Genomic DNA, 56,877 nt, shown 5'->3' with positions numbered 1-56,877 from the left:
CCTGCCCTTCCTGCACGCCTATGCCACCGGCCTCGAGCGCGACCGCGCCGGCGTCGACGCCGCTCTCACCCTGCCCTGGCACAACGGCCGCACCGAGGGCGTCAACAACAAGATCAAGCTGCTCAAGCGGCAGACGTACGGCCGCGCCGGACACCGCCTCCTACGCCAGCGCATTCTCCTCAGCTGACACCAGAGCCCAGGGCGATCAACAGCTACGAAAATCTTGTAAGAGCCGAATTCATGACACTCCCCGGGCTGGCGGATGGCTTGCCTGCGAGTGCGGTGTGTCAGCGGTGGTGATTGTAGGTGTGGAGCCAGTCGGGGTGGGCGTCTCGGCGGTCCTGTGCCGTCGACCGGCCGTCAGAGGAAGCGGCGGAGGAGGCGGTTCTTGAGGGGGGTGAAGGGCGGGTAGGCGAGGCGGAGGGGGTCGGCGAGGAGGGGCTTGTCGAGGACGGCCTTCTGGTGGCTGAAGGTGTCGATGGAGTGGCGGCCGTGGTAGCGGCCGAGGCCGCTCTCGCCGACGCCGCCGAAGGGGAGGCCCGGGATGGCGATGTGGGCGTTGGGGGCGCCGAAGTTGAGGGCGCCGGAGGAGGTTTCGGTGGTGAGACGGCGCCTGGTGGCGGGGGAGGCGGTGAAGGCGTAGAGGGCGAGGGGCTTGTCGCGGGCGGTGATGAAGGCGATGGCGGCGTCGAGGTCGGGGACGCGGATGATCGGGAGGACGGGGCCGAAGATCTCCTCGCGCATCACCGGGGCGTCCGGGGCGACGTCGGCGAGGACGGTCGGGGCGAGGTAGCGGTCGGCGCGGTCGTGGTCGCCGCCGGTGACGATGCGGCCGTCGGAGAGCAGGGCGGTGAGCCGGTCGAAGTGGCGTTCGTTGACGATGCGGCCGTAGTCGGGGCTCCGGGCGGGCTCGGTGCCGTACATCTCGCGGATCGCGGTGGTGAGGTGGGCTTCGAGTGCGGCGGCCGTGTCGCCGATGGCGAGGACGTAGTCGGGGGCGACGCAGGTCTGGCCGGCGTTCATGAACTTGCCCCAGGCGATGCGGCGGGCGGCCGTGGCGAGGTCGGTGCCGGGCTCGACGACGACGGGGCTCTTGCCGCCCAGTTCCAGGGTGACCGGGGTGAGGTGGCGGGCGGCGGCGGTCATCACGACGCGGGCGACGGTGCCGTTGCCGGTGTAGAAGACGTGGTCGAAGCGCTGTTCCAGGAGGGCGGTGGTCTCCGGCACCCCGCCCTCGACGACGGCGACGGCCTGCCGGTCGAGGGTGCGGGGCAGCCAGTGGGCGAGCAGCGCCGAGGTGGCGGGGGCGAGTTCGCTGGGCTTGACCACCGCGCAGTTGCCGGCGGCGATCGCACCGACCAGCGGGGCGAGGGCGAGTTGCAGCGGGTAGTTCCAGGGGGCGATGACCAGCACCGTGCCGAGCGGCTCGCGCACCGTACGGGCCCGGGCGGGCTGCAGGGCGAGCGGCACCGGGGCGCGGCGCGGGCGCAGCCAGCGGTCGAGGTGGCGCAGGGTGTGGTCGATCTCGTTGACGGTGAAGCCGATCTCGGTGGTGTAGGCCTCGGTGGTGCTCTTCCGGAGATCGGTGTGCAGGGCGGCCGCGAAGGCGGCCTCCTGCTCGACCAGCAGGCGCCGCAGGGCGCGCAGTTGGGCCTTGCGCCAGGCGAGGGGTTTGGTCCGACCCGTGGCGAAGGTGGCGTTGAGACGGGCGACGGTGGCCGCCGGGTCGGCGGTGAGGGTGTCGGTGCTCATGCCTTCGAGCATAAACGAAACGAAACGATTTCGTTTCTACTTTCGGTAGGCTGGTCGGCATGACCGCCAGCACGCCCCCGTCCCAGCCCGCCGAGCCCCCGCCGCGCCGGGGCCGCCCCCGCGACGCGGCCCGGGACCGGGCGCTGCTGGACGCCACGCTCGCCGTCCTCGCGGAGAACGGCTACGGCGGGCTGACCACCGCCGCGGTGGCGGCCAGGGCCGGGGTGTCCACGGCGACCCTCTACCGGCGCTGGTCGTCCAAGGAGGAGCTGGTGATCGCCGCCGCCGCGCTGTACGGGGAGGACCCGTACGCGCCGCCGGAGACCGGCAGCCTGGAGGGCGACCTGCGGGTCGTGCTGCGGGACAAGGCCGCCGCCATGACCGGTGAGAGCGGCCGGCTGATGCGCGCCCTGATCGGCGAGGCCGCCCACAACACCGCCCTGGCGGACGCGCTGGTGCGGGCCTTCCTGCGGCCGGTGTACGGGCGGGTGGCGGAGGTCGTGCGGAGCGCGGTCGAGCGGGGGGAGATCCCGCCGGTCGCGGACGCGGACGTGGACCTGCTCGGCGAGGTGGTGGTCGGCCCGGTGATGACCCGCTTCCTGCTCACCCCCCGACTGCCGCAGGACGTCGACGCGATCACCGCCCGGGAGACCGCCGACCGCCTGCTGCCCTTCGCGCTGCGGGCGGTCGGCGGCGGGACCGAACGGACGAACTGAACGCAGATCGGGAGGAGCACCCCCATGCCCTGGTTCACGCTCGAACACTTCGACGCGTCCTTCTTCGAGACGGCGCCGCACCGCCACTCGTACCCCATGGACCTGCCGGTGTCACCGGAGGCGGTGTGGCGGGGACTGGCCGACGACGCGCCCCTGTCCTGGTGCCGCGGCCTGAGCGGCGGCCGCTACACCTCGCCCCCGCCGCACGGCGTCGGCACGACCCGCGAGATCACCGCGCTGCGCGCGCTGCACCTGCGGGAGGAGTTCGTGCGCTGGGAGGAGGGGTCGCGGCACTCCTTCTGCGTCACCGCGGCCTCCCTGCCGCTGTTCCGCCGCTTCGGTGAGGACTACCTCGTCGAGCCCACCCCGACGGGCACCCGCTTCACCTGGACCTTCGCCTTCGAGCCGAACCCGCTGCTCGCCCGCCCGGCGACCCTGACGGACTTCCCGGGCACGGCCTTCCTGCGGACGCTGATCGCGGACACCAGGCGGCACTTCGGAGCCGCCTGAGCGACCGTGTGGCGCGCGTCAGCTGCTCCACGCGGGGGAACCGGCCCGGCGCCGGCCGGCGGCCACCGAGAGGCCGAAGACCAGCAGGCCGAGGGCGGTCATCGCGGCGCCGGCCAGGTTGGTGGCCGAGTAGGGGCCGCCGTGCGAGATGACGGCGGCGCCGAGCAGGGAGCCGAGGGTGATGCCCGCGCCGAAGGCGGCGGTGTTCGCGGTGCCGACCAGCGCGGACTCGCGGCCCGCGACCCGCAGTACGTAGGCCTGGGTGGGGGTGAGCAGGCCGAAGCCGCAGAAGCCGAGGAGGAACAGGGTGGCGACGGCCGCCCCCCGGTGGTGGACGGTGGCGGAGAACAGGGCGAGCGAGAGGGTGAGGGCCGCCAGCAGGGCGGCCGTGGTCGGGACGAGGGCGCGGTCGGCGGCCCGCCCGGCCGTCCAGTTGCCCGCGACCAGCCCGGCGCCGTAGACCGCGAGCAGCCACACCACGTCGCCGGTGCCGAAGCCGGTCACCTCGGTCAGCATCGGCTGGACGAAGGTGAAGGAGGCGAACAGCCCGCCGAAGCCGATCGCCGTCGCCGCGAGGGCCAGCCAGAGCCGCAGGTCGGCGAAGACGGCCAGCTCGGCGCGGAGCGAGATCCCGCCGGTGGACTCCTCCGAGCCGCGGGGGAGGAGCAGCAGCAGGCCGAGCAGCCCGACCGCGCCCAGCACCGCGACCAGGACGAACGCCCCGCGCCAGCCCCAGGCCTGCCCGGCCAGGGTGCCGATCGGCAGGCCCAGCACATTGGCCAGGCTCAGCCCGGTGAACACCAGGGCGATCGCCGCGCCCTGCCGGGCCGCCGGGACGAGCCGGGAGGCCACCACCGAGGCGACGCCGAAGAAAGCGGTGTGGGTGCACGCGGTGAGGAAACGGGCGGCCAGCAGCGGCCCGAAGCCCGGGGCGAGCGCCGAGGCGAGGTTCCCGGCGGTGAACAGCAGCATCAGCAGCACCAGCAGCCGCCGGCTGCGCATCCGCAGGGTGAGCAGGGCGAGCACCGGCCCGCAGGCCTGGCCGACGGCGTAGGCGGTGGTGACCAGCCCTGCCCGGGCGACGGTCACGTCGAAGTCGGCGGCCAGGGCGGTCAGCAGGCCGTTGGTGACGAACTCGGTGGTGCCGATGGCGAAGGCGCTCAGGGCGAGCGCGAGCAGGGCTGGGGGCATGGCGACGGGACGTCCTCGGGCCGGAGGGGCGGGGTACGGAGCCATGTTTCGGCGGCGCCCGGTGCCGCAGCCAGCCACCCGCCGTTCCTACTACTCGCAGGGTCACCCACCGTGCTGGCCTGCGGAAACCTTCCGCCCTACGCTCGGGAGACATGGGAAGCAAGGGGAGTCAGGGAAGCGAGGGAAGCGGCAGCGAACTGGGCGAGTTCCTGCGCCTGCGCCGCGCCGCCGTCACCCCGGCCGAACTGGACCTGCGGGTGCCGTCCGAGCACCGGCGGGTGGCCGGGCTGCGCCGGGAGGAGCTGGCCGGGCTGGCGGGCATCAGCCTGGCCTACTACACCCGGCTGGAACAGGGCCGCAGCACCAACGCCTCGGACCAGGTGCTGGACGCGATCGCCCGCGTCCTACGGCTGGACGCCACCCAGCGCGCCCACCTCTACGACCTCGCCCGCCGCCCGCCCCGGGCCGTCCGGCGCCGGCCCCCGGCCGAGCAGCCGCACCCGCGCTCGGTGCAACTCCTCGAAGCGCTGCACCACCTGCCCGCGCTGCTGCTCGGGCGGCGCAACGACGTGCTGGCCTGGAACCCGCTCGGCCATGCCCTGCTCGCCGGCCACCTGCCGTACGAGGCACCGGCCGACCCGGCCACCCGGCCGTCGATGAGCCGGATGCTGTTCCTGGACCCGCACACCCGCGAGCTCGAACGGGACTGGGAGCACTACGCCCGCACCCACGTCGGCTATCTGCGGCTCGTCGCCGGCCGCTACGGGGAGGACCGCGCGCTGGCCGAGCTGATCGGCGAACTCACCATGAAGAGCCAGGAGTTCGCCGCCTGGTGGGCCGGCGGAAACGTCCGGGAGTGCACCTTCGGCAGCCGGGTGCTGGACCACCCGGTGGTCGGGCCGGTGGAGGTGACGTACCAGGTGTGGCTCCAACCCGACCGGCCGGACCACCGGTTGGAGCTCTACACCCCCGGCCCGGACCCGGCCGCGGCGGACGCCCTGGCCCTGCTGGAGGGGAGGCTGGAGCCGCCTCAGACGGCGAGGGCGAGCGTGGCGACGGCCAGGGCGAGGTAGGCGCCCGGGAAGTAGATGTTGTGGAGGACCCGGGTCCGCACGTGGGTGGCCACGGCGCCGACGTAGAACAGCACCAGGCCGATCGCGGCCGCGATGCCGAGCGGCGGGTAGGCGACCAGGCCGAGCAGCAGCCCGGCGGCCCCGGCCGCCTTGGCGCCGGCGAGCCACGGGATCCAGGTCCTCGGCACGTTCACCTCGGCGGAGTTGGCCAGGACGAACCGGGCTCCGGCGAAGTCGGCGGCGGCGATTCCGGCGTTGGCCGCGATGGTGAGGACGGCGACGATCACATAGGCGGTGGACACGGCGGTTCCTTCTTGCTGGGGAGGGCTTTCGGGGAGGGATTTCGGGGAGGGCTCTCCTCGGGTGTTCCCTCGCCGTCCAGCCTCGTCAGCGCCCCCGGCTTGCGTCCAATACCTGCTTCCATAACCTGATGGAATGGATGTGGACATTCGGCTGCTGCGCACCTTCGCCGCCGTCGCGGAGGAGGGCAGCCTGACCCGCGCGGCCGAGCGGCTGTTCGTCTCCCAGCCCGCTCTCACCAAGCAGATCCGGCAGCTGGAGAACCGGCTCGGCGTTCCGCTGTTCGTACGGTCCCGGGCCGGGATGACGCTCACCGCGGCGGGCCGCGCCCTGGCGGCGCGGGCGCCCGGGCTGCTGGCCGACTGGGACGCGGCGCTGCGCGAGACCAGGCGCACGGCGAGCCGGGCCGAGCGGGTGCTGCGGGTCGGCTACCTGGCCAGCGCCGCCAACGAGGCCACCCCGCGCATCGTGGCCGAGTTCACCCGCCGCCACCCGGGCTGGCGGGTCGACATGCTGCACGCCACCTGGTCCGATCCGACGGCCGGCCTCGGCGCGGGGGACGTCGACGCGGCCCTGCTGCGGCTGCCGTTCCCCGGGCAGGAGCGGCTGCGGGTGGCCGAACTGTCCACCGAACCCCGCTGGGTCGCGCTGCCCTCGGCGCACCCGTTGGCCGACCGCGCGGAGATCGCCTTCCGGGAGCTGTGGGACGAGCCCTTCGTCGCCGCCCCCGCCGAGACCGGCCGCTGGCGGGACTACTGGCTCGCCGCCGACGAGCGCGAGGGGCACCCCGTCCGGATCGGCGCCGTCGTCGACCACCCCGACGACTGGCTCAGTGCGATCGCCAACGGTTACGGGGTCGCTCTCGCCCCGGAGTCCACCGCCCGCTTCTACGCCCGCCCCGGCATCGTCTACCGGCCCGTCAGCGGCGTCAGCCCCAGCCGGATCGGCGTCGGCTGGGCGCCGGAGGACGACGGCAACCCGGTGGTGCGGGACTTCGTGCGCTGCTGCCGGGAGAACACCTGAGGGAGGGGTGGCGGCCCTCAGCGCCGCCACCCCGTTGGCTTCTCGGCAGCCGGGCGGGGGTTCGTTGAGCCAAACCCCGCTTGGGAGTGAAACCGGGTGGGGATCCGCGCCGGTTTCGGTGGGGGTTCGGTGTTCGTCGCTCCGAGCGGCCCGTCGCCCCGAGCGGTCCGTAGCCCCGAACGGCCCGTCGCCCGAGGGCTCTCAGCCGGTCACGGACTGGCGCAGCCGCTTCTTGTCCGGCTTGCCGACCGCCGTCAGCGGGATCTCGTCGACCAGGTGCAGGACCTCCGGCGCGTAGATCCGCCCCTTGCGGGCCGTGACGAACGCTTGGACCTCGTCCAGCTCCGGCCGCTGCCCCGGCGCGGGGACGACGGCGACGTGCACGTGCTCCGCCTGCTGCTCGTCGCGCACCCCGAAGACGGCGCACTGGGCGATCGCCGGGTGGGTGACGAGGAGGTCCTCCACCTCGGACGGGTAGACGTGCCCGCCGACCACGATGATCAGGTCCTTGGCCCGGTCGGCCAGGTAGAGGTAGCCGTCCTCGTCGAAGTAGCCGACGTCGCCGGTGTTCAGCCAACCGTCCCGCAGCACCTGGGCGGTGAGCTCGGGCTGCTTCCAGTACCCGGCCATGAGGGTGTCCGAGTGGATGTGGACCTCGCCCTGCTCCCCGGTCGGCAGCACGGTGCCGTCGACGTCGCGGATCTCCACCTCGGTGTCGGGAGCCGGTCGGCCGACCGAGACCTGGCCGCCGTGGCCGATCCGGTGGTGCTCCTCGGGGAGGAGCACGGAGATCAGCTGCGCCTCCGACATCCCGTAGACGCCGATCAGGACCGGACCGAACACCTTGAGCGCCTCGCGCACCCGGGTCGGCGAGGAGGCGCTGCCCCCGTAGAGGATCCTCCGCAGGCTGGACAGGTCGGTGCGGCCGATCGCCGGGTGGTCGAGCAGCCGGTGGAGCAGCGGCGGCAGCACCCACAGGTCGGTGATGCGCTCGCGCTCGATCGCGGCCAGCACGTCGCCGGGCTCGAAGGTGCGCTGGAGGACCACCAGGCCGCCGTGGTGGAGCGTCAGATCGGAGAAGATTCCGGCGAGATGGGCGAGCGCGGTGGCCGCGACGAAGCGGGGCGGCTCGCCCTGACCGCCACCGGCGAGGAACGGGACGTCGAACATCCCCCGGTAGGGGCCGTGCAGGCTGAGGATGCCCTTCGGGATCCCGGTGGTGCCGCCGGTGTGGCGGATGCCCAGGTCGTCGTCCGGCCTGATCCGGACGGCCGGCGGTTCGGCGGGGCGGTTCGCGGAGGCGGCGATCACGTCGGCGCCGACCGAATCAGGGCCCGGGCCCAGGGAGAGGACGGTCGGCACGGAGAGCAGGGGGAGCAACTCGGCGGCGGCCTCGAACCGTTCGGCGTCCACGAGGAGGACGGTGGTGTCGACGCTCGCCACGATCTCGGCCAGGACCGGGACGCTCATGCCGTCGTACAGGCTCACCACCCGGGCGCCCGCGAGGTTGGCCGCGTACCGGGCGACGAGCGCCTCGGGGGTGTTGCCGGTGAGCAGGGTGACGGTGGCGCCGCGGCCGACGCCCCGGGCGATCAGCTCGTGGGAGAGGCGGTAGGCCGTGGTGGCGAGCTCGCCCGCGGTGACGTCGACCCCGTCGGCGGTGACGACGGCCCGCCGGTCGGGATCGGAGGAGAGGGACTGGAGGATCAGGGCGGGGGCGCTGACGAACTCCGCGTCGGGCATGGCCACTTCTTCTGTGTAGTTTGCAACCATGCTCGACAGGCTAACTCCACTTGCCGTGCGACACCGGCGAGTTCGAGCCATGCCGCACAGGAAGTCGGACGGGCCGACTTCCTGTGCGGCGGACGTCGTGCGGAGGTCGAGACGGCCGGGGTCGGCGAGGGCGGTGGGGCGGCTGGATCCCGGATGGCGACCGTCCATCCCGGGGTGGTCAGAAGCACCCCTCCAGATGGTCTATGCTTAACCCATCACCCAGATGCGCGGGTGGCGGAATAGGCAGACGCGCTGGATTCAGGTTCCAGTGCCCGAAAGGGCGTGGGGGTTCAACTCCCCCCTCGCGCACAGAGAACGGCCGGTCGATCCTCGGATCGACCGGCCGTTTTGTTGTTCGGAGAAGTGGACCGCGGCCGTCCCTGGAGCGGCCGGGAGGGTCTCATGCCTCCGGTGGTGCGGGCTTCGTCAGCCGTTCTGCCAGGTGGCGCCCGAGCCGTTGAACGCGCCGGAGACGCCGGTGCTGTCGGACCAGATCCAGAAGTCGGTGTGCTGGAGTCCGTCGGCGTTGACGACGGAGTTCGCGTCCGCGACGCCGGCGCCGTTCTGGTTGGCGACGAACTGTCCCTTGCCGAAGTTCGCGTCCAGGCCTTCCTGGGCCGAGGCGAGGCCGGCACAGCCGATCACGAGCGGGGCGGTGAGAGCGCTGACGGCCAGGACACGCTTGAAAGCGCGCATGAGGGTTTCCTCCGTGGAATTGAAGTGGGTAGTGGCAGCACCGGTGGGCCCCGCCGGAATCCAGACAGCCATGCGCCGCTACCGTTCGCAAGCGAACGCCACACTCGAACGGACCTAGCGGGGCATCAGAAACCCGCACCCACCTGCGGAAAAGCCGATTGGGTGATCATCATTCAAGGTCGTTCGGGCGGAGCAGACCTCGCGATCGTGGGCCGGTCCCCGGGGCCACTGCAAGGCATTCGGCCAGGAACGAATTCCTGGCTTCGGAGCCCCGAGCGGAGCATCGTCGTCTGCGGCGAAGCCAAGCCGGCGCCGCGGCGGAGAACGAGATCCGCAGGGCACCGGCATCCGTGCGAACCCGAGGAGAGACCGATCATGCGCATCAACACCTGGACGCGCCGTACCGCCGCCCTGGCCCTGGGCGCGGCCGCCGCCGTCGCCCTGACCGCCGGTTCCGCCAGCGCCGCGAGCAGCCTCTCGTCGGGCAGCTACGGCTCGGCCGTCGGCTGCCTCCAGCAGGCCCTCGACTACGTGGACAGCGCGGGCCTGAAGGTCGACAACGACTTCGGCAGCCTCACCTACAACGCCGTCGTGCACTACCAGCACGGGCACAGCCTGAGCCCGGACGGCGTCGTCGGCCCGGCCACCGGCGGCGCCCTCAAGAACGACGTCCGCAACGCCTACTACGCCGCGAACCGCGCCGGCGACCCGTCCGGGATCTACGGCTCCTGGCTGACCAACTGCAGCGGTCAGCTCCCGGGCTGACGCCACACCCCGGAGCGGACGCACCCGGCCCGGTGAACGAACGAGGGACCCGGCACCGGATGAATGGTGCCGGGTCCCTCGTCTTCCTTCCCCTGTCCGTCTCAACGGAGCCCGGGGGACGTGTGGTTCAGCGGCAGAGGGCCGTGTCCACGACGCCCTCCAGGCGCTCGGTGACCGCCCCGTCGTCAGGGATGGCGGTCACGGCGATGCTGACGGCGCGGCCGTCGTCGGTGGCTCCGCCCCGGGTCTCGTACCCCGGGATGTCGCCGCCGTGGCCCATGGGTTCCGGGGGCGTGGGCGCACATCGCGGAAAGGCGGGAAAGGGCGCTCCCTCGATCGGGGGAGGCCATCGTCGAGCCACCCGGCCATACTGGCGATCATGATCAGGGGAATCCGGCCGCTGCTGCGCGGCTCCACGTGTGCGGGTGCGCTGTTCGCCTACTGCGGCGCGGTCGCGAGCCTCTCGCTGCCGCCGGTCGCCGTGCCGCCGGTCCGGGTGGCGGCGTGATGCACTCCGACGTGACCCCCTCCGGCGCAGGCGAGAGCGCGACCACCGGCGCCCCCGTCACCCTCCTGATCGCGGACGACGACGAGGTGACCCGCAGCGGTCTGCGCACCCTGCTAGCGGTCCAGCCGGGGATCGCGGTGGTCGGCGAGGCCGCCGACGGCGTCGCGGCGGTCGAGCAGGCGCGGCGGCTGCGTCCGGACGTGGTCCTGATGGACGTGCGGATGCCGCGCCTCAACGGGATCGAGGCCACCCGCCAACTGCTGGCCGAGCCGGCCGGGTCGGCCGAGCCGCCGAAGGTCGTGGTGATCACCACCTTCGAGAACGACGGCTACGTCACCGCCGCGCTCAGCGCGGGCGCCAGCGGCTTCGTGCTCAAGCGGCTGCCGGTCCGGCAGATCGCGGAGGCGGTGCGGGTGGCGGCGGCCGGGGAGGCGATCCTCTTCCCGGCCGCACTGCGCCGGATGGTCGCCGCCCGCCCGCTGGGCTCCGCCGAGGCCCTGCCGAGGGCGGCGCTGACGGGGCGGGAGGAGGAGGTGCTGCGGCTGATGGCCACCGGTCTGTCCAACCCGGAGATCGCGGAGTCGCTCACGGTGAGCCTGGAGACGGTGAAGACGCACGTCGGAAACGTGCTGACCAAGCTCGGCGCGCAGAACCGGACCCACGCGGTGGTGATCGCGTACGAGTCCGGCCTGGTGGTGCCGGGCTTCACCGGCTGACCCCGCCGGACGGAGGGCGGACGCTCTTCCGTGTGTCACGGGTGCGAGGCCCCGCTCGCGGTGGTCGTGGTGTGCCTGCCACCCCTGGTGTCCGTCATGTTCTCGCGGCACCGCCACCGGAGCGGCTCTGTGGCACGTGTTGTCTCCTGCGTCGCAGGCCATTCGTCTGACCTGCGACGATTGCCACCGTGCTCGCTGAGCAGCTGTCCCCGTCCGTACCGCCACGTGTGAACGTGGAGCGAAAGGAATTCCCATGATCTTCATTACGGTCAAGTTCGCGGTTCGCCCCGAGCGCGCCGACGGCTGGCTCGATCTCGTCGACGAGTTCACCCAGGCCACCCGCAACGAGCCCGGCAACCTCTTCTTCGAGTGGTCCCGCAGCGTCGACGACCCCAACGAGTTCGTCCTGGTCGAGGCGTTCCGCGACGGCGACGCGGGCAAGGAGCACGTGGAGTCCGCGCACTTCGTCAAGGCCATGGACGACCTGTCGTACGCGGTGGCCACCAAGCCGCGGATCGTCTCGATCGACATCCCCGGCATGGACGGCTGGGGGGAGATGGGCGAGATCACCCCCCGGTGACCACCGGAACGGCCGGTCGATCCTCGGATCGGCCGGCCGTTCTGCTGTCCGCACGCGGCTGAACGCCGGTGGCGCCCTCGGGCGGTGGCCCTCCTCCGCCGGCAGGAGGTGATTCGGGCCAAACGGCCGGTTCCATGATCCATTTGTCACGGGTCGATCAAGATTGCCTTTCCATTGCTCTCTCATGACTCCCTCTTGATCTGATGTGTCGTCATATGTCGGCTTTGTCGGTCCTTACGATCCTCGGTCGGGTCGCATGTAGCGGCTTGTCGACAAGGAGTCATGAATGTACGGACACATACCAATCAGGGTGGTGAGCGGCTCACTCGCCCTGGCGGTGGCGGTCTCCGTCCTGGCGGGGTCGGAGGTCGCCTTCGCGGCGCCCCCGCAGTCGGGCAGAACCGGCGACAGTGCCGCAAAGCCCTTCGCCACCACGGCCGCTGACATCCCCTCGGCCAGGGTCGCGGCCCGGCTCTCGGGTCAGCGGGTCGAAGCGCTCTCCGAGCGCACCGAGACCTCCACCACCTGGGTGAACAAGGACGGTTCGCTCACCACCGAGCTCAGCGCGGGTCCGATCCGGTTCCGCCGTGACGGTGCCCCGAGCGGGAACACGGGCAAGGACGCCGCCGACTGGGTCGACGTCGACCTCGCCCTCCAGACCGGCGTCGACGGCTCGGTGGCCCCCAAGGCGCACCCCAACGGCCTGAAGCTGGCCGGCTCCGGCGGCACCCGGGCCCGCAGCTACGCCGAGTCGCAGTCCGCCAAGGGCGAGGACCGCACCCTGGTCACCCTCGGCCGGGGCGACCAGCAGGTCGAGCTCCAGTGGAAGGGCGGCCTGCCCAAGCCCGAGCTGGACGGCACCAGGGCGACCTACAAGGACGCCATCAGCGACGGCGCCGCCGACCTCGTCGTGGAGGCCACCCGCACCGGCTTCGAGCAGTACACGATCCTCAAGCAGCGCCCCAGCACGGCCGGTTACTCGTACACCATGCCGCTCAAGGCCAAGGGCCTGAAGGCGGAGGCGCAGCCGGACGGCGGCGTGCTGTTCACCGACACCGCCTCCGGCGAGCAGCGCGCGGTGCTGCCCGCCCCGGTGATGTGGGACTCCACCGTCGACGACATCGCGGGCGCCCGCAGCCGCAAGGCCAAGGTCGACCTCAAGGTCGTGCAGCACGGCGAGAACATCGACCTGGTGTTCACCCCGGACGCCGCCTTCCTGGCCGACCCGAAGACCAAGTACCCGGTGACGGTCGACCCGTCCACCACCGGCCTCGGCAACGTCTTCGACACCTACGTCCAGAGGGGCGAGACGGTCGACTGGTCGGCCGACACCGAGCTCGACCTGGGCAACCCGGGCACCAAGAACGCCGACGGCACCTCCCGCGAGGCCCGCTCCTTCATCACCTGGGACACCGCGCCGATCGCCGACGCGCTGGTGATGAACGCGCAGCTGTCGCTGTGGGAGTTCCACGCCGGCAACAGCGACTGCCTGCCGTACGCCTGGGAGGTCTGGGACACCGGCCGCCCCACCACCGGCTCGCGCTGGACGGCCCAGCCGGCCTGGAACAGCAAGCAGTCGACCTCCACCGAGACCAAGGGCCGTGCCGGCTGCGGCGGCGCGGGCTGGGTCAACGCGGACGTCACCAACCTCGTCCAGACCTGGACCTCGGCGAAGAACAGCCTGTCCAGCATGGGCCTGCGCGCCCCGGACGAGGTCAACACCAAGTTCTGGAAGCAGTTCAACTCGGCCAACGCCTCCGGCAACGTGCCGAAGCTGACGGTCACGTACAACTACCGCCCGCGCACCGGCACCGACCAGCAGGCCGGCTCGCCGTTCTACAAGGACGCGGCCGGGATGTGGTGGGTCAACTCGACCACCCCGACCCTGCGGGACACCTTCGTCGACCCGAACAACGACAAGGTCGACGGCACCTTCCAGATCTTCGACGACGCCACCAACGCGCAGGTCGGCAACGTGCTGGTCTCGCCGTACGTGCCGAGCGGCTCGCCCGCCTCGGTGAAGGTGCCGGCCGGCGTGCTGACCAACGGCCGGACCTACCGGTTCCGCACCTCGCCGTACGACGGCACGCACTACAACCTCGGCTGGTCGCCCTGGGCGTACTTCACCGTGGACACCTCGGCGCCCTCCGCGCCGGGCGCGGTCAGCTCCACCGACTACCCCTCCGGCCAGTGGGTCAAGGGCGCCGGGCAGAGCGGCGTCTTCACCGTGACCCCGCCGGCCGGTGACCAGAGCGCGCTGGAGTGGACGCTCGACGGCGCGAACTGGACCAAGGTCGCCACCGGCGGCACCACCACGCCCGTCAAGCTGACCGTCACCCCGGCCAAGGCGGGCACCAACACTCTCCAGGTGCGGGCGGTGGACCGGGCGGAGAACAAGTCCGAGGCCGTCTCCTACACCTTCCAGGTCGGGGCCGGTGGCGTGACCGCCCCCAACGACGGCACCCGCACCGCCGCCCGCGTCCCGCTGGTCGCGGAGGCGGACGGCGCCAAGTACAACGCGGTCGCCTACTCCTGGCGCCGCTCCGACGCCGACGCCTGGACCCAGATCCCGGCCGCCGACGTCGCCAACGGCGGTACGGCGCTCGCCTCCTGGCCGGTCGCGCTGACCGGTGGGAAGAGCCCCTCGCTGACCTGGAACGCCACCAGCACCGTCACCCCGGACGGCACCGTGCAGGTGCGCGCGGACTTCACCGGCCCGAACGGCGCGGCGGTCTCCTCCGAGCCGATCAAGGTCGTGGTGGACCGCAAGGCGGGCGGCGCGGCCACCCAGAAGGTCGGCCCGGGCGAGCTCAACCTGCTCACCGGTGACCTCACCGTCTCCGCCTCCGACGTCTCGGTGTTCGGCATGACGGTCAGCCGCACCAGCTCCTCGCGCGACCCGAAGGCCGCCGCGAGCAAGGACGGCCAGGCACCGATCTTCGGCCCGAACTGGACCTCCGGCGTCACCTCGGAGGTCTCCGCCTCCTCGTACACCGAGATCCGCAAGACCTCGGCCACCTCGCTCGACGTGGCGACCACCGAGGGCGGCACGGTCTCCTTCACCGCCAACGCGGCCGGCAACGGCTGGGTGCCCGAGCCGGGCAGCGAGGAGCTGACCCTCAAGGGCTCCTTCGCGAGCGGGGACTTCACCCTCTCCGACACCGAGGGCTCCGTCACCGCCTTCTCCAAGGTCGACCCGGCCGCCGCCACCTGGACGGTGACCTCCAGCCTGCTGGACGGCCTGGCGAACACCACGACCACGGTGATCTCCGAGAAGACCGTGGTCGGCGGGAAGACCCTCGCCCGGCCCAAGTACGTGGTCGCCCCGACCTCCGCGGCCACCGCCGCGGCCTGCGCCGCGGACGTCACCACCAAGGGCTGCCGCGTCCTGGAGTTCGTCTACGCGACCACCACCACCGCGACCGGCTACACCAACAGCACCGACTTCGGTGACTTCGCGGGCCAGGCCAGCACCGTCAAGCTGTGGGCCACCGCCCCGGGCGCGGCGGCCTCCACCGCCACCACCGTCTCCACGTACCGCTACGACCTCAACGGCTCCCTGCGCCAGGTCTGGGACCCGCGGGTCGGGGAGGCCGCCAAGACGCAGTACGCCTACGTCGGCGGCGGCGCCTCGGACGGCGCGCTGGGCGCGGTGCTCGTGCCGGGCATGAACGGCGGCTACCACATGGCGTACGGCAACGTCGCCTCCAACCCGGCCGCCGGTGACGGGATGCTGACCAAGGTGTGGACCAACACCCTCACCCCGGGCAGCGCCACCCAGGTCAACGGCACCGCCAACACGACCGTCGTCTACGGCGTGCCGACCGGCGGGGCCAACGCCCCCGAGGACCTGTCGGCCGCGGCCGGCGCCACCTGGGGCCAGAGCGACCTGCCGACCGACGCCACCGCCGTCTTCCCGGCCGACCAGGTGCCCGCGTCCAACAGCGGCGCCGACCTCAAGGCCGGCGACTACGCCCGGGCCACCGTCAGCTACCTGAACGCCTCCGGGCAGCAGGTCAACCAGGCGACCCCCGGGCACCGCATCACCACCACCGAGCGCGACAAGTGGGGCCACACGGTCCGCACGCTGACCGCCGCCAACCGCGAACTCGCCCTCGGCACCACCGACGAGGCCAAGGCCCAGCTCGCCGACCTCGGCATCGACACGCTGCCCTCGGGCGAGCGCGCCAAGCTGCTGTCCAGCAGCAGCGTCTACAGCGAGGACGGCCAGCGCGAGACCGAGAACTCGGCCCCGCTGCACCGGGTCACCCTGGCCGCCGACGCGGTCAGCGGCACCACCGCCGTCGCCAAGGCGGGCACCCAGGTGACCGCCCGCACCCGCACCGTCAAGACCTACGACGAGGGCCGCCCGAGCGACGGCACCGCCAAGGTCAAGGACCAGGTCACCACGACCGTCACCGGCGGCGCCCTGCGCGGCTGGCCGGACGTCTTCGCGGAGACCCGCACCGACAAGAACGTCTACGACTGGAACCTCGGCGTCGCGACCAAGAAGGTCCAGGACGCCGGCGGGCTCAACCTGACCACCGGCACCGGCTACGACGCCCAGGGCCGGATCACCTCCCAGTCGCTGCCCGCCTCCAGCGGCACCGACGCCGGCACCACGACCACGAGCTACTGGACCGCCACCGGCACCGGCCCCTGCGCCGGGCGCCCGGAGTGGGCCGACCTGGTCTGCCAGACCGGCCCGGCCGGCGCGGTCACCGGCGGCGGCGCCAACCCGGCGCAGCTGCCCGTCAAGACCACCCAGTACGGCCTGTTCGGGCAGACCGCGCAGACCGACGAGACGGCCAACGGGGTCACCCGCACCACCGTCATCAGCTCGGACAACGCCGGCCGCCCGGTGACCACCACGGTCAGCGGCGGCGTGGGCCCGGCGGCCCCGGCCACCACCGTCAGCTACGACCCGGCCACCGGCAAGGTCGTCAAGCAGACCTCGGCCACCGGCGGGACGATCACCAAGGCGTACGACGTGCTCGCCCGCCTGATCTCCTACACCGACGCCGACGGCGCCGTCACCACCACCGAGTACGACGCGCTGGACCGGCCGACCAAGGTCACCGACAGCTCGCCGTCCACCACCACCTACACCTACGACACCGCCGTCGAGCCGCGCGGTCTGGTCACCTCGGTGACCGACTCCGGTGCCGGCACCCTCACCGCCCGCTACAACGCGGACGGCAAGGTCGTCAGCCAGGGCCTGCCCGGCGGCTACACCAGCACCGACCGGATCGACCCGACCGGCAGCGCCGTCACCCGCACCCACACCCGCAACAGCGACGGCGTGGTGCTGGTCAACGACGCCATCACGGAGACCGTCAACGGCCAGTGGGCCACCCACACCGGCACCCCCGGCGTGACCGCGGCCCAGACGTACACCTACGACCGGGCCGGGCGCCTCACCCAGGTGCGCGACACCTCCACCGACGCCGTCTGCACCACCCGCACGTACGGCTTCGACAACAACACCAACCGCACCAGCCTGGCCACCGCCACCGCGCCGCGCGGCCAGGAGTGCTCGACGAACGGGGCCACCACCCAGACCAACAGCTACGACAGCGCCGACCGCCTGGTCAACGCGGGCTACACCTACGACGCGTTCGGCCGCACCACGGCCGTGCCCGGCAGCACGGTCGGCTACTACAACAGCGACCTGGTGCAGCAGCAGACCACCGGTTCGACCCGCTCCACCTGGACGCTGGACGCGGCGCAGCGCCTGCGCGGCATCACCAACGAGACCAACTCCGGTACCGCGTGGACGGTTTCGGGCGGCCGGACGAACCACTACGGCGCCGACGGGGACAACCCCAGCTGGATCGCCGTGGACGGCACCGCCTCGCGCAACGTGACCGGCCCGGCCGGTGACCTCGCCGCCGTGGTGCAGGGCGGCGCGACCGTCCTGCAGCTGGCCAACCTGCACGGTGACGTGACGCTCCAGCTGCCGCTGGACACAGCCGTCGCCCCGACCGTGCTCGACTACGACGAGTACGGCCAGCCCCGGGCCGGCCAGCCCACCGTCCGCTACGGCTGGATCGGCTCCAAGACGCGCTCCTCCGAGACGCCCGGCGGCGGCCTCGTCCTGATGGGCGTGCGCCTCTACCAGGGCGCCACCGGTCGCTTCCTGTCCGTCGACCCGGTCTACGGCGGCAACGCCAACGCGTACGACTACGTGTACGGCGACCCGCTGAACAAGTTCGACCTCGACGGCCGTTGGTGCATGTTCGGGAAGAACCCCAACGGCTCCTGCCGTGGTGCTCGCCAGGCCCGCCTCGTCGGCCATGCGGCCGTCTACGTGGGCGGTGGGATCGCCATCGGCTCGATGTGCGCCGCCACCGCCGTGGTCGGCTGCGTGCTCGCGGGCGGGGCCATCGCCGCCGTCGGCGGGGTCGCCGACTACGCGGTCAGCCACAACGGGTGCACCCGGGGGTGCAGCTCCAGCGGGCTCTCCGGCTCCTACGTCAAGGGGTGGTTCTCGGGAGCGGCCTACGGGTGGCTCAGCAAGGGCTTCTTCCGTGGGCCCGGGCGGCACCGCGGCCCCTGGAGGCTGTGGTGAGGGCGGTGAAGGCGTGCCGTACCGTGGCAGTTCCGGTCGAATCGTGATCGAAGGAGGAGCACATGGCTGACGACCCGGAGGGTGATGGCAACGGCAGGGGCGTCGGCGAAGCCGACCGGACGTCCCGGTCGCTCGCCCGCGACCGGCGGTTCCTCGTCGAGGCCGTCGTCGTGCTCGCCGTCTTCGGGGTGCTCAGCGCCTGGCTCCTGCCGGAGGGGAACAGCATCCTCACCCTTCCTCTGGCCGGCCTCTACCTCGGCTGGCGCGCGAAGGCGCGCTGGCGTGACCGGGACTGAGGTGAACCGGGCCCTCAAGGCCGCCCTGGCGACGCTCGGCCTGCTGCTGTCGGCCGTGTGCGTGTTCGTGTTGCTGGGCCTCGTGCCCGCGAACACGGAGCTCGGGTCGATGCTCAGGGCGGGCGGCGGTGGCCTGCTGAGCGGCGTCACGCTCGCCTGGGGGGCCTACCTGGTGAGGACGTTCCGCAGGAACCGGTAGTCCGCCGAGAGGCGGTGGGACCGGCCTGTGCCTGGGAGACCAGGCACAGGCCGGTCCTTTCTACATCCGTGGGTCCACGGGCGTCAGCACGCCGAGGCGGTCCTCGACGGCCTGGGCGGCGGCCAGGCAGAGGTCCTCGCGGAACGGGCGCCCGACGAGCTGCACCCCGGTGGGCAGGCCGTCGGCGGCCAGTCCGGTGGGGACGGCGACGGCCGGGACGCCGACGAAGGTGGTGACCAGGGACAGCCGCATGGCGGTGGCGACCCGGTCCCGGCCGGCCTGGTCCCGGGACTCCAGGCGGGGCTCGACCGGTGGTTCGGTGAAGACCGGGCCGAGCAGCAGTGGGTACTCGTCGAGGAACTCCGTCCAGGAGCGGCGGATGTTCATCCAGGTGCCCATGAGCGCGACCAGTCCGGCGGAGTCGACGGGCGGGGCGCTGCGCATCGTGAACTCGATGTAGCGGTCGCCGCCCTCGCCCAGCAGCTGGCGGACGACGGGCCAGTTCGGCGCGAACTCGGTGTTGGTGAGCCGGTGGTAGGCGTCGAAGGCCTCGTCCAGCCGGGGGACGTCGGGGACCTCGTGCACCTCGTACCCGGCGTCGCGCAGCGCCTCGGCGGCGGTTTCGATCGCGCGGCGGACGGTGGGGTGGACGCCGTGGCCGCCCGGGTCGGCGACGACGGCGACCTTGGGCCTGCCGGCGAGGGGATCCCCGTACAGCGGCGCGGGTACGGCGCGCGGGTCGCGGGGGTCGGGGCCGGCCAGGGTCTCGTAGGCGAGCCGCAGGTCGGCGACGCTGCGGGCCAACGGTCCGTCGGTGACCAGGAGTTGGGAGGCCGGGCCGGGGTCGTCCGGGCCCAGCATGCGCTGGTCGGCGGCGAAGCGGCCGGTGGTCGGCTTGAGCGCGGCGACGCCGCAGAAGGCGGCCGGGATGCGCACCGAGCCGCCGGAGTCGTTGCCGAGCCCGAGCGCGGCCATGCCGGTGGCCACCGCCACGCCGTCCCCGCCGCTGGTGCCGCCGGGGGTGCGGGTGGCGTCCCAGGGGTTGCGGGTGTCGCCGTACAGCTCGCTGCGGGTGTGCATCCCGGCCAGGATCAGGGTGGGCATGTTGCTGTGCCCGATCGGGATCGCCCCGGCGGCGCGCAGCCGGGCCACCGGGATGGCGTCGGCGGGTGCGGTGCGGCCGCTGAAGCGCGGGGTGCCGAAGGTGGTCGGCACGCCCTCGATCCGGGTGGACTCCTTGACGGTGAACGGCACTCCGGCGAGCGGGCCGAGCGGTTCGCCGGCCGCGCGGTGGCGGTCGATCGCCTCGGCCTCGGCGCGGGCGCGGTCGGCGAGCAGCTGGGTGACGGCGTTGACCTGCGGGTTGACCTCGGCGATCCGGGCGAGGTGGGCGTTCACCACCTCCAGGGCGGACACCTGTCCGCTGCGGACGGCGGCGGCGATGGTGGTGGCGGGGAGTTTCCACATGAGGGGCTCCTGGTGTTTTTTCGATGCGATTGCATCGGAACGAACCCTAGCCCGGGACCCGATACGATTGCATCGGAATATCGCGAGGAGATGGTGGCCGATGCCCAAGCAGGTGGACCACGAGGAGCGGCGCCGACGGATCGCCGAGGCGGTGTGCGCGCTGATCGACGCCCAGGGGCTCGAAGGCGTGAGCCTGCGGGACGTCGCCACCCGTGCGGAGGTCTCGATGGGCGCCGTCCAGCGCTGCTTCCGCACCAAGGAGGAGATGCTGCTCTTCGCCCTCGGCCACGTCGGCGAACGGGTCACCGAACGGGCGCGCGGCCGACTGGTGGGAAGCCCCGCGCAGTCGGCGGCGAGCACGGTCGGGCACGTGGTCGGCGAGCTGGCCCTGCTGCGGGAGGAGCACCGGGCCGAGGCGCGGATCTGGCTGTCCTTCCTCGCCGCGGCCGCCGTCAACCCGGCCCTGGCGGCGGGCCTGCGGAACAGCTACGCGGACCTGGAAGGGCTGTTCACGAGGCTGCTCGCGGAGGCCTCCGGGGCTCCGGACCCGGAGCGCGAGGCCCGGACCCTGCTCGCCCTCGCCGACGGGCTCACCGGGCACGTGCTGATCGGGCACCGGACGACGGAGGAGGCGGAGGAGCTCCTGCACGCGCACCTGGCCGGGCTCTGGGGCCCGACCGGTGCGGCCGCCGGGCGCTGAATCCCCGCCACCCCGTTTTCCCCGCCACCCCGTCTTTCCCGCCACCCCGCTATCTCCGTTGCCAGCGGGCGGCCGTTGCGGCGAGGATCCTGTTCGTGTCCGAGACGGTGTTCGAAGGTTCCGAGCTGAGGCCCTACCCGAAGATCCCCGCGCGGGGGCGCTCCGGCGCGCCCGGGAGCCGGGAGTGGACCGCGGCGGAGAAGGTGCACGGGGCGCACTTCGCCGTGGTGTGCGAGGGCGACTCCGTACGGGCCGCCAAGCGGCGCGACCTGCTGGGGGACGAGGAGCTCGACGCGTTCTTCGGGGTGAGCCGGATCTGGCCCCAACTGCTGGTCGCGGCAGGGAGGTTCGCGGCCGCGCTGCGGGCGGGCCGGAGCCCGTCGGCCGTCGTCACCGTCTACGGCGAACTGGCCGGCGGCCGCTACCCGCACCCCGCGGTGCCCGCCGTTCCCGGGGTCGAGCCCGTGCAGACCGGCGTCTGGTACGCGCCCGGCCTGCGCTGGCTGCCCTTCGACGCCACGGTGGAGACGGACCAGGGCCGGTGCTGGATCTCCGACCGCGAACTGCGGGCCGCCGCCGGCGCCGCCGGGCTGACCTGCGTACCGCTGCTCGGCCACGGCACGCTGAACGCGCTTCAGGAACTCCCGGTGGCCTTCCCCAGCCGGGTGCCGGCCCTGTTCGGGCTGCCCGAGCTGGCGGACAACCTCGCCGAGGGGTACGTCCTCAAGCCGGCGGGGGAGTGGTGCGAGTCGGAGGCGGCGGCGCGCCCGGTGCTGAAGGTCAAGCAGAAGGCCTTCGCGGAGGACGATCGCTACGACGGCGCCCGCCCGTACCTGCCCCCGCCGGAGGGCGCGGCCGGAGTCCCCGCGTGGCTGCTGGTCCAGGCCTCCGCCCTGCTCACCCCGACCCGCGCGGCCGCCGCCGTCAGCAAGCTCGGGCCGCGCACCCCGGCCGACGCCGTGGCGGCGGAGATCGCCGCCGACGTGGCGGAGGAGCTCGCCGAGGCCCTGGGCGGCCTGGAGGGCTCCGCCCGTACGGCCCTGCGGCGCGCCCTCGAACCCGGGGCCCGCGCACTGGCCGTCTTCGACGCCGAGGACCGGCGCACCTCCTGACCGACTCGCCGCGACGCGCAGGGGCCCGAGGCTTCCCTGGCGGCCGGGGCGGGCCCATCATGGGCTCCCGACCCAGGGCAGAGCCGCTCGCAGGAGGCAGAAGATGACGATTCCACTCCCGGTCCGGATCCAGGCCGCCTTCCTCCGGGGCGTGTACGCCCTGCCGGACGCGGCGCGGCGCGCGCTCGCGGGCAGGCCGGTGGTGGTGGACGGGCAGACGCTCGCGCTGGACGCGCAGCTGATGCTCCGGTTGCAGCGGCTGTCGAAGGTGGCGCTGGTGCTGCCGGGCGGGGTCGGGCCGTCGCGGGTGGCGCTGGAGTACGGGCGGCACCTGGTGGGCGGGCCGGTGATCCGGCGGGTGTCGGTGCGGGAGGTCGGGATCCCCGTGGAGCACGGGGAGCTGGCGGCGACGCTGTACACGCCGGACGGGCTGGCGGAGGGCTCCGGGCTGCTGGTGTTCCTGCACGGCGGGGGCTGGGTGCTGGGCAGCCGGGCCAGCCACGACCACATCTCGCGGTTCCTGGCGCGGCGCGGCCGGGTGCGGGTGCTGTCGGTGGAGTACCGGCGGCCGCCCGAGCACGTGTTCCCGGCAGCGGTCGAGGACGCGCTGGCCGCGTTCGACTACGCGCACGCCAAGGCGGCCGACCTGGGCGCCGACCCGGAACGGATCGCGGTCGGCGGGGACAGCGCGGGCGGCAACCTCGCCGCCGTCACCGCGCAGACGACGGTGCGCCGCGGCGGGCCCGCGCCGGTGTTCCAACTGCTGCTGTACCCGGCGGTGGACGCCTCGGTGTGGCGCCGCTCGCGCGAGCTGTTCGCCGACGGGTACTACCTGACCAGCGCGAACATGGACTGGTTCGCCGACCACTACGTGCCCGCGCCCGCGGACCGCACCGACCCCCGGCTGTCCCCGCTGCTCGCCGAGGACCTGACCGGGCTGCCGCCCGCGTACATCGGCACCGCGGGCTTCGACCCGCTGCGGGACGAGGGCGAGGCGTACGCGCGGGCGCTGGAGGAGGCGGGGGTGGAGGTGCGGCTGAGCCGGCATCCCGACCTCATCCACGGGTACGCCAGCTACCTCGGCACCGGCCGCCGCTTCCGGGAGGCGACGGCCGAGGCGGCGGACGCGCTGCGCGGGGCGCTGGGCCGGGCGTCGGGCGGGGCGCCGGGCGGCGTCGCGTAGCGCGGGGGAGGCGAGCGGAGGGCGGGGCCCGGGCGGGCCCCGCCCTCCTGCGCGCCGGGGGGGCGTCGGATCGCCCTTGCGCAGGGGGTTCTCGACGGCGGGCTCTTATTGTACTGTCCGTCTAATAAGCGGGTGAGCGGGAACCCGCAGCGGCAGGCACCAGGAGGCAGCCATGGCTCTCACCCGGCCGACGGAGCACGGCCACACGGCGGGCGACGACGACGTCTCGAAGCGGCTGCTGGACTCGGCCGCGGCCCTCTCCTTCGACCCCTCGACCGAGATCGACTGGGACGCCCCCCTGCCGGAGGAGCACTACGGCCTCAACCCCGAGTGGAGCACGCTCTACGGCACCCGGCTCTGGGACGAGATGACCGAGCGCCAGCGGATCACGCTCACCCGGCACGAGGTCTGCTCGATCATGAACACCGGCATCTGGTTCGAGATGATCCTCCAGCAGATGGTGCTGCGCGACCAGTACCTCAAGAACCCCGCCAGCGCCGAGTTCCGCTTCGCGCTCACCGAGATCGCCGACGAGTGCCGCCACTCGATCATGTTCGCCCGCGCCTGCGAGAAGATGGGCGTCCCCGCCTACCGTCCGAACAAGGTGGTCGCCCAGGCCGGCCGCGCCTTCAAGGCGCTCGCCAAGGGCGAACTCGCCTACGGCGGCATCCTGGTGGCCGAGGAGGTGCTGGACGTCATGCAGCGCGACTGGATGCGCGGCGAGAACGTCCTGGAGATCGTCCGCGGCACCTCCCGGATCCACGTGGTCGAGGAGTCCCGGCACATGAAGTTCGCCCGGCAGGAGATCCTCGAACGGATGCGCCACGCCGGCCCGGCCCGCCGCCGCACCTCGGCCACCGGCATCGCGATCGGCGCGTACGTCATCGTCACCAGCATGATCCACCCGGGCGTGTACAAGGCCGCCGGGCTGGACGTCGGACGGGCGCTCGCCGAGGTGCGCGGCAACGAGCACCGCAAGGCGATGATGCGCAACAGCTCCCGGCACCTGATGGCCTTCCTCGCCGAGGCCGGGCTGCTCACCACCCGCTCGGCGGCCGTCTACCGCCGCGTGAACATGCTCTGACGGTCGGTCGGCCCGGCACCGGGCATTCGTCGGACACCCATCGGACACCCATTCGGACACAGCGAGGATCCCACTCCGGCCATGGCCTACGCGATCACCCAGACCTGCTGCAACGACGCCTCGTGCGTGTCCGTCTGCCCGGTCAACTGCATCCACCCGACCCCGGACGAGCCGGAGTTCGGCACCACCGACCTGCTGTACATCGACCCGCGGGCGTGCATCGACTGCGGCGCCTGCGCGGACGCCTGCCCGGTGGACGCGGTGTTCCCGGTCGACCGGCTGCGCGGGCCGGACACCGTGTTCGCCGACCTCAACCGCGACTGGTTCCGTGACCACCCCAACGACCACGCCTGGGGCGCGCCCAGCTTCCCACGCAGCCTGCCGGGCGAGCTCGGCGTGCTGCGGGTCGCCGTGGTCGGCACCGGGCCGTCCGCCGGGTACACCGCGCAGGAGCTGCTGCGCTGCACCAGCGCCGAGCTCACCATGATCGACCGGCTGCCGGTCACCGGCGGCCTGCTGCGGCACGGCGTCGCCCCCGACCACCAGTCGACCAAGCGGATCGCGGAGAGCTTCGCGGGCGTCTTCCACGACCCGCGGCTGCGGATGCACCTCAACCTGGAGGTCGGCACCGACGTCACCCACGAGGAACTCGCCGCGCACCACCACGCGGTGGTGTACGCCGTCGGCGCGGCCGCCGACCGGCGGCTCGGCATCCCTGGCGAGGACCTGCCCGGCAGCGTGCCCGCGACCGCCTTCGTCGGCTGGTACAACGCCGAACCGACGGTGCCGGCCGACACGGTGGAGCTGTCGGCGGAGCGGGTGGTGGTGGTCGGCAACGGCAACGTCGCGGTCGACATCGCCCGGATCCTGCTCACCGACCCGGACCGGCTCGCGGCCACCGACATCGCCGACCACGCCCTGGCCGCGCTGCGCCGCAGCAGCGTGCGCGAGGTGGTGCTGCTGGCCCGGCGCGGGCCCGAGCAGGCCGCGTGGACCGCACCGGAGTTCCTGGCGCTGCGCCGGCTGCCGGGCGTCGAGGTGGTGGTCGAGGACCACCCCGAGGTGCGGGCCGCGATCGAGTCGGCCGCGCCCAACGCGCGGGCGGCGCTGCTGGCCGGGCTGCCGCTGGTGCCGCACGACGGCGGCGCGGAGCCGGGGCCGGGGCGGCGGATCGTGCTGCGCTTCCTGTCCTCGCCGGTCGAGCTGACCTCGGACGGCCGGGGCTCCGGGCCGGCCGGGGGGAGCCGGGTCTCGGGACTGACCGTCGAGCGGACCACGATGGCGGCGGACGGCCGGGTCGAGGCCACCGGCGAGACCGACACCCTGCGGGCCGCCCTGGTGGTGCGCTCGATCGGGCACCGGGGCGTGCCGGTGCCGGGGCTGCCCGTCGACCCGCGGACCGGGGCGGTCGCGCACGAGGGAGGACGGGTCGTCGACCCGGCCACCGGGCGGCCGCTGCCGGGCGCGTACGTGGTGGGGTGGGCCAAGCGCGGCCCCTCCGGCGGGATCGGCGCCAACCGGGCCTGCGCCCGGGAGACGGTGGACGCGCTGCTGGACGACGCGGTGGCCCGGGCACTGCCCGCCCCCGGGGCGGGGCGCCGGGAGTTCGAGCGGCTGGTGCGGCGCCGCCGGCCGGACGCGGTGGGGCTGCGGGAGCTGCGCGCGGTGGAGCGGGCGGAGCGCGAGCGGGGCGAGGCGCAGGGGCGGCCGCGGGTGAAGCTCGCCACCGTGCCGGAGCTGCTGGCGGCGGGCCGGCGGCGGTAGTGCCGGCGGTGGCAGTGCCAGTGGCGCTGGCCCCGGGGGTCGTGGTGCCGTGTCGTCGGACGGCCCGCGCAGGGTGGATGCGCGGGCCGTCCGGTTGACGCGGCCGTGACCCGGCGCACGCGGGACGCGTTGGCCGGATGTGAGTGGTCCAGGGGCGATGCCGACGCAGTGGCGTCGGCTGGCCGATGAAACGATCCTGCAAGGCCCGGGGCATCCTCCGGAACCCGAGCCGGAGGTGCCCATCTACGCCGAACTGGCCCGGCTGTGGCAGGCGGAGGGCCGGACGGTGCCCGGGCAGCCGGACCCGGTGTGGGAGGCGCTGGCCCACGGACCGACGCCGCGTGGCCCCGCCTGACCGGACGTCACCCCGGCGGCTTGACGGCGGTGTGCACGTACCAGGCGACGAACTCGCGCACGTCGTACATCTCCACCGTGGAGCGGAGGTTGAGCCACTTCGCCGGATCGCCGAAGCGGCGCAGCAGCTCCCACGGCAGCCGGAAGTACGCGTGCACCGCCTCGGTGGTGGGCGCGTAGTACGGCGTCGCGTCCAGCGCCTCCTCGACCTCGAAGCCGGCCTCGACGAGCAGCCGCGGCAGGTTGCGGGCGTGGTAGAGCCGGGCGCCGGTCATCACCATCGCGTCCAGGTACGGTTCGAGCAGGGCCCGTGCGGGCGAGGGGAGTTCGCTCAGCGCGGCGGTGCTCATCGGGCCGAGCAGCACCAGCCGACCGCCGGGGCGCAGCACCCGGTGGAGCTCGGCCAGCGCGCGCGGCGGGTCGTAGGAGTGGACGAGGGTCTCCATGGAGTACGCGCCGTCGAACTCCCCGTCGCCGAAGGGGAGCCGGTGGTAGTCGCCCCAGAAGAACGCGGTGCGGTGGGCGAGCCGGGCGCGGGCGCTCAACCGGCGGGCCTCGGCGAGGTGGAAGTCCAGGACGTCGACGCCGCTGACCAGCAGCCCGAAGCGGGTCGCCATCGCCCGCGCCACCGCCCCGGCCCCGCAGCCCGCGTCCAGCACCCGCGACCCGGCGGGCAGCGCCAGCTTGCGGCCGAGCACGTCCTCCAACTGCCGCTGCGCCCGCCACAGTCGCCACTTCGACTGCCCCGGCTCCGTCCACCCCCAGTGCCGGGCGTTGCGCGCCACCCTGGTGTAGAACCACCGGCTCCCGGCCCGCCCGTACACCCGGCGCAGCCCGGCCAGATCGAGTTCCTGAGCGTCCATGCGGACACGCTAGCCGCGGGCCCCCCGCACCTCCCGGTGGCGCGACGGTGGCTGCGCCACCGGGAGGGGTCATGCGGTCGTCGGACCAGGTGATCAGCCGACCAGAGCGGCCTCCAGCCAGGGCGCGATGGCGGCCAGCGCCTCGCCGAACGTCGAGACGGGACCGGCTTTGCCGGGCCCGGGCCCCTGGCGGACGAGGTCCTCGGCCGGGCGTGAGTCCTCACGCCCGCCAGGTGTGCTTCAGCTCCTCCCAGCGGGAGGCCTGGTCCGCCGTCAGGGCGCCGCGCAGTTCGGCCAGCTTCAGGAGCTGGGCCTCGGCGTCGGCGCCCAGGGGCTGGGCCTCGGCGCGGTAGTGGTCGGCGAGGAGGGTGTCGAGTTCGGGGCGGGTGAGGGCGGGGTCGAGGCGCTGGGCGAGCTTGGCCATGTTGCGGTAGGAGCCCTGGAGGAGAAACGGGGGTTCGGTGCGGGCGCGGTCGTCCTGGGCGGCGGAGGCGAGGTAGGCGCGGTTGACGGCCAGGACGGTGCCGCGCAGGTGCAGCAGCCCGGACAGGACGGCGGTCATCCGCTCGACCTCGGCGGCCGGCCAGGCGCCCGCCAGCACGCCGCCCGGGGTGCCGGAGGCGCGGGCGAGCAGGGTGTCGAGGTCGGCGCGGTCGGCGGTGGCGAGCGGGGCCAGGTGCGGGTTGGCGGGCAGGGCGTTCTCGACGAAGCTGAGCGCGAACAGGTCCTCGCGCCCGGCGACGGCGTCGCCGAGGTTCCACACGTCGGCGCGGTTGGCGAGCATGTCGGGCAGCCGGAAGAGCCGGCCGGACTCGGTGTACGGGTTGGCGGCCATCACCACCGCGAAGCGCTTGCCGCGCAGGTCCCACTCGCGGGCCTCGCCGTCCCAGACGCCGTCGATCCGGCGCTGGGCGTCGCACAGCGGGATGAAGCGCTGGAGGAACTCGGGCGAGGTGTGCTGCACGTCGTCCAGGTAGAGCAGCACGTTGTCGCCCGCGTGCAGGGCGAAGTTGAGCTTCTCGACCTCGCGCCGGGAGGTGGCGTCGGGGGCCTCGGCCGGGTCCAGCGAGGTGACGTGGCGGCCGAGCGCGGGGCCGCTGACGCTGACCAGCAGCAGGCCGAGCCGCTCGGCGAGGTACTCGACCAGGGTGGTCTTGCCGTAGCCGGGCGGGGAGACCAGGAGCAGCAGGCCGCTGCGGTCCACCGGACCGGCGGAGCCGACCGCGCCGAGCTGCTTGGCGAGGTTGTCGCCGACCAGCGGCAGGTACACCTGGTCGATCAGCCGGTTGCGGACGAAGCCGCCCAGCGCCGCGGGCCGGTACTGGTCCAGCCGCAGCCGGGCGTGCTCGGCGGCCAGCAGCTCGCCGCGCAGCCGCTGGTAGGCGCGGTAGTCGGGCATCTCGACCGTCTCGAACTCACGTACCCGGGCGAGAAGTTCGTCGAGGCGCAGGTCGAGTGCGCCGCCCGCCAGTCGGGGGTGGTCGCCGAGCAGCCCGGTCAGCCGGGTGCCGACCGCGCCATCGGCGGGCCGGCGCGGCAGTGTGGGGCAGAGCAGGACGGCGGCGGCCTCCGCGAGGTCGCCCCGGTCGGCGTCGGGTGCGGCCGACTCCAGCCAGGCGGTGGCGAGTTGGAGTCGTACGGGAAGGAGCGAGGGTTCCTCCGGCAGCGCGGCGAGGGCCTCCGTCAGTCCCGCCGACTCGGGCGCGGCGTGGAACTTGTCGAGCAGGGTCGCGGCCCCCGCCGAGTAGGCGAACGCGGGTGCGATGGAGGAGAGTTCGGCCGCCAGGTACTCCCCGGCGCCCGACGGGCGGCCCGCGGCGGTGAACTCGGCGACCGCGGCGTCGAGTTCGGCGGCCAGGGAGGCCAGCGCGTTCAGCGCCGGCGCCGGCACCGGCCCGTACGCCTGTCGGGCGAGCCCGAGTGAGCGGGCCCGGGTGTGCCAGACCAGCCGCTGCCGGGGGTCCGTGCCGTGCGCCCAGTACAGCTGGGCCGCCGCCCGGGCCTCGGCCGGGTGGCGCAACAGGCCGGCCCCTTCGCCGAGTTCGAGAAGAGCGCGGAGCACCAGCGCCGCGTCGTGGTCGTGCACCCCGCGCTGGTAGCCCTCGTCCGGGCGCTGCTCGGCGGCCCGCCGGACGTACTCCAGCAGGTTGCCGTCCGCCGGCAGCGCGCCCGGCTCGGCGGCCAGCAGCAGGCTGGCCGCCAGGTACTCGGCGCGGTACAGCCCGGGCGTCTCCGAGGGCAGCGGCCGCTCCCAGTGGCGTTCGGTGGCGGCGAAGGCCGGGTCGGTGACGGGGGAGCGGTAGTCGGTGCCGGTGAGGGTGAAGGCGGGGCGGCCGCGCCAGGGCAGCAGGGTCAGTTCGGGCCGCTGGGTGGTGACCGCGAACAGGTGGCGGCCCAGCCGCAGGGTGCCGGGGCCGTCCCCGGCGAGTTCGGCGCGGTCGCGCAGTGCCCGGTGGGCGCGGCCGCGGGCGGCGCGCAGCCGTCCGGTCAGCTCCTCGGCCCGGACCCTGTCGCCGAGCTCGGTCAACTGGCGGGCGAGGTCGCGGAGTTTGACGGCGGTCGGGTCGGCGGCCAGAGCGGCGTCGATCTCGGCGGCGGTGCCGAGGGCGGTCAGCCGCCGGTGCAGGGTGTCGAGGACGCGCTCGGCGGAGGTGGCCAGCCGGTCGGCGCGGCGGGCCCGCTCCTCCAGCAGGTGCTGGCGGCGGGCGGTCAGCGCGTCGTGGATCTCGGTGCGCCGGTCGGCGAGTTGTTCGCCCAGGGCCGGGTCGGCGTCGGCGAAGCGGGTCTCCAACTGCTCGATCCGCAGCAGCAGCCGGCCGAGCTGGTCGTCGCAGGCCTCGGGGGTGTCGGCGGCGGCGAGGGCCGCGGTGGTGGCCTGGGCGAGCAGCGCGGTCTCGGCGGCGAACTCGGCGGCGGCCTCGCGGGTGCGCAGCTCCCGGCGGCGGACGGTCAGCGCGGCGCGGGCGCGGTTGAGCAGCCCGAGCACGTCGGCGAGCCGGTCCAGGATGGCGGTGCGGGTGGTGGCGTCGGCCAGGTCGAGGGTGCCGACCAGCTCCGAGACGGTCTGCAACGCCTCGCTCTGCTCGGACAGCCGGGTGGAGAGCGGCTCGGCCTCGGCGGCGGTCGCGATGGCGGCGCAGTGCTCGGCCAGCTCGCCCGCCCGGCGCCGGTGCGGTTCGAAGGCGGTGGGCTCGGCGAGCTGGACCACCGCCCGGTCGGCGGCCTCGGCCAGCCCCTGGGCGAGGTGCTCGGCGAGCGCGTCGATCCGCTCCCGGTCCGCCCGGGGCAGCTCGCGCAGCGCCTCGACCCGACCCTGGGCGCGGCGCAGCCCGGCGAGCCGGTCGACCCACTCGGCGGCGTCGGCCAGCGTCTCGCCGCGGGCGGTGCGCAGCAGGCCCTCGACGTGCTCGGCGGCCTCCTCGGTCCGCGCGGCGGCGTGCGCGGTGAGCTGGGCGATCGCCTCGTACTCGGCGATGACCTGCCGGGCGGTGTCGCGGATCTCGGCGAGCGGCGCGGCGAGGTCGCCGAGGCCGCTCTGGCCGAGCCAGTGGTGCCGGTCGGCGGTGCGGGTGCAGGCGGTGAGGACGGCCCGGTGGCCGGCCGGGGTGTCGGCCCCGGCGGCGGCGAGCCGGGCGAGGGCGAGGCAGTCGGCCAGGCCGCGGACCAGGTCGGCGTTGCCGATCCGGGCCAACGGGCCGCTGCCGGGCGGCTGTTCGGCGGCGTGGCGCTCGCTGGTGAACGGGCTCCGCCACAGCTGCACGGGGTGCAGCCGGGTGGGCCCGTCCTCGGCCGGACGCAGGGCGATGAGGGTGCCGTCGTCGAGCAGCGCGTAGCCCTGGCAGGCGAGCGGGGCGGCGGCCTCCTGGCGGACGCTGTTGTACGGCTGGAGCAGGGCGCGCCCGTCGGCGGGGGAGCGGAACTCGTACAGCACGTCCTCGCCGTTGGGCGAGAGGACGGTGCGTTCGTACACCAGGCCGTCCACCGGCTGGTCGAAGGTGCGCACGGTGCCGTCGGCGAGGTGGCAGCCGCCGGGGAAGGCCACGCCCTGGTCGGCGGGCAGCCGCAGGCAGGCCTGGCCGAGCGCGTCGATCCTGGTGACCTTGCCGGTGGGCAGGTGGACCACCAGGTGCCGGACGGTCTCCTCCTGGTACGGGCGCACCCGCACCAGCAGCAGGGTGCCGAGCCGGGCGTGGGCGATCTGCGCGTCGGCGAGGGTCTGGAGGGCCTCGGCCAGCGGCTCGTGGTGCAGCTCCCGCCCGTCCGGGGTGGCGAGGGTCAGTCGGCCGCCGTCGACGCCGAGGCGGAGTTCGCCGGCGAGGTCGGCGCGCGGCGGGGTGCCGGGGGCGGCGGGCAGCTGGTCGTCGCGGGTCAGCGCCGTCCAGTCGAGCTGCTGGCCGTCGGCGGGGGCGTGGTCGCGCTCGCCGCGCCCGTCCTGGTAGTCGGCCCGGTCGCCGTCCAGGCGCCAGCGCAGCACCCGGACGTCGGTGGCGGCCGGGCCGGTGCGGAAGACGGCGAGCAGCCGTCCGCCGACCGGGCGCAGCCGCTCCAGCCGGGCGTCGCGGAAGTAGCGGCGCAGGTCGGCGAGGTCCTGGCGCAGCCGCGGGTCGTCCAGCAGCGCGCCCGTGGCGGGGGAGAGGTCGTCGGGCCGGTGGAGGCTGAGGACGTCCGCGAAGTCCTCGGCGCCGTCCACGACTTCGACCGGACGGGTGCCGAGCAGCAGCAGCCCGCCGACGGCGGTGAGGTCCTGCGGCAGGCAGGCCCGGGCGGTGGTGATCCGCCCGGTGCCGGTGAGCCGCAGCTCCCCGCCGCCGAACTCGGCGACCCGGCGGGCGTTCAACGCCTGCGCGCGGTCGGAGAGTTCGGCGGCGGCCCGGGCGAGCCGGTCGCGCAGGACCTCGTAGGTGCCGGCGTCGAGCCGGGCTTCGGAGGCGTCCACGGTCAGTTCCTCAGGTGCTCGGCGCGGGTGACTGGTCGGGCTGCTCGGCGCCGGCTGTTGCCTGGCGCCGGCTGCTACGTGGAGCCGGCTGCTACTTGGAGCCGTTCAGGGAGGCGTCGGCCAGCGCCCCGATCGGCAGTTCGGCGAGGCCCAGCTTCTTCGCCGAGTCCAGCAGCCGGCGCAGCTGCCCGGCCTGCTCGCCGCCGCCCGTACCGATCAGCTTGAGCAGCAGCGCGGAGACCGTCAGGTTCTGCACGTCGGCCGTGGAGACCGAGGAGAGCACCCGGGTGAGGTCCTCGGTGAAGCTGGCCCGTCCGTCCAGCCAGGGCCCGGCCAGGGTCTGGGCGGTCTGCGAGTGCCCGACGAAGGCGTCCACGGCCTTGCCAGCCGTCACCGACTGCACCAGCTTGTCGAAGAACACCGAGTCCCCGCCGACGATGTCGATCTTCGCCTTCTCCAGCCCGGCCGCGACCAGCGCGGCCTGCGCCTCGGCGATCTGCCGCTGCGTGTCCAGCCCGGCGAGGCGGACGTCCTTCTCGGCGGCCAGCCGCAGCCGGTACTCCTCGTGCTCGCGCGAGGCCTCGTCCAGCTTGGCCATCGCCGCGGCCTTCTCGGTCAGGCCCTCGGCCTCCGCCTTCAGCTTGGCGCCGACCTCCAGCGCGGCGGCCTTCGCCTTCTCGGTCTGGACGGCGGCCTCGGCGCGGCCCACCTTCTCCACGGCCGCGGCCTCCTGCTCGCGCACCTGCACCCGGGCCAGCCCCTCGGCGGCGGCCTCCGCCCGGATGCCCTCGGCCAGTCGGACCTTGGCGGCCGCGTCCAGCTCGGCGGCCTGCTGCCGGGCCTCGGCCAGCACCAGCGCCTCGCGGGCCTTGTGTGCGGCGGCCTGCTCGGCGGCCTCGGCGGCCTTGATGTCCTTGACGAGCTTCTCCTGCGCCTCCGCCTCGGCCTGGATGACCACGGCCTTGCGCATCCGCTCGGCCTCCTCGGTGGCACGCAGCGTCTTGACGGCCTCCTCCTGCTCGGCGACGGTGCGGTCGACCGCGATCCGCTCGCGGACCACGTCGGAGACCTCCCGGCGGCGGGACTCGACCTCCTTCTCCTTGGCCATGACGGCGAGTTCGGTCTCCCGCTCGCGGCCGACGACCTCCAGCAGGCGGTCCTTCTCGATCCGCTCGTTCTCCACCGCGATCACCCGCTCGCGGTTCTTCTGCGCCACCGCGACCTCGCGGGCCTGGTTCTCCCGCTGCACGCCGAGCACCTCCTCGGTGCGCAGGAAGGCGGTCTGCGCGTTCAGCCGCTCCTCCTCCTGCACCCGGGCGATCACCGCGTCCTCCTTGGCCCGCAGGGTCTCGATCTCGCGGCGCTGGCGGATCTCGGCGTCGGCCTGGCGGCGTTCGAGCTCCAGGACGGTCTCCCGGGCGTCCACGTTCTGCCGGGTGATCTCCTTCTCCTCGTTGCGCTGGTACTCGTTGGTGCGCACGTGCTCGATCGCGGTCAGCTCGGTGATCTTGCGGATGCCCTGGGCGTCCAGGATGTTGGAGCCGTCCAGCTGGTTCATCGGGGTCTGTTCCAGGTGGTCGATGGCCGCGTCCTCAAGGGTGTAGCCGTTGAGGTCGGTGCCGATGACCGCGATGATCTGGTCCCGGAACTCGTGCCGGTGGGTGTACAGGTCGGTGAAGTCCAACTGCTTGCCGACGGTCTTGAGCGCCTCGGCGAACTTGACGGCGAAGAACTCCTGGATCGCCTGCGGGTCGCTGGCCCGGGCGGTGCCGATCGACTGGGCGACCTTGATGACGTCCTCGACGGTCTTGTTCACCCGGACGAAGAAGGAGATCCGGATGTCCGCCCGGATGTTGTCCCGGCAGATCAGCCCGTCCCGGCCGGCCCGGTGGATCTCCACCGTCTTCGCGGTGATGTCCATCAGCTCGGCCTTGTGCAGGATCGGCAGGACGATCGTGCCGGTGAAGGTGACGTCCACCTTCTTCGTCCGGGAGATGATCAGCGCCTTGCCCTGCTCGACCTTCTGGAACAGGCGTCCCACGAGCAGCAGCAGGGCGAAGACGATGAGCAGCACGACGGCGACGAGCACGCCGAAACCCACGGCGATGGTGTCCATCACGGAGTCCTTTGACGAGACGGTGGTGCGAAGGTGATTGCTGTCGAAAAGAACTGACGAAGTGTCAGGAAATGGAAGGCGGATCGAACGGTGCCACCAGGAAGTGCTCGCCGTCCGCGTCGTAGTCGTAGATCAGGGCGGTGCGGCCGGCCGTCAGCCCCGGATCGGGCTCCGGCGTGCGGACCTGCACGGTCGCGGTGGAGCCGTCCTCGGCGGTGACCTCGGCCTGGCCGAAGTCGGCGGTCACCCGGCCGGTGCGGATCACGCAGACCCGCCCCACGAAGTCCCCCCGGGTGACCGGGTGGTCCTGCGGGAACAGCCGCGACAGCGGCCGGACGAGGAGCCTGGTCCCCGCCCAGGAGGCGACCAGCGCGACGGCGAACACGCCGCCGCGCGCCGGTGCCCCCGAGGTCAGGACGGTGCCGGCCAGGCTGACGAACCAGGCGATCGTGACCAGCAGTGACACCGTCACCGTCACGGGAACCCCGCCCAGCCCCAGCGCGTCCAGCACGCCCCCGTGGTGGCCGTTCCCGTCCTGGGAACCGTGGGTACTCCCCCCGGCACCGTGCCCGTCGGACGCCCCGTGGGCCACGTTCCCCCCGACACCGTGCCCCCCGGCACCGTGCCCGACGTGACCCACCGGACCCACATGTCCGGCGTGCCCGGCACCCACGTGGTGCCCGACACCGTGCCCCCCGTGCACGGCGTCGAACCCCAGACCGCTGATCAGCGTCAGCAGCCAGTACCCGACGACCACCACCAGCGCGAAGCTGAACAGCGCCGTCGGAAAGGCCAGCGCCGCCGCGAAGAATCCCCCCATCCCGGCCACGCTCCCCCGCCTCTCCTCCGGCGCCGCGCATCGGCGCCGGGGAGATCATGACAGTGGAGGGGGCGCCCGCACATTGCCAGGATCCGGCAATCTTTACGCCCCTTTGACACCCTGGAACGTGCGCCGCCCGTGACACTGCAACAGCAGGGCAACAGAACGGCTTCGGGCAGGTCGGCCCGGGTTCGGGGGAGCGCCTCAGAGCGGCTGGTCCGGCCAGTCCAACAGCCGGGCCCCCATCGCCGCCGTCTCCAGGGTGAAGCGCTGCAGCGCGTCCGAGGGGTCGTACCCCGTGAGCGCCCTGATCCGCTCCAGCCGGTAGCTCAGCGTGCGCACGCTCAGCCCCAGCCGGCGCGCCGCCTCCGCGTTCACGTACGCCGCCTCCGCCTGCACCGCGATGGTGTCCAGCAGCGGACGGGCGCCCCCGCGCGCCTCGGTCAGCGGGCCGAGCACGCTGCGCACCAGGTCGGCCATCGCCGCCCGGTCGCGCATCAGCACCGGGAAGACCAGCAGCTCCTCGGCCTTCAGCTGCTGCGCGGGCAGGCCCAGCCGCTGCGCGTAGTCCAGCGCGTCCAGTGCCTCCTCGTAGCTGCGCGGCACCCCGCTCGGCCCCGAGTGCCGGCGGCCGGTCGCCACCCGCAGCACCGGGCGGTAGCCGGGTCCGGGGCGCAGGGTGAGGTCCGCGAAGGCCTCCAGCACGGCCCGCTCGGAGTCCGGGGCGATACACACCAGCCGGCCGTCCTTGCTGGCCAGCAGGACGTCCCGCTCGCCGAACCGCCCGGCCAGCTCCCGCTCCACCCGGTGCACCAGCGGGTGGACGTCCGCGAACGGCTCGTCGCCCACCGCGACCGCCACCGTGTACGCGCCCGCCAGCCGCAGCCCGAACCGCTCCGCGCGCTCCGCGAGCAGGCCGAGGTCGCTGCGGCCGAACAGCAGGTCGTCGATGAACTCCCGTCTGGCGGCCTCCTCCTGGCGGACCGCCAGGCGCTGCGCCCGCTCGTGCCCCTCGCCGAGCGCGGCCAGCGCGGCATCGGTCGCGGCCAGCACGGCGTCGCCCATCCGGCGCAGCTCGCCGACGCTGCCCGCGGCGGTCGTCCCGGGCAGCGTCTGCCAGGCCCGGCGGGCCGTCGCCAGGCACTGCGAGACCACCTCGCGCAGCCCGTAGCCGGCCTCGGCACACTGCTCACCGAGCCGGCGCAGGCCCTCCAGCTCGTCCCGGCGCAGCAGCCGCCCGGTGCGGGAGACGTCGGCGAGCAGCACGAGGTACGCCTCGGCCAGCTCGGTGGGTATGTCGCACTCGCTCGCCTCGGTCACCGTGTCCTGCCAACCCCTGTACGGCCTGATTTTTGGGCGGTGAACTTTACCAGGATCCTTACGGCCGGGGCCTTGGCGCGCCACCGCTCGCGCGGCCCGGCCGGGCCGGAGCGGAGGGGTGGACACCCAGTCGCCCGGATGTCTCCTTATGCTCGTCGTACGGCTTCACCCGAAAGGCCCTGCGCATGTCCCTGGTCAACTTCCGCGACCCCGCCGTCCTCAGCGACCCCGAGGGCCTGCGGATACGCCCCGGTGTGCTCTACCGCTCCGCCCAGCCCTTCCCGGCCGCCGACGAGGCCACCGTCGCCCAGCTGCGCGGCTGCGACATCCGCACCGTCGTCGACCTGCGCGCCCCCCGCGAGACCCGCCCCGACGACTGGGCCGCCGCCGAGGCCGCCGGGGTGTCCGTGGTCGCCGCCCCGGTGAACCCCGCCACCGACGCCCTCACCGCCCACATGGCGACCATGGCCACCGCCGCCGACCTCGGCGAGTTCTACCTCCTGCTCGCCGAGTCCGCGCCCGAGGCCGTCGCCGCCGCCGTCGAGGCGGCCACCCGCCCCGGCGCCGTCCTGCTGCACTGCGCCGCCGGCAAGGACCGCACCGGGCTGCTGACCGCCCTCCTGCTGGACCTCCTCGGCATCCCCGCCGACCGCATCGTCGCCGACTACGCCCGCACCGCCGACGCCCTCCCGCAGATCTTCGCCGGCCTCGCCGAACGCCACCGCACCGCCCTCAACGGCCAGGGCCCCACCCGCGTCACCGACCCCGACGGCCGCCGCCTCACCATCCCGGCCCCGCTCCTGGAGGCCCCCGCCGAGGCCATGTCCGTCTTCCTCGCCCGGATCCACACCCGCCACGGCGGCGCCGCCGCCTTCCTGCCCGCCTGCGGCGTCCCCGCCGACACCCTGCGCGCCTTCCGTGCCAAGGCGGCCGCGGCCTGAGCCCGTCCGGGCCGGTCTACACGTCCCGGCGCCGCACCACGACCATCGTCACCGCCACCGCGACGGCCGCCCACACCCCCATGGTGATCCACGAGTCCAGCACGCTCGGGGCGTACTTCGAGATCGTGGTCGAGGAGTCGGGGTTGTAGGTGAGCCGGTTGACGGTGGCCAGCGGCAGGTGGCTGCCGATCTCGCTCAGCCACCGGTAGCGGTCCCCGCCGAACATCAGCGGCAGGATGAAGAACAGCATCACCAGCGAGACGATCGAGGCGGTGGCGTGCCGCAGCAGCGCGCCCACCGCCATGCCGATCAGCGCGCAGACCGGAACGATCGCCGCGTAGCCGAGGACGGCCCGCAGACTCACCCCTTCGGTGATGGAGAGTCCGACGTGCCGGGAGGCCAGCATCGCGTTGCAGGCGAAGAAGGACACCGTGGACACCACCGCCCCGGCGAGCGCGGTGATCCCGCCGATCAGCAGCACCTTGGCGGCGATCACCCCGCGCCGGTCGGGCACGGCGGCGAAGGTGGTGCGGACGAGACCGGTGGTGTACTCGCCGAACACGGTGATCGCCCCGAGGCTGCCGGCCGCGATCGCCATCAGGTAGCACGCGATGCTGCTGAGGCTGTGGTACAGCGCGTCGTACCGGAACGGTGGTATGCCCGGCATCCGGGGCGGCGGGTTGTCGATGTACGTCAGGTCGGAGTGGACGGCGTTCAGGTTGATCGCGATCGCCGCCAGCGAGGCGAGCGCCAGCACCCAGTACGTCGACCGCAGCGAGCGCAGTTTGATCCACTCGGCGGCGAGCAGATCGGTGAACCGGGGTGCCGGCTCGGCGAATCCAACCGTCATGGTGCTCATCGGGCCTCTCCTGCCAGGTACTCGACGCTGTCGGCGGTCAGGGACATGAACGCCGACTCCAGGGACGACGTACGAGTCGCGAGCTCGTGCAGCACCACGCCGTGCCGCAGGGCGAGTTCACCGATCCGCTCGGCGGGCATGCCGGTGACGATCCCGAACTGCGGCTCCACCACGCTCACTTCGGCTCCCTCCGCGCGCAAGGCGTCGACCAGCAGGGAGAGTTCGGGCGCCCGTACGGCCACCGAGGTCTCCGCGTTGCGGGCCGAGAACTCGACGAGGCTCTCGTCCGCGATCAGCCGCCCGCGCCCGATCACCACCAGCCGGTCGGCGGTGTGCTCCATCTCCGCCATCATGTGGCTGGAGACGAACACCGTCCGCCCCTCGTCCGCGAGCCGCCGGAACAGCCCGCGCACCCACAGCACGCCCTCCGGGTCGAGGCCGTTCAGCGGCTCGTCGAAGAGCAGCACCGGCGGGTCGCCGAGCAGCGCCCCCGCGATGCCGAGCCGCTGCTTCATGCCCAGCGAGTAGCCGCCGATCCGCCGCCCGGCGGCCTTGCCGAGCCCCACCTCCGCCAGCACCTCGTCCACCCGCCCGAGCGGGATCCGGTTGCCGCGGGCCAGCGCCGCGAGGTGCGCCCGAGCGCTGCGCCCGCCGTGCACGTCGCCCGCGTCCAGCAGCGCCCCGACGTGCCGCAGGCCGCGCGGCCGGTTCGCGAAGGGCACCCCGGCCACGGTGACGGCGCCCCCGGTGGGGGTGTTGAGGCCCAGGATCATCCGCAGCGTGGTGGACTTGCCCGCGCCGTTGGGGCCGAGGAAGCCGGTGACGGTGCCCGGCCGGACGGTGAAGGTCAACTGGTCGACGGCCGTGGTGGCGCCGTACCGCTTGGTCAGTCGTTCGATCTCGATCACGGGGACAACGGTGCCGGTCAGGGCCGTCACCGGGCATCGGGCGGCGGGCCACAACCGGGAGCCGCCGCCCCCGCCCCCGGGACTACGCCCGCGGGCCAATGCGCCGCCGAACCGCCCGCCGCTACCATCGCGTCATGATCACCGACCACCGCCCGCCGCTGCTCAGGCGCCTGCCCGCGGGCGTGTGGGTGGCGGTGTTCTGGACGGCCGTCGTCGTGTTCCGCTTCTTCACCCGGGCCGACGAACTGCGCCACCTCTTCGAGTACCAGGGCAACCCCGAGGACATGCCGCTGGTGGTCACCGCCGTGGTCACCACCCTGGTCGCGTTCCTGCTCGTCCGGCTGCCGCTGGCCGCCGTCGCGGTGGCGCTGGCGGGCGGCATCTTCTCGCTCGGGATGCTGCGGGCCCCGGAGACCGGCCCGGTGCAGTTCCTGATCGCCAACGCGGTGATCGGCTACTGCGCGGCCACCCGCTCCCGCCTCGTCTCGCTGAGCGCCGTGGCGCTGCCGCTGACCATGCTCGCCTGGCTGTACGTCTGGGGCACCGTCAACGGCTACGCCGTCAACCCCTACGCCTACGCCGGCCTCGCCGCGACCGTGCTGATCGCCTGGCTGGTCGGCAACACCATCCGCCAGGGCCGCGCCCACGCCGAGGCCCTGCGGGGCCGCGCCACCGAGCAGGCCGTCACCGCCGAACGGCTCCGGATCGCCCGCGAGCTGCACGACATGGTCGCCCACAACATCGGCATCATCGCGATCCAGGCCGGCATGGGCAGCAGGGTCATGGACACCCAGCCCGCCGAGACCCGGACCGCCCTGGAGGCGATCGAGGCCACCAGCCGGGAGACCCTGGCCGGTCTGCGCCGGATGCTCGGCGCGCTGCGGCAGGGCGAGGGGGAGCAGGCGCCGCTCGAAGTCACCCCCGGGCTGGTCGAGTTGGACCGGCTGGTGGAGAAGGCGGCGGGCGCCGGGGTGCGGGTCGCGCTGACCCGCCGGGGCGAAGCCCGTACCCTGCCGCCCGAGGTGGACCTCGCCGCCTACCGGATCGTCCAGGAGGCGGTCACCAACGTGGTCAAGCACTCCGGCACCCGCGACTGCCACGTCACCGTCGGGTACGGCCCGCGGGAGCTCGACGTCACCGTCGTCGACCTGGGCGCGGGCGTGTCCTCCGCGACCCCCGGCACCGGCTACGGCCTGGCCGGAATGCGGGAACGGGTCGCCCTGCTGAACGGCGGGTTCAGCGCCGGCCCGCGCCCCGAGGGCGGCTTCCGTGTCGCCGCCCGACTGCCGATCCCCGAAGACGCCGCCCTGGAGGTGGGACCGTGATCCGCGTCGTCCTGGTCGACGACCAGCCGCTCATCCGCACCGGCCTGCGCGTGCTCATCGCCGACGCCCCCGACCTGGAGGTGGTCGGCGAGGCCGGTAACGGCGCGGAGGCCGTCGAGCTGGTCAACCGGCTGCGCCCGGACGTCGCCGTGATGGACATCCGGATGCCCGGTATGGACGGCATCGAGGCCACCCGCCGGATCACCGCCGACCCGGAGCTGCCCACCCACGTCCTCGTCCTCACCACCTTCGACGACGACGACTACGTGTACGGCGCGCTGCGCGCCGGGGCGAGCGGCTTCCTGGTCAAGGACCTCGCCCTGGAGACCATCCTGGACGGCGTGCGGGTCGTCGCGGCGGGGGACGCCCTGCTCGCCCCGGGCATCACCCGCCGGCTGATCGGCGAGTTCGCCGCCCGCCCGGAGGCCGCCCGGGTCCGCCGTGCGGTCGCCGAGGGCATCACCGAACGCGAACGCGAGGTGCTGACCCTGGTCGGGCGGGGCCTGTCCAACGCGGAGATCGCCCAGGAGCTCACCATCAGCCCGGCCACCGCCAAGGCGCACGTGGCCCGGCTGTTCACCAAGCTGGACGCCCGCGACCGGGTCCACCTGGTCATCCACGCCTACGAGTTCGGGCTGGTCGCGCCGTCCTAGCCGGAAGACGGCGAAGCGCCGGAGCGGGCCCGCACGACCCACTCCGGCGCTCCCCCCCCTTCTCAGATCGTCACTGGACGATCGCGTGCGAGATCTGGCAGCCGCTGACCGCGTTCGACCAGGTGCCCTGCATGGCGAAGGAGCCCGTCGCGAAGGTCACGTTCTGCGAGCCGCCGGTGCCGCCGACGCCCTTCCAGGCGCACTTGTCGGCGTTCTCGTAGCCGGTGGAGTCGGTCCAGCCGCCCGCCGGGTTCTGGTCGGTGACGGTCTCCGAGTACTCGTGGCCGAACACCATGGTCACGCCGTCCAGGGTGCCCGCGCTGCCGCTGTTGACGTAGTTCTGGCCGCAGGAGCTGCCCATGTCCGTCACGTACGGGTCGTTGCTGAACGCCACGTCGCCGTAGGGGGACGGGGCCGCGCCGCCGGTCAGCGTGGTGTCACCGTTCCAGTCGTGCCAGGCGCAGAAGTTGCCGCTCGTGGTGTTGAAGCCGTCCGGGTGGGTGCCGGTCGGCGAGAGCACCACGTACTGCGCGTTGCGGTTGGACGCCGCGGTGGTGTTGCCGAAGTGCCCGGCGGCCTTCACGGCCTCGGCGGCGATCTGGTTGCCGGTGGCCTGGCCGGGGGCGGCGGCCGACCCGTCCACCCAGATGCCGGCCAGGGCGCCTCCGGTCGGGTAGCCGACGTGCGCGGAGCCGCTCGGGCAGCTGGTCGAGCCCGAGGCGATGCCCTCGCAGTACTGCGTCATGACGCCGGACCAGGTCTCGCCGTTGGTGCCCAGGCCCTTGAACAGCTGCTGGGCGCGGACGGCCTCGCCCGACGGGTCGCCGGACAGGGTGGTGTAGCCGTTGGCGTCGGTGCCCTGGCTGCCCCACTGGGAGCCCCAGATGACCAGGTAGACCTTCGGCGCGCCGGTGGTGACGCCGATGCCGTCGACGCCGCCGCCGTACTTCAGGTTGGAGGTACGGGCGGTCGCGTTCTGGCCGGCCTCCTTGGTCGGGACGGTGCCGTGCCGGTACGGGTGGGAGTGCCCGGCGAACTCGCTGACCGGCTGGTCCGCCTGGGCGGCCGGGGCGGCGAATCCGGCGGCGGCGAGCGCCAGCGCGCTGAGCCCGGTCAGGGCGCGGACGCGGTTGCGGCGGGAGGTGGGGGACATGCCCATCGTGAGGGTTCCTCTCTCGTACCGACCGCCGCTCCGGTAGGGCGCGGCGGAACAGTGAAAGGCGGTGGGGGAGTGGCGACGGCAACGCGGTCCCACTGGCCGTTCGTCATGAACAGTCAGTGAAGTGGGGATGAGGGACCGTTTGCCGCCGGTGGCCGGAAGCAAAGCAGACTTGTCGAAACCGGGTCAACGAGGACGAGAGTAAGACCCGGACCAAGGGAGTCCCTCGGGAAAGTATGGAAAGTCAAAAGGTCCCAGTTGAAAGACGGTTGATGCGCGTAGCGCAGCTGAATCTCAACAGTTGGAGGGGACCTCTTTCACCGTATGGAGACCTGGCACCGCTCCGGCGTGGGCTCCACGCGTGGGCCGCGACCTGTGAGACTGGGGCCATGCCCGATCCGATCCGCAACAACATCGACGGCGGGGTCTACGGACCGCTCATCCAGGCGGGTTACGTCAACGGGGTCCCGACGGGCGGGGCGGCCGGCGGCGCGCCGACGCGCCAGGCTCGTTGGCCGAAGCAGGTGGGAGTCGTCCCGGAACTGGCCGATGCCTACCAGTCGCGCGGAGTGGACCTCGACCCCGCCGGGGCTTCCACCGTCGTCCTCACCGGCATGCTCGGCAGCGGGAAGACGCAGCTGGCCGCCCGGTACGCCCACACCCGGCTGCTCCGCGGGTACGTCGACTTCGTGCTCTGGGTGCGCGCCACCGACCGTCGCTCCGTGGAGGAGGCCTACATCCGGGCGGCCGCCGAACTCGACCTCCCCGCACCCGCGGACCCGGAACGCCTGCGGTCCTGGCTGCGGACCACCGACCGCCGCTGGCTGGTGGTCCTCGACGACGTCTCGGACCCGGCCGACCTCCGCGCCCTCTGGCCCCCGGTCACCGCGCGCGGCCGCACCCTCGTCACCACCCGCCGACGCGACCCGTCCCTGCGGATGAAGGAGCGCCAGGTTCTGGAGGTCGGCCCGTTCCGTCCGGTGGAGTCCCTGGCCTACCTGGTCGACCGGCTCACCACCCACGGTCTCGGCGGGCCGGCCGACCAGCTCGCCGCCCTGGCCGACGACGTCGACCACCTGCCGCTCGCCCTCTCCCTGGCCTCCGCCTACCTGATCGACCGGGCCGACACCGGCGTCACCGCATCCGACTACCGGGCCCGGCTCGCCGAACACCGGCCCCTCGCGGAACTCGCCCCGGATCCCGACGGCTCGGAACAGAGCGTGGCCGAGATCCTCGCCGACGCCCTCACTCGCGCGGACGCCGCCACCGGCGCGCTGGCCACCCCCGTGCTCCAACTCGCCTCCGTCCTCGACCCGGAAGGCGTTCCGGTCGACGTCCTCACGTCCGAACCCGCCCGCATGTACCTCGCCGGTGCGAGTGCCGAGGCCGTCGACGAGACGCTCCGCACCCTGCACCGCCTCAGCTTGGTCACCCGCACGCACGACCTCCTGCGCGTCCACCGGCTGATCCAGTGGGCCGCCCACGACTCGCTGCCCTCCGCGAGCCGGCGCGCCGAGCTGGTCGAACTGGCGGCGCTGGCCCTCACCACGGCCTGGACGACCGGCCCGCTCGACCGGGAGACCGTCCGGATCCGCCGCGCCAACCACCGTGCCCTGACCGCCCGTCACCCCGAAGTCTCGTGGGGCGCCAGCTCCGGGACCCTGGCGGTGCTCGAACAGGCCGCCGACCTGCTCGACACCTGAGCACCGTACGCGCGGGCCCTGCGCCCCAGGGCCTGTCCGGCGGATCCTTGCCGGGCCCGCGACGCGCCCCCGGCCCTCGGCCGGGAGGTGCCCCCACCTCCGCCTCGCGATGCACGCACTCGGACGCCGCGGTCCGATCCGACACGATCCGCCGGATACGCCCTACGGCACCGCGAGCTCGCCGATCCGCATGATCCGCCCGTGCGAGTCCAGCACCACGTCGTAGGCGTTGCCGTGACAGGCGTACGGGTCGGCCGGATCGCGCTCGGCCAGGCAGTCGTTGAGGTGGGTGACCAGCTCGTCCAGCCCGACGGGCCTGGCCGGGTCGTCGTGCGGGCGGTCGGCCAGCGTCGCCGCCACGCCCGCCGCGGCGAAGCCGTAGTGGACGGGCGTGCCGGTGGGCTCGTAGCGGGGCGGGGTGCAGGTGTAGCGCGCGGGCTGGGCGGTGAGCTCGGCGGGGCCGGCGGAGACCACGACCAGGACCTGGTGGCCGGGCGCCTCGGTGGGGGCCGTGCAGAGCGGCGTGTCGTCGGGGGCGGCGATGGGGCCGGTGGCGGGGGCGTCGACCTCCTCGTCGGCGAGGTCGTCATCGTCGTCCAACGGGTCGTCGGCGCCCTCGTCCGCGAGCGCGGCCGCGGACGAGGCGGCGGCCACCGTGGGGCGGGAGTCGGCGGGGGTGCAGCCGGTGAGGACGGCGGCGGCGGTACCGGTGAGCAGGACGGCGGCGAGGAGGATGCGGGGCACGGCCATGGCACAAGTCTCCCCGGGTGGCGGTGGTGGTCGGTACCCGGGTAACACGACCGGCGCACGCCGAACGGTTCCCGGCGCACGCCGAGCGATTCCAGCGCACGCCGAACGGTTCCCGCCCCCGCCGGACGTGCGGATCCGGCGGGGCGGGAGGTTCAGGCCCGACGCGCGTCAGACGCCGACCGTCCGCTGCGTCTCGTACGCCCGGCGCAGCCGCGTCCGCACCTGCCGGTCCGCGCCCAGGTGGTCGAGCCCGAGCAGCCCGGCGCCCAGGACGGGCGGGGCGACCACGACCCGAGGCTCGGCCAGCGGGGCGGCCTCGGCGAGCCGCGCGGTGAGGTTGTCGATCAGCAGCGGCTGCCGGGAGGCGAGCACCCCGCCGCCGAGCACCACCGGCGCCGGCGAGTCCAGCAGCTCCAGCCGGCGCAGCGCGACCACGGCCAGCCGGACGATCTCGTCGGCCTGGCGGTCGATCAGCCTCAGTGCGACGTCGTCCCCCTCGCCCGCGACCGCGAACAGCAGCCGGACGATCTCGTGCAGCCGGGGGGTCGGCAGGTGCCCGAGGTGGACGGCCTCCGCGACCGCCCGGGCGCTGGGCAGGCCGAAGTGCTCGGCGATGGCCCGGGCCAGTGCGGTCGGCCCGGCGCGCCCGTCCTCCGAGCGGACGGCGTGCCACATGCTGGTGGTGGCGAGCCCGGAGCCGCCGCCCCAGTCACCGGTGAGCGTGCCGAGTGCGGGGAAGCGCGCGGTGCGCCCGTCCGGGAGCAGGCCGACGCAGTTGATCCCGGCACCGCAGACCACGGCGACCCCGCGCGGGCCGTCGGTGCCGGCCCGCAGCAGGCCGAAGGTGTCGTTGGCGACGGTGTTGCTGGCACCCCACGGGTGTGACTCCAGGGCGCGGCACAGCGCCTCCTCCTCCACCGGGAGGTCGGCGTTGGCCAGGCAGGCGCTGACGTGGCTGGTCAGCACGCCGGTCCAGGAGGGGTGGCCGGCCGCCGCGGCGGCCTCCTCGACCAGCGGGGCGAGGCCGGCGACGGCGGCGGCGCCGCCGATCGTCTGGGGTGCGAAGCCGCCGCCGCGGGCGGTGCCCAGGATGGTGCCGTCGGCACCGATCAGGGCGACGTCGGTCTTGGAGTTTCCGGCGTCGATGGCGAGGACGCCGGGCAGGAGTGGTTCGGGCTGGTGGGTCATCAGGTCCCCGCGCTCGTACGTGGCCCGGCCGTGTACCCCGGCCGGGGTTGGTCGGTCTCCTCGCCCCGCCCGGTCCGCGCCCCCGCGGGGCACGGACCGGGTCCGTGGATGGCGCTCAGGCCCAGGCGAGGTGCTCGCGGTTGTGCGCGAGCAGCCGATCCGTGAGCTGGTCGGCGAGTTCGATCTGGCCGACCAGCGGGTGCGCGAGCAGGGCGTCGAAGACCCGGTCGCGGCCGCCGTGCAGGGCGGCGTCGAGGGCGAGGTGCTCGTACGAGGTGACGGCGGCGACCAGCCCGGCGTACAGCGGTTCGAGCGGCCGCTGCGGCAGCGGCCGCACGCCCGCGGCGTCGACCTCGGCCGGGACCTCGATGACGGCGTCGTCCGGCAGGAAGGGCAGCACGCCGTCGTTGCGGGTGTTCACCACCTGCACGGACGTCCCGCCGCCGGTGCCCAGCAGGGCCGCGATCAGCTGGACGGCGGCCTCCGAGTAGAAGGCGCCGCCGCGCTTGCCGAGCAGCTCGGGCTTGGTGTCCAGGGCCGGGTCGGCGTACATCTCCAGCAGCTGCCGCTCGATCTCGGCGACCTGGGCGGCCCGCGAGCCCTGCACCCTGAGCTCCTCCACCACGGTGTCGTGCTGGTAGAAGTACCGCAGGTAGTACGAGGGCACCACGCCGAGCCGCTGCACGAAGGCCTGCGGCAGGTGCAGGTCGTCGGCGATCTCCTTGCCGAAGCCGCTGAGCAGCGAGGGCAGCACCTCCCGGCCGGTGGCGGAGCCGGGGGCGTCGAGCAGGGTCACCCCGCGCTCCCAGGTCAGGTGGTTGAGCCCGACGTGGTCGAGGCGGATCAGCTCCGGGTCCACGCCCAGGTGGGCCGCGAACTTGCGCTGGAAGCCGATCGCGACGTTGCACAGGCCGACGGCCTTGTGGCCGGCGGTCTGGAGGGCCCGGGTGACGATGCCGACCGGGTTGGTGAAGTCGACGATCCAGGCGTCCGGGTTGGTCCGGCGGACCTGCTCGGCGATGTCCAGCACGACCGGGACGGTGCGCAGCGCCTTGGCGAGCCCGCCCGCGCCGGTGGTCTCCTGGCCGACGCAGCCGCACTCCAGGGGCCACGTCTCGTCCTGGTTGCGCGCCGCCTGTCCGCCGACGCGCAGCTGGAGCAGGACGGCGTCGGCGTCCGCGACGCCCGCCACCAGGTCCGTGGTGACCGTCACGGTGGCGGAGTGGCCCTGCTTGGCGAAGATCCGCCGGGCGAGGCCGCCGATCAGCTCCAGCCGCTCGGCGGCCGGGTCGATCAGCACCAACTCGCCGACCGGCAGGGTGTCGCGCAGCCTGGCGAAGCCGTCGATCAGCTCCGGGGTGTACGTCGAACCTCCGCCGACGATTGCCAACTTCAGTGCGGACATCAGCCCTTGACCCCTGTCAGTGTCACGCCTTCGATGAAGGCCTTCTGTGCGAAGAAGAAGAGGACGATCACCGGCGCCATCACCAGCAGGGTGGCGGCCATGGTGAGGTTCCAGTTGGTGTGGTGGGCGGCCTTGAACGACTCCAGGCCGTAACTCAGCGTCCAGGCCTGCTGGTTGTTGCTGGCGTAGACCTGCGGGCCGAAGTAGTCGTTCCAGCAGTAGAAGAACTGGAACAGCGCGACGGCGGCGATGGCCGGCTTGGACATCGGCAGGACCACCCGCAGCAGGGTGCGCAGGTCGCCGCAGCCGTCGATCCGGGCCGCCTCGATGTACTCCTTGGGGATGGTCATCAGGAACTGGCGCAGCAGGAAGATGGAGAACGCGTCGCCGAAGGCCATCGGGATGATCAGCGGCCACAGCGAGCCGCCGAGGCCCATCTGCTTGGCCCAGAACAGGTACATCGGGATGACGGTGACCTGCGGCGGCAGCATCATCATCGCGATGACCGCCATCAGGGCCAGGTTGCGGCCGCGGAAGCGGAACTTGGCGAGCGCGTAGGCGACCGGCACGCTGGACACGACGGTCACCAGGGTGCCGACGCCGGCGTACACCAGGGTGTTGCGCCACCAGGTGAGGAAGCCGGGGGTGTCGAACACCTTGGCGTAGTTGCCCCAGTTCCAGGAGGTGGGCCAGTAGTCGGTGGTGAGCGCCTGCTGGTCGTTCATCACCGAGGTGAGGAAGACGAAGACGAACGGCAGCAGGAAGAACAGCGCGGCGGCGATCGCCAGCGAGTGCACGGCCACCCAGTTGAGCAGCGCGCGGCGCCGGGCGGCCCGGGCGGCGGCGGTGCCGTTCCGGGAGGCGCCGGCCGGGGCGGGCGCCTTGCTGAGCGTGGAGCTGAGAGTCATGGGCTAGTCCTCAGGGGTCCGCTAGTCGTCGCTCGCCATGAAGCCGGACCGGCGGCGGAGCAGGATCGAGGTGACGGCCATCGAGATGGCGAACAGCACCAGGGCGACGACGCAGGCCGCGCCGTAGTTGAAGCGCTGGAAGCCGAGGTTGTAGACCATCTGCGGCAGGGTCCAGGTGGAGCCCTGCGGGAAGCCGGGCTCGAACTGCTGGCCGGAGTTGCCGGCGATGCCGCCGGCGACCTTCCCGGCGACGATCGCCTGGGTGTAGTACTGCATGGTCTGGATGACCCCGGTGACCACCGCGAACGTGATGATCGGCGAGATGTTCGGCAGCGTGACGTACCGGAACCTCTGGAACGGGCCGGCGCCGTCGAGCTCGGCGGCCTCGTACTGCTCCTTGGGGACGTCCAGCAGCGAGGCCATGAAGATGACCATCAGGTCGCCGACGCCCCACATGGCGAGCAGGGTGAGTGCGGGCTTGGACCAGGAGGGGTCGGCGAACCAGCCGGGCTGCGGCAGGCCGAGCTGGCCGAGCAGGTGGTTGAGCGGGCCGGTGCCGGGGTTGAGAAGGAAGGCGAAGGCGACGGTGGCGGCCACCGGCGGGGCCAGGTACGGCAGGTAGAAGACGGTGCGGAAGAAGCCCACGCCGGTCTTGATCTTGGTGATGAGCAGCCCGATGCCGAGGCCGAAGGCCACCCGCAGGGTCACCATGATGACGACCAGCCACAGCGTGTTGCGCAGGCCCTGCCAGAAGGTCGGCAGCTGGTTGAAGACGTAGTCCCAGTTCTTCAGGCCGTTGAAGGTCGGCGAGCCGAAGCCGTTGTACTGGGTGAGGGAGAAGTAGGCGGTGGAGATCAGCGGGTAGGCGAAGAAGACGCTGAACCCGATGAGCCAGGGGGAGAGGAAGGCAAGGGTGCGGGCCGCCTCCCGGCGGCGCTTCCGGCGCAGCAGGTGCTGCGTGGAGGGCGCCGCCGGGGCGGTCGGTCCAGCACCGTCCTTGCGGGTGCCGAACGCGAGTGACATGGGGAGCTCCGTGGGCCGTTCCCGTCGCCTACTTGGCCTGGGCGATGTCGGTGTCGATCTGCTTGGCGGTGGCGGCCAGACCGGCCTGGACGTCGGTCTGCTTGCCGGACTCGATGTCGTAGCCGAGGTTCTGCAGGGTGGCGAGGTAGCCGCCGCCGTTGACGCTCGCCGGGGTGGTGCTGGAGTTCGGGTTCTTGGCGACGTCCAGGAAGGTCTTGAAGTTCGCGTCGCTCACCAGCTTCGGCGAGTTGAGCGCGTCGAAGGTGCTGGGCACGTTGTGGATGGCGTTGGCGAAGTTGACCACCGAGTCGGTGTCCGTGGTCAGGAACTTGACGAACTCCCAGGCCGCGGCCTGCTTCTTGCTGGTGCTGGCGATGCCGACGATGGTGCCGGTCAGGTAGCTGCGGCCGTAGGTGGCGGCCTGGTCGTCCGGCACCGGGAAGGGCGCGGTGGCCCAGTCGATGTCGGGCTTGTCGTCGGCGAGCGAGGCGGTGCGCCACTCGCCGTCGAGGGCCATCGCGACCTGGCCGGTGTTGAAGGGGTTCTTGGCGCTGAACTCCTCGCCGAAGGTGGAGCGGTACTTGTCCAGCTTGGCGTAGCCGCCGAGCTGGTCGACCAGGCCCTTCTGCCAGTTGAGCATCGCGGCGACCTTCGGGTCGGTGGCGATGTTCGACTTGCCGTCCGAACCGAAGTAGGTGGCGCCGTACTGGCCGAGGAAGTGCTCGGCGTGGCCCTCGTAGCCGTGGTACAGCGGCATGAAGCCGAGCTGCTTGTACGAGTCGCCGTCGGCGACGGTCAGCTTCCTGGCGTCGTCGGCGAACTCGCTGAAGGTCCTGGGCGGGGCGGTGATGCCGGCCGCGGCGAAGGCCTTCTTGTTGTAGTAGAGGCCGTAGGCGTCGCCGAGCAGCGGCAGCGAGCACTGGTTGCCCTGGAACTGCGTGTAGTTGAGCATCGCGGCCGGGAAGGTCTTGGCCGGGTCGATGCCGCTCTTCTGGAGCTGGGGCTTGAGGTCGATGAACGCCTTGGTCGAGCAGAACATGCCGACGTTGTTGGTGGTGAAGGAGGAGACCACGTCCGGGGCCTCGTCGCCGCCGGCACGCAGGGCCTGGTTGACCTTGTCGTCCGCGACGTTGCCCTGCGGCTTGACGTGGATGTTGGGGTGGGCCTTCTCGAAGGCGGCGATGATGTCGTTGATCGCCTTCACCTCGTTGTCCTGGCTCCAACCGTGCCAGAAGGTGATGGTGACGTCCTTGCCGCTGGCCGAGTCGTCGTTGCCGCCCGAGTCGCTGGAACCGGTGCAGGCGGAGGCGAGCAGGGCCAGGACGGCGCTGCCGGCGACGGCGGCGATCGTGCGGCGGCCTCTGCGTGAGGTGATGGCGTGCACTTCGTGGTCCTCCTGGGGGTGCGCGGGCAGGCGTCGTTGCCTCTGGTCCCGCGTAGGGGGTTGGGGGAGAGGTGGGTGCAGGTGAACAAGGTGACAGGGGGAGCGTCAGTGGGTGGAGAAGACCGCCTCACGGGCGTCCGTGAGGGCGCGTTGCAGGGCGCCGAGCAGGACGGGCGAGCCGGGTAGGGCACTGCTGCGGATCTCCGGGCGGGCGATGCAGATCCGGGCCAGTTCGTCCTCGACGAGCGCGCGCAGCCGTTCGCCGCCCGCGCTCGGCACCGCGCCGGAGAGGACCACCAGTTGGGGGTCGATCACGGCGACGATGACACTCAGCCCGACGGCGAGCCGCCCGGCCAGTTCGGTGAGGAGGGTGTCGCCGGCGCCCGGGGTCTCCAGGGCCTTGGCGATCGACTCCTCCGCGGTGGGTGCTCCGAGTCCGTGCTCACGGGCCAGCGCACGGACGGCGGGTGCGCCGACCAGGGCCTGGAACCCGCCGAACTTGCGGCGGCGGGCGTCCCATTCGAACGGCGAGTCGGGCACCGGCATGTAGCCGACCTCCCCGGCGCCGCCGGTGAAGCCGCGGTGCAGCCGCCCGCCGATCATGATCGCGGCGCCGACGCCCGCTCCGGCCCAGAGCAGGACGAAGTCCTCGGAACCCGCCGCCGCGCCCGAGGCCCGCTCGGCGACCGCGGCGAGGTTCACGTCGTTCTCGATCGACACCGGCGCGCCGATCGCCTCGGACAGTTCCTCGACCAGCCGCGGCGAGTGCCAGCCGGGCAGGTGGGAGGCGTAGCGCAGCTTGCCGGTGACCGGGTCGGGGGCGCCGCCGACGCCGATCGCGACGGTGCGCAGGCTGCCGTCGGCGAGCCCGGCGGCCTGCCTGGCCCCGGCGACCGCGGCGGCGACCCTGGCGACGGTCTCGGCGGCCGGGACGCCCCTGGTCGGCACGCTGTGCTCGACCAGCGTGGAGCCGGTGATGTCGGCGATGGCGACCCGGATCTCGCTGCCGGTGACCTCCAGGCCGGCGACGTACCCGGCGGCCGGATTCACCTGGTACAGCTGGGCGTTGGGGCCCGGCCCGCCCGCCGTGGTGCCGACCGGCAGGACCAGCCCGGCCGCCTCCAGGCGGGCCAGCAGCTGGGAGGCGGTGGGCTTGGACAGTCCGGTCAGGGTGCCGATCTGGGTGCGGGAGAGCGGCCCGTTCGCCAGCAGGAGTTCGAGGGCGGCGCGGTCGTTGATGGCGCGCAGCAGGCTGGGGGTGCCGGCGAGGGGGGCCTTGGCGGTGCTCTTGGTCATGCCCGGAATCCTCCTCTTTCGGCTGGTCGGGGTGGCCCCCGGGTGGCGGTCGGGGCCTGCTTCCGCGAACTGTTAGGAAACTTTCCAGTCGCTTGGGTAGGACCGTACGGTCCGCGTCAGCGGGGTGTCAATGGTCGGCGGAGCGGAGGATGCCGAAGCGTTACCGGACAGCACGAAGCCCCGCCCCCGCCGTGGCGGGAGCGGGGCTTTCGTCCTTTTTGAGGTCCTCTTCGCGGTGGTTCGCAGGCGCCGATCCGCCGAAGCGCTACGGCTTCGTCGGGTCGTCCGCCGGTCGGGGCGCCGGGATCGGCTCCGTCGCGCGGAAGCGCGGCGAGGTCGGGTCGGACAGGGCCGACGGCGGCGACGGCTCCGCCATAGAGGCGATCGCCACTCCGGTGCCCACCGCCGGGGCCTCCTCCTTGACCTTGATCCCGGCCAGGTCGAAGGCCGCCTTCAGCCGCTGCCGCAGCGCCCGGGAGACCGCCGGAGCCTTGCCCGGCGCCGTCCGGGCCTCGACCCGGACCATCACCGAGTCCGCCGCCACCGACTCCACGCCCAGGATCGACACCGGCGCCCAGACCAGCTCGTCGTACGGCGCCTCCTTGGCCATCCCCTCGGCCGTCTCCAGGATCAGGTCCTCGACCCGCTGCAGGTTCTCCTTGTACCCGACCTGCACGTCCACCGAGGCCGTCGCCCAGCCCTGGCTCATGTTGGCGATCCGCTTCACCTCGCCGTTGCGGATGTACCAGATCTCGCCGTTCGAGCCGCGCAGCTTGGTCACCCGCAGCCCGACCTCCAGCACCGTGCCGGTGGCCACCCCGGTGTCGATCTCGTCGCCGACGCCGTACTGGTCCTCCATGATCATGAAGACCCCGGACAGGAAGTCCGTCACCAGGTTGCGGGCGCCGAAACCGATCGCCACACCGGCCACACCGGCACTGGCCAGCAGCGGCGCCAGGTTCACCCCGAGCGCGGAGAGCACCATCAGCGCCGCCGTGCCCAGGATGGTGAAGGAGGCCACGCTGCGCAGCACCGAGCCGATCGCCTCCGAGCGCTGCTGGCGCCGCTCCGTGTTCACCACCCCGGTGTTGGCCAGCAGCCCGCCCAGCCGGCTCTCCTCCTGGTGCTCGTGGCTGCGCGCCATCCGCCCGATCAGCTGGGTGATCAGCTTGCGCACCACGGCCCGCAGCACCAGCGACAGCAACACGATGAGGACGATCCGCAGACCGCTCTCCAGCCAGCTCTGCCAGTGCGAGTCGAACCAGCTGGCCGCCTGCCTGGTGGTGTCGGTGACCTCCTGCGCGCTGGTGGGGATGCGCAGGTCCAGCTGCGGCAGTTCCGGCGCGGTGGGCGAGGGGGCCGGCGTCGGGGTGGAGAGCGTCGAGGACGCGTCGGCGATGCCGGTGGCGCCGGAGCGGAACACGTGCGGACCTTCCTTGCAGGGGGCGTGACGGGCCCGCGCCGCCGCAAGCGGCCCGCGGACCGTGCGCCATAGCCTAACCGGCACCGCGCACCCGCATGGACACGCCGAAGGGCGTACACGACTCCTCTTACGCCCCGTCAACGCCCCGGTGCGCTCCCCCCGTGCACTGCTCCGGACGGCCGCCGGACAGTGCTCCGACCGGCCGATCCGTCCCCCGGGAGGGCCACCGCGCCGCGCCCCGGAGGCGCCCGGGTGCAACCCGACCGCCCCCAGGGCATACCGGGTATGACGGAGACCACACCCGGAGTTCACCCCGGGTCCGTTACACAGGAGTGGTGGCGCCGTACAAAGGCGTAAGGCGACACTGGGGGAGATCGCGTACTCGTTGCGCGATCCAACCGCTCGTCCCGGCGCGAGCCACGCGCCGCAGGCGTCCAAGGAGGCATCCGTGCCGCATGTCCTGGTCCTCAACGCGTCCTACGAGCCACTCGGCGTCGTATCGATGCGCCGCGCACTCATCCTGGTCCTCAACCACAAGGCGGTCAGCCTGGAGGACTCGGGAGTCACTCTGCACAGCGCCACCAGCGCCCTTCCGGCGCCGTCCGTCGTCCGCCTGACCCGCTTCGTCCGGGTCCCGTTCTGCGGGCCCGTCCCGCTCACCCGCCGGGCCCTGTTCGCCCGCGACCACGGCCGCTGCGTCTACTGCGGGGCCGCCGCCACCAGCGTCGACCACGTCATCCCGCGCAGCCGCGGGGGCCAGCACCGGTGGGACAACGTGGTGGCGGCCTGCCGCCGCTGCAACCACACCAAGGCCGACCGCCACCTCACCGAACTCGGCTGGCGGATGAAGCGCCCGCCCGCACCGCCCAGCGGACTCGCCTGGCGGATCATCGGCACCGGGATCAAGGACCCGCGCTGGCGGCCCTACCTGGAGCCGTACGGCGGCGGGGACCAGTTGCGCGCCCCACAGTGGGGCGAGTACGAGCACCACGACCATACCGAGCCGAACCACTCCGTCCCGATCGGCCGGGCGCACGGCGCCCACCCCGCCCCCGTCCGCCGCGGCGAGCAGCCCGAACCGCTCTCCGCCTGACCGAAGCTCCACAAGGGCCCGCCCGTCATAACGTCGGTACGCGCCTCATGGGCCGCCGCGCCCCCCGAACCGGGGGGAACGGCGGCCCGCCGCGTTCTGCCCTTCGGGGCCCTACGGGGCCCTACGGGGCCCTACGGCTTCTGCGGAGTCGCCGGCGGTGACGCGGGCGTGCCCGGCTGGGCCGGCTGGGCCGGCGGGGCGGTCGGGTTGGCCGGGGTGGTCGGGGTGGTGGGGGTGGTGGGGGTGGTGGGGGTGGTCGGCGGCTGCGGCGGTGCGGCCGGATCGGTGACGGCGTACAGTTCGACGCCCCACAGCGAGTAGCCGTACTTGGTCGCCCGCGCCACGCCCTGCATCCGGACGAACCGTACGCCCGGCGCGTCGAAGCGCACCGTCTCGTCCCCGCCCTTGCCGTTGTCGACCGTCGCCGCGTCCGTCCAGCTGGTCCCGTCCGCCGAGACCTGGATCTTGTACGAGGCGGCGTACGCGGCCTGCCAGTGCAGCACGGCCGAGCCCAGGTGGGCGGTCTGCGGCAGTTCCAGCTGCACCCAGGCGTCGTCCTTGGCCGGCGAGGACCAGCGGGTCTTCGGGTTCCCGTCGGAGACCGCCGAGGCCGGGAAGTCCGCCGTCTCGTCGCCCGAGGAGGTGGCCCGGGAGCCGAGCGCCAGGTCCGGTCCGCCGGTCGGCGGTACCACGTGCACCTGCAGCACCTGCTGCACGGTGGTGGCACCGGCCACGAAGGACACCGGCACCCGGTACGTCCCGGACGGCGTCCCCGGCGCGGCGCTGACCTGCAGCGGCACGCCCACCCGGCCGCCGCGCGGCACGGACACCGGGCCGGTCGGGGTCACGGTCAGGCCCTTGGCGGCGGCCGGCACCTCGGCGCGCAGCTCACCGGTGGTGCCCTCCGGACGGCCGGCCTCGACGGTGCCCCGGGTCTGGGTGGGCGCGGAGGCGCCGGTGACGACGTCCAGGGTCGGGTCGGCGAGGGTGAGCCGGGCCGCCGGGGCGTCCGCGTACCAGGGGATCACCTGGTTGACCACCGGCGGGTCGCCGCCCGGCTTCCAGGTCAGCCGGAAGGCGTCGGCGGGCTGTCCGCCGGCCGGCAGCTCGTTGTAGCCGGGCTGCACGGTGCCGATGTCCGTCCAGGTGCCGCCCGCGCGGCGCACCGCGACGGTGGCGGTGGCGTGCACGTTCGGGTCGGTCAGGACGGTCAGCCGGTCCAGCGGACGGGCGGCGCCGAGCTCGACGACGAGCGGCTGGTCCAGGGCGGTCGGCGGCTTGGCGGCGCGGTAGGCGGTGTCCGGGTTGCCGTCCAGCACGGCCGCGGGGGAGGAGCCGGGCAGCGCGTCGGGCCCGCCGGTGACGGTGGCCGGGGCCTCGTCCGGGGCGGTGACGGTGAACTCCCGCACCGCGACGGCGGTCTTCTGCGCGGCGGTGGCCCGCAGCCGCACCGCCCGCACCACGGTGCCGGGCGGCAGCTGGGCGCCGACCGTCTTCTGGTTCTTCACCACGGCGAGCTGCTTCCAGCCGCCCTCGCCGGTGCTGTACTCCAGCACGCCGTCGCGGATGTAGTCGTCGACGGCGGTCCGCGCGTCCGGGCCGTCGCCCCAGCCGCCCATCAGCACGGTGACGCTGCTGATCGGCCGCCCCGCCCCGAGGTCCACGCCGACCGAGTCGCCGGGCTGCGGGGGAGCGGAGCTCCAGTAGAAGGTGTCGGCCTGGCCGTCGGTCATCAGCGCGGGCAGGTGGTCGTGCGCGGTGCCCATGGTGGTGGTCGGGGTGACCCCGCCGCTGACCACGCCGGCCCAGTTGTCGGCGGCGCGCACGGAGCGGTCCAGGAACGGGCCGAGCACGCCCGCGCCGACCGTGGCCGGGGCGCCCGCCAGCTGGGTGCGCAGCCGGTTGAGCTGCACCCGGGCCTTCCACGCCGCCGCGCCGTCACCGCCGTGCTGGGCCAGCAGCATGTCGAGCGCGGCCTGCCCGGCCAGCCCGTAGTCGCGCAGCGGCGAGAGCCAGGGTGCGGCCTCGGCCGCGAGCGGGGCGGTCGCCTGGGTGCCGGCCAGGGTCTGCTGGGCGCCCGCCATCGCGGCGAAGGCGTCGCGCAGCGGGGCCGCCGCCGCTATCAGCCGGTTGAGGTCGGGGGCGGCGCCGGAGGTGGGCTCGGCGGTGGCCCAGAACTGGTCCAGCAGCGGCGTCAGGTAACCGGACTCCTGCTTGGACAGCGGCGAGGAGGTGCTGTTGCCCGCCAGCGCGGTGACGGCGGCCAGCGCCGATCCGGCGGGCGTGGCGGCGGCGCCGGTCGGCCCGGCCAGCGTGCGCACCGCGGCCTGCCAGGACTCGTCGGGCTTGTACCCGGCCGGGTTCCAGGCGAAGTCGCCGGCCGTGGCGAGCGCCACCCGGGAGGCCACCGGCTGCTGCATGGCGCCGGTCAGCAGCACCGCCGAGCGGGTGGCCACCTCCGGGTCGCGGCC

The 56,877-nt window shown here is 73.5% G+C and carries 46 protein-coding genes and 1 tRNA gene (1 of these 47 cut by a window edge); 23 read left to right on the top strand and 24 right to left on the bottom strand.

Annotation, left to right across the window (positions count from 1 at the left end; genetic code table 11):
- On the top strand, positions 1–187 hold a 187-nt coding region (locus RZ50_RS01595; protein WP_217680185.1), incomplete at its 5' end, for a transposase.
- A gap of 173 nt (positions 188–360) precedes the next feature.
- Here the strand turns inward: RZ50_RS01595 and RZ50_RS01590 are convergent.
- Positions 361–1,752, bottom strand: a complete 1,392-nt coding sequence (locus tag RZ50_RS01590) for an aldehyde dehydrogenase family protein (RefSeq protein ID WP_254801948.1) — start codon at positions 1,750–1,752, stop codon at positions 361–363.
- 59 nt (positions 1,753–1,811) lie between these two features.
- Between RZ50_RS01590 and RZ50_RS01585 the strand changes: the two genes are divergently transcribed.
- Both RZ50_RS01585 and RZ50_RS01580 read left to right on the top strand, forming a co-directional pair.
- Complete coding sequence (locus RZ50_RS01585) at positions 1,812–2,468, top strand: TetR/AcrR family transcriptional regulator (RefSeq protein WP_196948707.1); 657 nt, start codon at positions 1,812–1,814, stop codon at positions 2,466–2,468.
- 24 nt (positions 2,469–2,492) lie between these two features.
- Complete coding sequence (locus tag RZ50_RS01580) at positions 2,493–2,978, top strand: SRPBCC family protein (RefSeq protein WP_254801947.1); 486 nt, start codon at positions 2,493–2,495, stop codon at positions 2,976–2,978.
- Between the two features lie 18 nt (positions 2,979–2,996).
- On the opposite strand, the gene RZ50_RS01575 is transcribed toward RZ50_RS01580, so the two are convergent.
- Positions 2,997–4,169: an MFS transporter gene (locus tag RZ50_RS01575; RefSeq protein ID WP_254801946.1), complete on the bottom strand. Its 1,173-nt coding sequence runs from the start codon at positions 4,167–4,169 to the stop codon at positions 2,997–2,999.
- Positions 4,170–4,321: 152 nt separating this feature from the next.
- Between RZ50_RS01575 and RZ50_RS01570 the strand changes: the two genes are divergently transcribed.
- Positions 4,322–5,242: a helix-turn-helix transcriptional regulator gene (locus tag RZ50_RS01570; RefSeq protein WP_196948708.1), complete on the top strand. Its 921-nt coding sequence runs from the start codon at positions 4,322–4,324 to the stop codon at positions 5,240–5,242.
- On the opposite strand, the gene RZ50_RS01565 is transcribed toward RZ50_RS01570, so the two are convergent.
- Positions 5,200–5,544: a DoxX family protein gene (locus tag RZ50_RS01565; RefSeq protein WP_196948709.1), complete on the bottom strand. Its 345-nt coding sequence runs from the start codon at positions 5,542–5,544 to the stop codon at positions 5,200–5,202. The genes RZ50_RS01570 and RZ50_RS01565 overlap by 43 nt on opposite strands.
- A 133-nt stretch (positions 5,545–5,677) precedes the next feature.
- Here RZ50_RS01565 and RZ50_RS01560 point away from each other — a divergent pair, with 133 nt between their 5' ends.
- Entirely contained in the window at positions 5,678–6,565 is an 888-nt protein-coding gene (locus tag RZ50_RS01560; RefSeq protein ID WP_196948710.1) for a LysR family transcriptional regulator, read from the top strand.
- A gap of 201 nt (positions 6,566–6,766) precedes the next feature.
- Here RZ50_RS01560 and RZ50_RS01555 read toward each other — a convergent pair whose 3' ends face one another.
- Positions 6,767–8,308 (bottom strand): AMP-binding protein, encoded by a 1,542-nt coding sequence (locus RZ50_RS01555; protein WP_196948711.1) that lies wholly within the window; start codon positions 8,306–8,308, stop codon positions 6,767–6,769.
- Between the two features lie 255 nt (positions 8,309–8,563).
- Here RZ50_RS01555 and RZ50_RS01550 point away from each other — a divergent pair.
- Positions 8,564–8,647, top strand: a tRNA-Leu gene (locus RZ50_RS01550).
- Positions 8,648–8,764: 117 nt separating this feature from the next.
- Here the strand turns inward: RZ50_RS01550 and RZ50_RS01545 are convergent.
- Positions 8,765–9,034: a hypothetical protein gene (locus RZ50_RS01545; protein WP_196948712.1), complete on the bottom strand. Its 270-nt coding sequence runs from the start codon at positions 9,032–9,034 to the stop codon at positions 8,765–8,767.
- A gap of 375 nt (positions 9,035–9,409) precedes the next feature.
- Between RZ50_RS01545 and RZ50_RS01540 the strand changes: the two genes are divergently transcribed.
- Complete coding sequence (locus tag RZ50_RS01540; RefSeq protein ID WP_196948713.1) at positions 9,410–9,799, top strand: peptidoglycan-binding protein; 390 nt, start codon at positions 9,410–9,412, stop codon at positions 9,797–9,799.
- 127 nt (positions 9,800–9,926) lie between these two features.
- On the opposite strand, the gene RZ50_RS01535 is transcribed toward RZ50_RS01540, so the two are convergent.
- The gene (locus RZ50_RS01535) at positions 9,927–10,079 is read right to left on the bottom strand and encodes a hypothetical protein (protein ID WP_374199856.1); all 153 of its coding nucleotides are present in this window, start codon (positions 10,077–10,079) and stop codon (positions 9,927–9,929) included.
- Between the two features lie 99 nt (positions 10,080–10,178).
- Between RZ50_RS01535 and RZ50_RS29635 the strand changes: the two genes are divergently transcribed.
- The 6 genes from RZ50_RS29635 (at position 10,179) to RZ50_RS01510 (ending at position 18,669) form a co-directional block, all read left to right on the top strand.
- Positions 10,179–10,307, top strand: a complete 129-nt coding sequence (locus RZ50_RS29635) for a hypothetical protein (RefSeq protein WP_256463657.1) — start codon at positions 10,179–10,181, stop codon at positions 10,305–10,307.
- Positions 10,307–11,023 carry a response regulator transcription factor gene (locus RZ50_RS01530; protein WP_196948714.1) on the top strand — a complete coding sequence of 239 codons (717 nt, stop codon included), beginning with the start codon at positions 10,307–10,309 and terminating at the stop codon, positions 11,021–11,023. Before RZ50_RS29635 ends, RZ50_RS01530 begins: the two co-directional genes overlap by 1 nt.
- A gap of 253 nt (positions 11,024–11,276) precedes the next feature.
- Positions 11,277–11,603: a putative quinol monooxygenase gene (locus RZ50_RS01525; RefSeq protein ID WP_196948715.1), complete on the top strand. Its 327-nt coding sequence runs from the start codon at positions 11,277–11,279 to the stop codon at positions 11,601–11,603.
- Positions 11,604–11,889: 286 nt separating this feature from the next.
- Positions 11,890–18,174 carry a DNRLRE domain-containing protein gene (locus tag RZ50_RS01520; RefSeq protein WP_196948716.1) on the top strand — a complete coding sequence of 2,095 codons (6,285 nt, stop codon included), beginning with the start codon at positions 11,890–11,892 and terminating at the stop codon, positions 18,172–18,174.
- Between the two features lie 62 nt (positions 18,175–18,236).
- Complete coding sequence (locus RZ50_RS01515) at positions 18,237–18,470, top strand: hypothetical protein (RefSeq protein ID WP_196948717.1); 234 nt, start codon at positions 18,237–18,239, stop codon at positions 18,468–18,470.
- The gene (locus RZ50_RS01510) at positions 18,457–18,669 is read left to right on the top strand and encodes a hypothetical protein (protein WP_196948718.1); all 213 of its coding nucleotides are present in this window, start codon (positions 18,457–18,459) and stop codon (positions 18,667–18,669) included. The genes RZ50_RS01515 and RZ50_RS01510 overlap by 14 nt, the downstream gene beginning before the upstream one ends.
- A gap of 60 nt (positions 18,670–18,729) precedes the next feature.
- On the opposite strand, the gene RZ50_RS01505 is transcribed toward RZ50_RS01510, so the two are convergent.
- Positions 18,730–20,136, bottom strand: a complete 1,407-nt coding sequence (locus RZ50_RS01505; RefSeq protein ID WP_196948719.1) for an amidase — start codon at positions 20,134–20,136, stop codon at positions 18,730–18,732.
- Positions 20,137–20,236: 100 nt separating this feature from the next.
- Between RZ50_RS01505 and RZ50_RS01500 the strand changes: the two genes are divergently transcribed.
- The 5 genes from RZ50_RS01500 to RZ50_RS01480 all read left to right on the top strand — a co-directional run bounded on the left by RZ50_RS01500 (position 20,237) and on the right by RZ50_RS01480 (position 25,979).
- On the top strand, positions 20,237–20,836 hold the full coding sequence (locus RZ50_RS01500) for a TetR/AcrR family transcriptional regulator (RefSeq protein WP_196948720.1): 600 nt from the start codon (positions 20,237–20,239) through the stop codon (positions 20,834–20,836).
- Between the two features lie 95 nt (positions 20,837–20,931).
- Entirely contained in the window at positions 20,932–21,948 is a 1,017-nt protein-coding gene (locus RZ50_RS01495; protein WP_196948721.1) for an RNA ligase family protein, read from the top strand.
- A 103-nt stretch (positions 21,949–22,051) separates the two neighbouring features.
- Positions 22,052–23,131, top strand: a complete 1,080-nt coding sequence (locus tag RZ50_RS01490; protein WP_196948722.1) for an alpha/beta hydrolase — start codon at positions 22,052–22,054, stop codon at positions 23,129–23,131.
- Between the two features lie 172 nt (positions 23,132–23,303).
- Entirely contained in the window at positions 23,304–24,215 is a 912-nt protein-coding gene (locus tag RZ50_RS01485) for a diiron oxygenase (protein ID WP_196948723.1), read from the top strand.
- Positions 24,216–24,296: 81 nt separating this feature from the next.
- A complete protein-coding gene (locus RZ50_RS01480; protein WP_196948724.1) occupies positions 24,297–25,979 on the top strand; it encodes a 4Fe-4S binding protein in 1,683 nt (560 codons plus the stop codon).
- A 362-nt stretch (positions 25,980–26,341) separates the two neighbouring features.
- On the opposite strand, the gene RZ50_RS01475 is transcribed toward RZ50_RS01480, so the two are convergent.
- The 5 genes from RZ50_RS01475 to RZ50_RS01455 all read right to left on the bottom strand — a co-directional run bounded on the left by RZ50_RS01475 (position 26,342) and on the right by RZ50_RS01455 (position 36,388).
- Positions 26,342–27,196 carry a methyltransferase domain-containing protein gene (locus RZ50_RS01475; protein ID WP_196948725.1) on the bottom strand — a complete coding sequence of 285 codons (855 nt, stop codon included), beginning with the start codon at positions 27,194–27,196 and terminating at the stop codon, positions 26,342–26,344.
- Positions 27,197–27,416: 220 nt separating this feature from the next.
- Complete coding sequence (locus RZ50_RS01470; protein ID WP_308271140.1) at positions 27,417–32,132, bottom strand: DNA repair ATPase; 4,716 nt, start codon at positions 32,130–32,132, stop codon at positions 27,417–27,419.
- A gap of 91 nt (positions 32,133–32,223) precedes the next feature.
- Positions 32,224–34,248, bottom strand: coding sequence for a flotillin family protein (locus tag RZ50_RS01465; RefSeq protein WP_196948726.1), 2,025 nt, complete (start codon positions 34,246–34,248; stop codon positions 32,224–32,226).
- A gap of 64 nt (positions 34,249–34,312) precedes the next feature.
- Positions 34,313–35,068 (bottom strand): OB-fold-containig protein, encoded by a 756-nt coding sequence (locus RZ50_RS01460; protein WP_196948727.1) that lies wholly within the window; start codon positions 35,066–35,068, stop codon positions 34,313–34,315.
- 204 nt (positions 35,069–35,272) lie between these two features.
- On the bottom strand, positions 35,273–36,388 hold the full coding sequence (locus RZ50_RS01455) for a helix-turn-helix domain-containing protein (protein ID WP_308271139.1): 1,116 nt from the start codon (positions 36,386–36,388) through the stop codon (positions 35,273–35,275).
- Between the two features lie 185 nt (positions 36,389–36,573).
- Between RZ50_RS01455 and RZ50_RS01450 the strand changes: the two genes are divergently transcribed.
- Entirely contained in the window at positions 36,574–37,329 is a 756-nt protein-coding gene (locus RZ50_RS01450; RefSeq protein WP_196948728.1) for a tyrosine-protein phosphatase, read from the top strand.
- Positions 37,330–37,345: 16 nt separating this feature from the next.
- Here the strand turns inward: RZ50_RS01450 and RZ50_RS01445 are convergent, their stop codons facing one another.
- Together RZ50_RS01445 and RZ50_RS01440 are read right to left on the bottom strand one after the other, a co-directional pair.
- Positions 37,346–38,188, bottom strand: a complete 843-nt coding sequence (locus tag RZ50_RS01445) for an ABC transporter permease (RefSeq protein WP_196948729.1) — start codon at positions 38,186–38,188, stop codon at positions 37,346–37,348.
- Positions 38,185–39,096: an ABC transporter ATP-binding protein gene (locus RZ50_RS01440; protein ID WP_196948730.1), complete on the bottom strand. Its 912-nt coding sequence runs from the start codon at positions 39,094–39,096 to the stop codon at positions 38,185–38,187. The genes RZ50_RS01445 and RZ50_RS01440 overlap by 4 nt, the downstream gene beginning before the upstream one ends.
- A 134-nt stretch (positions 39,097–39,230) precedes the next feature.
- Here RZ50_RS01440 and RZ50_RS01435 point away from each other — a divergent pair, with 134 nt between their 5' ends.
- Entirely contained in the window at positions 39,231–40,421 is a 1,191-nt protein-coding gene (locus RZ50_RS01435; RefSeq protein WP_196948731.1) for a sensor histidine kinase, read from the top strand.
- Positions 40,418–41,074: a response regulator transcription factor gene (locus RZ50_RS01430; RefSeq protein WP_196948732.1), complete on the top strand. Its 657-nt coding sequence runs from the start codon at positions 40,418–40,420 to the stop codon at positions 41,072–41,074. Before RZ50_RS01435 ends, RZ50_RS01430 begins: the two co-directional genes overlap by 4 nt.
- Before the next feature lie 70 nt (positions 41,075–41,144).
- On the opposite strand, the gene RZ50_RS01425 is transcribed toward RZ50_RS01430, so the two are convergent.
- A complete protein-coding gene (locus RZ50_RS01425) occupies positions 41,145–42,233 on the bottom strand; it encodes a hypothetical protein (protein WP_196948733.1) in 1,089 nt (362 codons plus the stop codon).
- A 389-nt stretch (positions 42,234–42,622) separates the two neighbouring features.
- Between RZ50_RS01425 and RZ50_RS01420 the strand changes: the two genes are divergently transcribed.
- Positions 42,623–43,936, top strand: a complete 1,314-nt coding sequence (locus tag RZ50_RS01420) for an NB-ARC domain-containing protein (RefSeq protein WP_196948734.1) — start codon at positions 42,623–42,625, stop codon at positions 43,934–43,936.
- 162 nt (positions 43,937–44,098) lie between these two features.
- On the opposite strand, the gene RZ50_RS01415 is transcribed toward RZ50_RS01420, so the two are convergent.
- The 8 genes from RZ50_RS01415 to RZ50_RS01380 all read right to left on the bottom strand — a co-directional run bounded on the left by RZ50_RS01415 (position 44,099) and on the right by RZ50_RS01380 (position 53,313).
- A complete protein-coding gene (locus tag RZ50_RS01415) occupies positions 44,099–44,686 on the bottom strand; it encodes a hypothetical protein (RefSeq protein WP_196948735.1) in 588 nt (195 codons plus the stop codon).
- A 168-nt stretch (positions 44,687–44,854) separates the two neighbouring features.
- Positions 44,855–45,874, bottom strand: a complete 1,020-nt coding sequence (locus tag RZ50_RS01410) for an N-acetylglucosamine kinase (RefSeq protein ID WP_196948736.1) — start codon at positions 45,872–45,874, stop codon at positions 44,855–44,857.
- Between the two features lie 115 nt (positions 45,875–45,989).
- Positions 45,990–47,270 (bottom strand): 6-phospho-beta-glucosidase, encoded by a 1,281-nt coding sequence (locus tag RZ50_RS01405; RefSeq protein WP_196948744.1) that lies wholly within the window; start codon positions 47,268–47,270, stop codon positions 45,990–45,992.
- Between the two features lie 8 nt (positions 47,271–47,278).
- A complete protein-coding gene (locus tag RZ50_RS01400; protein WP_196948737.1) occupies positions 47,279–48,187 on the bottom strand; it encodes a carbohydrate ABC transporter permease in 909 nt (302 codons plus the stop codon).
- A 21-nt stretch (positions 48,188–48,208) separates the two neighbouring features.
- A complete protein-coding gene (locus tag RZ50_RS01395) occupies positions 48,209–49,210 on the bottom strand; it encodes a carbohydrate ABC transporter permease (protein WP_196948738.1) in 1,002 nt (333 codons plus the stop codon).
- Positions 49,211–49,238: 28 nt separating this feature from the next.
- Positions 49,239–50,594, bottom strand: a complete 1,356-nt coding sequence (locus tag RZ50_RS01390; protein WP_196948739.1) for an ABC transporter substrate-binding protein — start codon at positions 50,592–50,594, stop codon at positions 49,239–49,241.
- A 105-nt stretch (positions 50,595–50,699) separates the two neighbouring features.
- The gene (locus tag RZ50_RS01385; RefSeq protein ID WP_196948740.1) at positions 50,700–51,890 is read right to left on the bottom strand and encodes an ROK family transcriptional regulator; all 1,191 of its coding nucleotides are present in this window, start codon (positions 51,888–51,890) and stop codon (positions 50,700–50,702) included.
- Between the two features lie 265 nt (positions 51,891–52,155).
- The gene (locus RZ50_RS01380) at positions 52,156–53,313 is read right to left on the bottom strand and encodes a mechanosensitive ion channel family protein (protein WP_308271133.1); all 1,158 of its coding nucleotides are present in this window, start codon (positions 53,311–53,313) and stop codon (positions 52,156–52,158) included.
- A gap of 448 nt (positions 53,314–53,761) precedes the next feature.
- Here RZ50_RS01380 and RZ50_RS01375 point away from each other — a divergent pair, with 448 nt between their 5' ends.
- Positions 53,762–54,406, top strand: coding sequence for an HNH endonuclease (locus RZ50_RS01375; RefSeq protein WP_196948741.1), 645 nt, complete (start codon positions 53,762–53,764; stop codon positions 54,404–54,406).
- A gap of 131 nt (positions 54,407–54,537) precedes the next feature.
- Here RZ50_RS01375 and RZ50_RS01370 read toward each other — a convergent pair whose 3' ends face one another.
- Positions 54,538–56,877 carry the 3' portion of a beta-N-acetylglucosaminidase domain-containing protein gene (locus tag RZ50_RS01370; RefSeq protein WP_308271131.1) on the bottom strand. Its footprint extends 1,647 nt past the window's final position, so only the last 2,340 of its 3,987 coding nucleotides appear in the window; its start codon lies beyond the right edge, outside the window — the gene reads right to left on this strand; the stop codon is at positions 54,538–54,540.

Source organism: Kitasatospora sp. SUK 42 (genome assembly GCF_015776785.2).
Lineage (GTDB): Bacteria > Actinomycetota > Actinomycetes > Streptomycetales > Streptomycetaceae > Kitasatospora.
Note: the sequence above shows the minus strand (reverse complement) of the source record. Positions and strands in the feature narration are given on the sequence as shown.

Bases quoted from the DNA above. Each gene is read 5' to 3' on its own strand.
- RZ50_RS01590 (WP_254801948.1), bottom strand. From the start codon at position 1,752: ATGAGCACCGACACCCTCACCGCCGACCCGGCGGCCACCGTCGCCCGT.
- RZ50_RS01585 (WP_196948707.1), top strand. From the start codon at position 1,812: ATGACCGCCAGCACGCCCCCGTCCCAGCCCGCCGAGCCCCCGCCGCGC.
- RZ50_RS01580 (WP_254801947.1), top strand. From the start codon at position 2,493: ATGCCCTGGTTCACGCTCGAACACTTCGACGCGTCCTTCTTCGAGACG.
- RZ50_RS01575 (WP_254801946.1), bottom strand. From the start codon at position 4,169: ATGCCCCCAGCCCTGCTCGCGCTCGCCCTGAGCGCCTTCGCCATCGGC.
- RZ50_RS01570 (WP_196948708.1), top strand. From the start codon at position 4,322: ATGGGAAGCAAGGGGAGTCAGGGAAGCGAGGGAAGCGGCAGCGAACTG.
- RZ50_RS01560 (WP_196948710.1), top strand. From the start codon at position 5,678: ATGGATGTGGACATTCGGCTGCTGCGCACCTTCGCCGCCGTCGCGGAG.
- RZ50_RS01555 (WP_196948711.1), bottom strand. From the start codon at position 8,308: ATGCCCGACGCGGAGTTCGTCAGCGCCCCCGCCCTGATCCTCCAGTCC.
- RZ50_RS01545 (WP_196948712.1), bottom strand. From the start codon at position 9,034: ATGCGCGCTTTCAAGCGTGTCCTGGCCGTCAGCGCTCTCACCGCCCCG.
- RZ50_RS01540 (WP_196948713.1), top strand. From the start codon at position 9,410: ATGCGCATCAACACCTGGACGCGCCGTACCGCCGCCCTGGCCCTGGGC.
- RZ50_RS01535 (WP_374199856.1), bottom strand. From the start codon at position 10,079: ATGGGCCACGGCGGCGACATCCCGGGGTACGAGACCCGGGGCGGAGCC.
- RZ50_RS29635 (WP_256463657.1), top strand. From the start codon at position 10,179: ATGATCAGGGGAATCCGGCCGCTGCTGCGCGGCTCCACGTGTGCGGGT.
- RZ50_RS01530 (WP_196948714.1), top strand. From the start codon at position 10,307: ATGCACTCCGACGTGACCCCCTCCGGCGCAGGCGAGAGCGCGACCACC.
- RZ50_RS01525 (WP_196948715.1), top strand. From the start codon at position 11,277: ATGATCTTCATTACGGTCAAGTTCGCGGTTCGCCCCGAGCGCGCCGAC.
- RZ50_RS01520 (WP_196948716.1), top strand. From the start codon at position 11,890: ATGTACGGACACATACCAATCAGGGTGGTGAGCGGCTCACTCGCCCTG.
- RZ50_RS01515 (WP_196948717.1), top strand. From the start codon at position 18,237: ATGGCTGACGACCCGGAGGGTGATGGCAACGGCAGGGGCGTCGGCGAA.
- RZ50_RS01505 (WP_196948719.1), bottom strand. From the start codon at position 20,136: ATGTGGAAACTCCCCGCCACCACCATCGCCGCCGCCGTCCGCAGCGGA.
- RZ50_RS01500 (WP_196948720.1), top strand. From the start codon at position 20,237: ATGCCCAAGCAGGTGGACCACGAGGAGCGGCGCCGACGGATCGCCGAG.
- RZ50_RS01490 (WP_196948722.1), top strand. From the start codon at position 22,052: ATGACGATTCCACTCCCGGTCCGGATCCAGGCCGCCTTCCTCCGGGGC.
- RZ50_RS01485 (WP_196948723.1), top strand. From the start codon at position 23,304: ATGGCTCTCACCCGGCCGACGGAGCACGGCCACACGGCGGGCGACGAC.
- RZ50_RS01480 (WP_196948724.1), top strand. From the start codon at position 24,297: ATGGCCTACGCGATCACCCAGACCTGCTGCAACGACGCCTCGTGCGTG.
- RZ50_RS01475 (WP_196948725.1), bottom strand. From the start codon at position 27,196: ATGGACGCTCAGGAACTCGATCTGGCCGGGCTGCGCCGGGTGTACGGG.
- RZ50_RS01465 (WP_196948726.1), bottom strand. From the start codon at position 34,248: ATGGACACCATCGCCGTGGGTTTCGGCGTGCTCGTCGCCGTCGTGCTG.
- RZ50_RS01460 (WP_196948727.1), bottom strand. From the start codon at position 35,068: ATGGGGGGATTCTTCGCGGCGGCGCTGGCCTTTCCGACGGCGCTGTTC.
- RZ50_RS01450 (WP_196948728.1), top strand. From the start codon at position 36,574: ATGTCCCTGGTCAACTTCCGCGACCCCGCCGTCCTCAGCGACCCCGAG.
- RZ50_RS01445 (WP_196948729.1), bottom strand. From the start codon at position 38,188: ATGAGCACCATGACGGTTGGATTCGCCGAGCCGGCACCCCGGTTCACC.
- RZ50_RS01435 (WP_196948731.1), top strand. From the start codon at position 39,231: ATGATCACCGACCACCGCCCGCCGCTGCTCAGGCGCCTGCCCGCGGGC.
- RZ50_RS01425 (WP_196948733.1), bottom strand. From the start codon at position 42,233: ATGGGCATGTCCCCCACCTCCCGCCGCAACCGCGTCCGCGCCCTGACC.
- RZ50_RS01420 (WP_196948734.1), top strand. From the start codon at position 42,623: ATGCCCGATCCGATCCGCAACAACATCGACGGCGGGGTCTACGGACCG.
- RZ50_RS01415 (WP_196948735.1), bottom strand. From the start codon at position 44,686: ATGGCCGTGCCCCGCATCCTCCTCGCCGCCGTCCTGCTCACCGGTACC.
- RZ50_RS01410 (WP_196948736.1), bottom strand. From the start codon at position 45,874: ATGACCCACCAGCCCGAACCACTCCTGCCCGGCGTCCTCGCCATCGAC.
- RZ50_RS01400 (WP_196948737.1), bottom strand. From the start codon at position 48,187: ATGACTCTCAGCTCCACGCTCAGCAAGGCGCCCGCCCCGGCCGGCGCC.
- RZ50_RS01395 (WP_196948738.1), bottom strand. From the start codon at position 49,210: ATGTCACTCGCGTTCGGCACCCGCAAGGACGGTGCTGGACCGACCGCC.
- RZ50_RS01385 (WP_196948740.1), bottom strand. From the start codon at position 51,890: ATGACCAAGAGCACCGCCAAGGCCCCCCTCGCCGGCACCCCCAGCCTG.